The organism is Aquirufa ecclesiirivi (genome assembly GCF_011250515.1).
Classification (GTDB): domain Bacteria; phylum Bacteroidota; class Bacteroidia; order Cytophagales; family Spirosomataceae; genus Aquirufa; species Aquirufa ecclesiirivi.
The window spans coordinates 1-57671 of the sequence record NZ_JAANOP010000012.1 but is presented as its reverse complement, the minus strand read 5'-3'; the positions used below and the strand labels follow the sequence as shown (position 1 = coordinate 57671).

At 39.6% G+C, this 57671-nt stretch carries 52 protein-coding genes (1 of these 52 running past the window's edge); 27 read left to right on the top strand and 25 right to left on the bottom strand.

Translation table 11 applies throughout. The features are described from left to right. The 3 genes in view from tyrS to G9H65_RS13200 are tightly spaced (at most 59 nt apart) and all read right to left on the bottom strand, a layout consistent with a single transcriptional unit that may run on beyond the window. Window positions 1–710, bottom strand: the 5' portion of a protein-coding gene (gene tyrS / locus G9H65_RS13210) for a tyrosine--tRNA ligase (protein WP_166375810.1). It extends 583 nt beyond the left edge of the window; only the first 710 of its 1293 coding nucleotides appear in the window; its start codon is at window positions 708–710; the stop codon falls past the left edge of the window. Window positions 711–769: 59 nt separating this feature from the next. Beyond that, window positions 770–1993: an S-adenosylmethionine:tRNA ribosyltransferase-isomerase gene (locus G9H65_RS13205; RefSeq protein ID WP_166375809.1), complete on the bottom strand. Its 1224-nt coding sequence runs from the start codon at window positions 1991–1993 to the stop codon at window positions 770–772. After that, window positions 1993–2499: an SdpI family protein gene (locus tag G9H65_RS13200; RefSeq protein ID WP_166375808.1), complete on the bottom strand. Its 507-nt coding sequence runs from the start codon at window positions 2497–2499 to the stop codon at window positions 1993–1995. The genes G9H65_RS13205 and G9H65_RS13200 overlap by 1 nt, the downstream gene beginning before the upstream one ends. Window positions 2500–2645: 146 nt before the next feature. Between G9H65_RS13200 and G9H65_RS13195 the strand changes: the two genes are divergently transcribed. Both G9H65_RS13195 and G9H65_RS13190 read left to right on the top strand, forming a co-directional pair. Continuing rightward, complete coding sequence (locus tag G9H65_RS13195; protein ID WP_166375807.1) at window positions 2646–3200, top strand: cob(I)yrinic acid a,c-diamide adenosyltransferase; 555 nt, start codon at window positions 2646–2648, stop codon at window positions 3198–3200. 15 nt (window positions 3201–3215) lie between these two features. After that, window positions 3216–4271, top strand: a complete 1056-nt coding sequence (locus G9H65_RS13190) for a branched-chain amino acid aminotransferase (RefSeq protein WP_166375806.1) — start codon at window positions 3216–3218, stop codon at window positions 4269–4271. On the opposite strand, the gene G9H65_RS13185 is transcribed toward G9H65_RS13190, so the two are convergent. From G9H65_RS13185 to G9H65_RS13170, 4 genes are all read right to left on the bottom strand, one after another. Beyond that, complete coding sequence (locus G9H65_RS13185; RefSeq protein WP_166375805.1) at window positions 4268–4789, bottom strand: hypothetical protein; 522 nt, start codon at window positions 4787–4789, stop codon at window positions 4268–4270. The genes G9H65_RS13190 and G9H65_RS13185 overlap by 4 nt on opposite strands. A gap of 256 nt (window positions 4790–5045) precedes the next feature. Beyond that, window positions 5046–6452: a BamA/TamA family outer membrane protein gene (locus G9H65_RS13180; RefSeq protein ID WP_166375804.1), complete on the bottom strand. Its 1407-nt coding sequence runs from the start codon at window positions 6450–6452 to the stop codon at window positions 5046–5048. 49 nt (window positions 6453–6501) lie between these two features. After that, a complete protein-coding gene (locus tag G9H65_RS13175) occupies window positions 6502–8163 on the bottom strand; it encodes an AMP-binding protein (protein ID WP_166375803.1) in 1662 nt (553 codons plus the stop codon). A 21-nt stretch (window positions 8164–8184) separates the two neighbouring features. Further along, on the bottom strand, window positions 8185–8973 hold the full coding sequence (locus G9H65_RS13170) for a biotin--[acetyl-CoA-carboxylase] ligase (RefSeq protein WP_166375802.1): 789 nt from the start codon (window positions 8971–8973) through the stop codon (window positions 8185–8187). Between the two features lie 90 nt (window positions 8974–9063). On the opposite strand from G9H65_RS13170, the gene rsfS reads away from it, so the two are divergent. From rsfS to G9H65_RS13115, 11 genes are all read left to right on the top strand, one after another. Beyond that, window positions 9064–9447 carry a ribosome silencing factor gene (gene rsfS, locus G9H65_RS13165; protein ID WP_166375801.1) on the top strand — a complete coding sequence of 128 codons (384 nt, stop codon included), beginning with the start codon at window positions 9064–9066 and terminating at the stop codon, window positions 9445–9447. 81 nt (window positions 9448–9528) lie between these two features. Continuing rightward, the gene (gene ftsH / locus G9H65_RS13160) at window positions 9529–11664 is read left to right on the top strand and encodes an ATP-dependent zinc metalloprotease FtsH (protein ID WP_166375800.1); all 2136 of its coding nucleotides are present in this window, start codon (window positions 9529–9531) and stop codon (window positions 11662–11664) included. A gap of 35 nt (window positions 11665–11699) precedes the next feature. After that, window positions 11700–12512, top strand: coding sequence for a UDP-2,3-diacylglucosamine diphosphatase (locus tag G9H65_RS13155; RefSeq protein ID WP_166375799.1), 813 nt, complete (start codon window positions 11700–11702; stop codon window positions 12510–12512). Beyond that, entirely contained in the window at window positions 12478–13992 is a 1515-nt protein-coding gene (locus G9H65_RS13150; RefSeq protein WP_166375798.1) for a glycoside hydrolase family 32 protein, read from the top strand. The genes G9H65_RS13155 and G9H65_RS13150 overlap by 35 nt, the downstream gene beginning before the upstream one ends. A 65-nt stretch (window positions 13993–14057) precedes the next feature. Next, window positions 14058–15038, top strand: a complete 981-nt coding sequence (locus G9H65_RS13145; RefSeq protein WP_235927521.1) for an acyl-ACP desaturase — start codon at window positions 14058–14060, stop codon at window positions 15036–15038. A gap of 17 nt (window positions 15039–15055) precedes the next feature. Next, entirely contained in the window at window positions 15056–15592 is a 537-nt protein-coding gene (locus G9H65_RS13140) for an RNA methyltransferase (protein ID WP_166375797.1), read from the top strand. A gap of 123 nt (window positions 15593–15715) precedes the next feature. Next, entirely contained in the window at window positions 15716–16108 is a 393-nt protein-coding gene (locus G9H65_RS13135) for a hypothetical protein (RefSeq protein WP_166375796.1), read from the top strand. A gap of 98 nt (window positions 16109–16206) precedes the next feature. Continuing rightward, complete coding sequence (locus tag G9H65_RS13130) at window positions 16207–17115, top strand: ABC transporter ATP-binding protein (RefSeq protein WP_166375795.1); 909 nt, start codon at window positions 16207–16209, stop codon at window positions 17113–17115. 10 nt (window positions 17116–17125) lie between these two features. Beyond that, window positions 17126–18445, top strand: a complete 1320-nt coding sequence (locus tag G9H65_RS13125; protein WP_166375794.1) for an ABC transporter permease — start codon at window positions 17126–17128, stop codon at window positions 18443–18445. A gap of 397 nt (window positions 18446–18842) precedes the next feature. Further along, window positions 18843–19115 carry a DUF4242 domain-containing protein gene (locus tag G9H65_RS13120; protein ID WP_166375793.1) on the top strand — a complete coding sequence of 91 codons (273 nt, stop codon included), beginning with the start codon at window positions 18843–18845 and terminating at the stop codon, window positions 19113–19115. 139 nt (window positions 19116–19254) lie between these two features. After that, a complete protein-coding gene (locus G9H65_RS13115) occupies window positions 19255–19884 on the top strand; it encodes a trimeric intracellular cation channel family protein (RefSeq protein ID WP_166375792.1) in 630 nt (209 codons plus the stop codon). Between the two features lie 38 nt (window positions 19885–19922). Here G9H65_RS13115 and G9H65_RS13110 read toward each other — a convergent pair whose 3' ends face one another. Beyond that, on the bottom strand, window positions 19923–20273 hold the full coding sequence (locus tag G9H65_RS13110) for a Spx/MgsR family RNA polymerase-binding regulatory protein (RefSeq protein ID WP_166375791.1): 351 nt from the start codon (window positions 20271–20273) through the stop codon (window positions 19923–19925). An 89-nt stretch (window positions 20274–20362) separates the two neighbouring features. Here G9H65_RS13110 and fumC point away from each other — a divergent pair, with 89 nt between their 5' ends. Then, window positions 20363–21766, top strand: coding sequence for a class II fumarate hydratase (gene fumC, locus G9H65_RS13105; RefSeq protein ID WP_166375790.1), 1404 nt, complete (start codon window positions 20363–20365; stop codon window positions 21764–21766). Between the two features lie 79 nt (window positions 21767–21845). Here fumC and G9H65_RS13100 read toward each other — a convergent pair whose 3' ends face one another. The 4 genes from G9H65_RS13100 to G9H65_RS13085 all read right to left on the bottom strand — a co-directional run bounded on the left by G9H65_RS13100 (window position 21846) and on the right by G9H65_RS13085 (window position 26684). Next, window positions 21846–22181, bottom strand: coding sequence for a hypothetical protein (locus G9H65_RS13100; protein ID WP_166375789.1), 336 nt, complete (start codon window positions 22179–22181; stop codon window positions 21846–21848). A gap of 21 nt (window positions 22182–22202) precedes the next feature. Continuing rightward, window positions 22203–22562: an ArsR/SmtB family transcription factor gene (locus G9H65_RS13095; protein WP_166375788.1), complete on the bottom strand. Its 360-nt coding sequence runs from the start codon at window positions 22560–22562 to the stop codon at window positions 22203–22205. 382 nt (window positions 22563–22944) lie between these two features. Then, the gene (locus G9H65_RS13090; protein WP_166375787.1) at window positions 22945–25401 is read right to left on the bottom strand and encodes a bifunctional UDP-N-acetylmuramoyl-tripeptide:D-alanyl-D-alanine ligase/alanine racemase; all 2457 of its coding nucleotides are present in this window, start codon (window positions 25399–25401) and stop codon (window positions 22945–22947) included. 92 nt (window positions 25402–25493) lie between these two features. Then, window positions 25494–26684, bottom strand: coding sequence for a phosphoglycerate kinase (locus G9H65_RS13085; RefSeq protein ID WP_166375786.1), 1191 nt, complete (start codon window positions 26682–26684; stop codon window positions 25494–25496). Between the two features lie 162 nt (window positions 26685–26846). On the opposite strand from G9H65_RS13085, the gene G9H65_RS13080 reads away from it, so the two are divergent. Next, window positions 26847–28523, top strand: a complete 1677-nt coding sequence (locus tag G9H65_RS13080) for a VRR-NUC domain-containing protein (protein WP_166375785.1) — start codon at window positions 26847–26849, stop codon at window positions 28521–28523. Window positions 28524–28721: 198 nt separating this feature from the next. After that, window positions 28722–29057 carry an HPF/RaiA family ribosome-associated protein gene (locus G9H65_RS13075; protein WP_166232858.1) on the top strand — a complete coding sequence of 112 codons (336 nt, stop codon included), beginning with the start codon at window positions 28722–28724 and terminating at the stop codon, window positions 29055–29057. A 63-nt stretch (window positions 29058–29120) separates the two neighbouring features. On the opposite strand, the gene metK is transcribed toward G9H65_RS13075, so the two are convergent. The 5 genes from metK to ytxJ form a co-directional block, all read right to left on the bottom strand. Further along, the gene (gene metK / locus G9H65_RS13070) at window positions 29121–30377 is read right to left on the bottom strand and encodes a methionine adenosyltransferase (protein ID WP_166375784.1); all 1257 of its coding nucleotides are present in this window, start codon (window positions 30375–30377) and stop codon (window positions 29121–29123) included. Between the two features lie 92 nt (window positions 30378–30469). Next, on the bottom strand, window positions 30470–31651 hold the full coding sequence (locus G9H65_RS13065; protein ID WP_166375783.1) for a lycopene cyclase family protein: 1182 nt from the start codon (window positions 31649–31651) through the stop codon (window positions 30470–30472). Window positions 31652–31657: 6 nt separating this feature from the next. Next, a complete protein-coding gene (gene lipA / locus G9H65_RS13060; RefSeq protein ID WP_166232852.1) occupies window positions 31658–32527 on the bottom strand; it encodes a lipoyl synthase in 870 nt (289 codons plus the stop codon). 6 nt (window positions 32528–32533) lie between these two features. Then, window positions 32534–33370, bottom strand: a complete 837-nt coding sequence (locus tag G9H65_RS13055; RefSeq protein WP_166375782.1) for a hypothetical protein — start codon at window positions 33368–33370, stop codon at window positions 32534–32536. Between the two features lies 1 nt (window position 33371). After that, window positions 33372–33704 (bottom strand): bacillithiol system redox-active protein YtxJ, encoded by a 333-nt coding sequence (gene ytxJ, locus G9H65_RS13050; RefSeq protein ID WP_166375781.1) that lies wholly within the window; start codon window positions 33702–33704, stop codon window positions 33372–33374. Between the two features lie 123 nt (window positions 33705–33827). Between ytxJ and G9H65_RS13045 the strand changes: the two genes are divergently transcribed. From G9H65_RS13045 to G9H65_RS13025, 5 genes are all read left to right on the top strand, one after another. Continuing rightward, window positions 33828–35021 carry a 3-deoxy-D-manno-octulosonic acid transferase gene (locus G9H65_RS13045; protein ID WP_166375780.1) on the top strand — a complete coding sequence of 398 codons (1194 nt, stop codon included), beginning with the start codon at window positions 33828–33830 and terminating at the stop codon, window positions 35019–35021. Beyond that, complete coding sequence (rsgA, locus tag G9H65_RS13040; protein WP_166375779.1) at window positions 35014–35952, top strand: ribosome small subunit-dependent GTPase A; 939 nt, start codon at window positions 35014–35016, stop codon at window positions 35950–35952. The genes G9H65_RS13045 and rsgA overlap by 8 nt, the downstream gene beginning before the upstream one ends. A 13-nt stretch (window positions 35953–35965) precedes the next feature. After that, a complete protein-coding gene (locus G9H65_RS13035; protein WP_166375778.1) occupies window positions 35966–36883 on the top strand; it encodes an ROK family protein in 918 nt (305 codons plus the stop codon). 149 nt (window positions 36884–37032) lie between these two features. Further along, window positions 37033–39378 carry an McrB family protein gene (locus G9H65_RS13030; RefSeq protein ID WP_205753316.1) on the top strand — a complete coding sequence of 782 codons (2346 nt, stop codon included), beginning with the start codon at window positions 37033–37035 and terminating at the stop codon, window positions 39376–39378. Beyond that, window positions 39378–40697, top strand: coding sequence for an McrC family protein (locus G9H65_RS13025; protein ID WP_166375777.1), 1320 nt, complete (start codon window positions 39378–39380; stop codon window positions 40695–40697). Before G9H65_RS13030 ends, G9H65_RS13025 begins: the two co-directional genes overlap by 1 nt. Window positions 40698–40903: 206 nt before the next feature. On the opposite strand, the gene G9H65_RS13020 is transcribed toward G9H65_RS13025, so the two are convergent. Together G9H65_RS13020 and G9H65_RS13015 are read right to left on the bottom strand one after the other, a co-directional pair. Beyond that, a complete protein-coding gene (locus G9H65_RS13020) occupies window positions 40904–42010 on the bottom strand; it encodes an acyltransferase family protein (RefSeq protein ID WP_166375776.1) in 1107 nt (368 codons plus the stop codon). A gap of 6 nt (window positions 42011–42016) precedes the next feature. After that, the gene (locus tag G9H65_RS13015) at window positions 42017–43678 is read right to left on the bottom strand and encodes a S8 family serine peptidase (RefSeq protein WP_166375775.1); all 1662 of its coding nucleotides are present in this window, start codon (window positions 43676–43678) and stop codon (window positions 42017–42019) included. A 53-nt stretch (window positions 43679–43731) separates the two neighbouring features. Here G9H65_RS13015 and G9H65_RS13010 point away from each other — a divergent pair, with 53 nt between their 5' ends. The 4 genes from G9H65_RS13010 to G9H65_RS12995 are packed head-to-tail and all read left to right on the top strand — an operon-like array spanning window position 43732 to window position 46993. Then, window positions 43732–44142 carry a hypothetical protein gene (locus G9H65_RS13010; RefSeq protein WP_166375774.1) on the top strand — a complete coding sequence of 137 codons (411 nt, stop codon included), beginning with the start codon at window positions 43732–43734 and terminating at the stop codon, window positions 44140–44142. 48 nt (window positions 44143–44190) lie between these two features. Beyond that, entirely contained in the window at window positions 44191–46425 is a 2235-nt protein-coding gene (locus tag G9H65_RS13005; protein ID WP_166375773.1) for a TonB-dependent receptor plug domain-containing protein, read from the top strand. Between the two features lie 11 nt (window positions 46426–46436). Beyond that, window positions 46437–46655, top strand: coding sequence for a heavy metal-binding domain-containing protein (locus G9H65_RS13000; protein WP_166232825.1), 219 nt, complete (start codon window positions 46437–46439; stop codon window positions 46653–46655). Next, window positions 46655–46993 carry a heavy-metal-associated domain-containing protein gene (locus tag G9H65_RS12995; protein WP_166375772.1) on the top strand — a complete coding sequence of 113 codons (339 nt, stop codon included), beginning with the start codon at window positions 46655–46657 and terminating at the stop codon, window positions 46991–46993. Before G9H65_RS13000 ends, G9H65_RS12995 begins: the two co-directional genes overlap by 1 nt. A gap of 126 nt (window positions 46994–47119) precedes the next feature. Here the strand turns inward: G9H65_RS12995 and G9H65_RS12990 are convergent, their stop codons facing one another. Further along, on the bottom strand, window positions 47120–49246 hold the full coding sequence (locus G9H65_RS12990) for a Tex family protein (RefSeq protein ID WP_166375771.1): 2127 nt from the start codon (window positions 49244–49246) through the stop codon (window positions 47120–47122). A 26-nt stretch (window positions 49247–49272) separates the two neighbouring features. Further along, entirely contained in the window at window positions 49273–49977 is a 705-nt protein-coding gene (locus tag G9H65_RS12985) for an XRE family transcriptional regulator (protein ID WP_166375770.1), read from the bottom strand. Window positions 49978–50085: 108 nt separating this feature from the next. Here G9H65_RS12985 and dinB point away from each other — a divergent pair, with 108 nt between their 5' ends. Both dinB and G9H65_RS12975 read left to right on the top strand, forming a co-directional pair. Next, the gene (dinB, locus tag G9H65_RS12980; protein ID WP_166375769.1) at window positions 50086–51273 is read left to right on the top strand and encodes a DNA polymerase IV; all 1188 of its coding nucleotides are present in this window, start codon (window positions 50086–50088) and stop codon (window positions 51271–51273) included. Further along, on the top strand, window positions 51273–54191 hold the full coding sequence (locus G9H65_RS12975) for a DNA polymerase III subunit alpha (RefSeq protein ID WP_166375768.1): 2919 nt from the start codon (window positions 51273–51275) through the stop codon (window positions 54189–54191). Before dinB ends, G9H65_RS12975 begins: the two co-directional genes overlap by 1 nt. 413 nt (window positions 54192–54604) lie before the next feature. Here G9H65_RS12975 and G9H65_RS12970 read toward each other — a convergent pair whose 3' ends face one another. The 4 genes from G9H65_RS12970 to G9H65_RS12955 form a co-directional block, all read right to left on the bottom strand. Further along, window positions 54605–55417, bottom strand: coding sequence for an SMP-30/gluconolactonase/LRE family protein (locus tag G9H65_RS12970; protein WP_166375767.1), 813 nt, complete (start codon window positions 55415–55417; stop codon window positions 54605–54607). A gap of 126 nt (window positions 55418–55543) precedes the next feature. Next, the gene (locus G9H65_RS12965; RefSeq protein ID WP_166375766.1) at window positions 55544–56245 is read right to left on the bottom strand and encodes an SIMPL domain-containing protein; all 702 of its coding nucleotides are present in this window, start codon (window positions 56243–56245) and stop codon (window positions 55544–55546) included. Window positions 56246–56361: 116 nt separating this feature from the next. Beyond that, window positions 56362–56727 carry a bleomycin resistance protein gene (locus tag G9H65_RS12960; protein WP_166375765.1) on the bottom strand — a complete coding sequence of 122 codons (366 nt, stop codon included), beginning with the start codon at window positions 56725–56727 and terminating at the stop codon, window positions 56362–56364. 88 nt (window positions 56728–56815) lie between these two features. Continuing rightward, on the bottom strand, window positions 56816–57481 hold the full coding sequence (locus G9H65_RS12955) for an SOS response-associated peptidase (RefSeq protein ID WP_166375764.1): 666 nt from the start codon (window positions 57479–57481) through the stop codon (window positions 56816–56818). Between the last annotated feature and the right edge of the window lie 190 nt (window positions 57482–57671).

The following is a 57671-nucleotide window of genomic DNA, read 5'->3' as shown; positions in this document are numbered from 1 at the left end:
CCAAACTTGGTGCCATCGGCTTTGGTAACTAAGGGAGTAGTTAAAGCAAAAGCACGATCCGTTTCATCTTCTCCTGTACCTTCCTTCCTACGAATGATTTCCGTACCTGTGGTAATATTACCCCACTGATCCGAACCTCCCATTTGTAAACGGACGTTCTTGGTTTTGTACAAATGATAGAAATCATAACCCTGCAATAACTGATAAGAGAATTCCGTAAAAGAAAGGCCCGTTTCCAAGCGGTTTTTTACCGAATCTTTCGACATCATGTAATTCACCGTTAAAAACTTACCTGCTTCTCGCAAAAAACCCAAAAAACTAAACTCTTTGAACCAATCGTAATTATTTACTACTTCCGCCGAATTAGCTCCTGCATGGAATTCTAAAAACTTCTCTAATTGCTTTTGAATCCCAACTTGATTCTCCCGCAAGGTATCTTCCGACAAAAACTCCCGCTCAGCATTCTTTCCCGATGGATCCCCAATCATTCCTGTAGCGCCTCCCACCAAGGCAATGGGCTTATGACCTGCTAATTGGAAATGCTTTAACAACATAATAGCAGCTAAGTTTCCGATGTGCAAACTAGGCGCAGTCGGGTCAAAGCCAATGTATGCCGTCGTCATTTCTTTAGCTAATTGCTCTTCTAAGCCGGGAATCATGTCGTGTAACATGCCTCTCCATCTCAATTCCTCGATAAAATTACCTTGCATTTTCTTGGGTTGTCATAAATAAAATGGTCGCAAAAATAAACATATTTGCTTGAATTCGTCTACTGTTTGAATAACAATGACGTATCTCCATAACTTAAAAAGCGATAGCCCTGTTCTTGGGCCTCCGCATATACCTCTTTCCAATGGTCGCCAATCAGGGCTGCAACTAATACCAATAGCGTTGATTTCGGCTGATGAAAATTGGTTATTAAGGCATCACATAGGTGTAGTTCATAGCCGGGCATGATCAATAATTCCGTTTCCGCTATCCATTGTTCTTGGCCATTGGCTTGCAAATAGCTGATGACGCTTTCCAATGATTCTTTGACAGTATATGTTTTATCTCTAGGCTGGTAAGCAAATTCCTTAGCTAAGATAAAACCCGCTTTAGGTATTTCTCTTTGTTCTAATAAATACACACCCGACCAATACAAGCTTTCCAATGCCCGTAAAGCGGTAGTGCCAACAGGTACAATAGGACCCGCATGATTTAATATGGCTTCCATCATAGGAATGGAAAAAATCAATTGTTCCCGATGCATGGGATGATTGGCTACATTTTCTTCTTTCACTGGAAGAAAGGTTCCTGCCCCCACATGTAATGTAATGAAAGTACTTTGATGTCCTTTAGTAGGAATTTGATCCAATATGGCTTGGGTAAAATGAAGGCTAGCTGTGGGAGCGGCCACAGCACCTAATTCTTTGGAAAATATGGTTTGGTATCTTTCTTGGTCTTCTTCATCTAAATCTCTACCCAAATAGGGTGGGAGAGGGATTTGGCCAAAGGCATTTAATATCTCCGCAAATAAATGCGTACTGTTCCAAGTGATTTTTACCCAATTTTTTTCTCGGTCTATCCAATGCAATACCAATTGGATTTCTTCGTCATCCATCTTGATTACTTGTTGCAGGATTTCACCTTCTTTCCAACGTTTTTTATTTCCTACCAAACACTCCCATTCCACCTCATGCTGGGTTTCCATGGTAAGTTGAGTAGCCATTTGAGATGCCAAAGGCTTCAATAAAAATAGCTCTATCGTAGCTCCCGTTGATTTTTTGAGATGTATACGAGCAGGAATTACTCGGGTATTATTAAAAACCAGTAGACTGTTGTTTGGTATGACATCTAAAATATCATAAAAACGATGGTGTGCAATTTGGCCGTTTTTGGAAACCAATAGTCGGGATGCATCTCTACTAGGACTAGGATGTAAAGCGATGCTGGATTCAGGTAAATGATAATCAAATGCCTGAATCGATAAAGGGGCTAATTGAAGCTTCATTATTCTTCCAAATAATCCGAATAGGTCAGTAAGCGAACAGGTAGGTAAGCAATCCAAATGACCAATGCGATAATTCCTATGATGGGATAATAGGAAAAGTCTTGGTTATAAGTTCTTTCGTCGTTCAGTAAAAGCAAGGCCCTTAATACCAAAATCATGAAAGTATTAATCAAAGCCGGTAACATGTGCAACCAATGCCCCAACGTTTCTTTGATCCTAGTGCCGCCTTTTTTCTTAAAGGGAGAAAGTATGCTAGTGAATTGATTATCAGGTATTTTCTGGATGTTTTTGATTAAAAGCAAGGCCAGCATATTAATCAAGGTCATGATGCCTGCCGTCAAATAAAATACTTCTTCTTTAGGTAGAAATCCATCGCCACGACCAGTCTCGCCAAAATGTACGGCGGTAGGATCGGGTAAGCCACGGTATATAAATAGAAGAGAGACTCCAAATCCAATGATGGAAATGATGCGCCATACTCGAGAAAAGAAATGATCGATCGACATACGTTGATTAAAATGTCCACAAAATTAGGTCTGAAAATCTAACTGACCTAATCTTTGTTTTCTTTCCATGGGGAAAATGATAATTATACCTCATTCTTGTTATTCAGGCTTGAAAAAAGTAGATTTGTACCTTATACAAAAGAGCCATGGCAATCTATACTAAAAACGGAGATAAGGGTTTTACTCGGCTTGCTGATGGAAATGGTGTATCTAAATCGGATTTGCGAATTGATGCCATTGGGGATATCGATGAGTTGAATTCCTATTTAGGTTTATTGAATACACAGCTGTCGGATGCCTTGAATGCCAAAGTACTTGGTATTCAAACGAGTTTATTTGTTCTCGGGGCTTATGTGGCCTGTGATTCTACCGAATTTTTAGGAAATATGAAGCTCATTGAGCTTCATGATATTGTTGCGCTGGAAGGATTAATTGATGAGATGGATGAGGTACTAACACCCATGCGAGTCTTTATTCTGCCCGGTGGTCACGAGACAATTGCCTTGGCACAAGTTTGCCGCACTGTTTGCCGCCGTGCAGAACGCAGCCTCATTAGATGGGTTCAAGCAGAAGAAAAAGAAGAAGCTTATCAAATATCCATCGCTTATTTAAATAGATTATCGGATTATTTATTCATGATGTGCCGTTATCTCCATCATTCTTTAGGAATTCCTGAAATCCCTTGGAACTCTGGCAGGTAGCCAATACGATTTAATATGATGCAAATAGAAATAAAACCCATAGCCCAATCTCGAATCAATGAGGTTGATTTTGATCACTTAGTTTTCGGTCGCAGTTTTGCTGACCATATGTTAGTTGCGGATTATGCCGATGGCGCTTGGCAAAAAGTAAGCATTCAACCTTACGGCCCATTGAGCTATCAGCCAGCCATGATGTCCTTGCATTATGGACAAGCTATTTTCGAAGGAATGAAAGCCTATCGCTCCAAACAAGACGATATTTTGGTTTTTCGTCCAGAAGAGAATTTCAAACGTTTCAATAAATCTGCCCTTCGGATGTGCATGCCGGAAGTCCCTGAAGAGATTTTTTTAGGGGGATTGAGGCAATTATTGCAAATGGATAAGGCATGGGTTCCAGCCAAAGAAGGTTGTTCCCTTTACATTCGCCCTTTCATGTTTTCTACGGATGAGTATGTGGGTGTTTCACCTTCTAATACCTACAAGTTCATCATTTTTCTTTGTCCAGTAGGCTCTTACTATGCCAAGCCATTGCGTGTTCGTGTAGAAACAGAATACATTCGTGCAGCTAAGGGTGGCGTAGGATTCTCTAAAAACGCAGGAAATTATGGGGGATCTTTATATCCAACGCAGGAAGCCAATAAAGCAGGTTACGATCAAATCATTTGGACAGATGCCGCTACCCATCAATATGTAGAGGAAGCGGGAACCATGAACTTGATGTTTGTGGTGAATGGCGCTCTTGTGACTGCTCCTACGGGTGATACTATTTTAGATGGAGTCACCAGAAAGTCGGTCTTGCAAATAGCCAAAGACTGGGGCATGAAAGTAGAAGAAAGACCTCTTTCTGTGAAGGAATTGGTGGAAGGGATCCAATCAGGAGCGGTAACCGAAGCATTTGGTGCTGGAACAGCGGCTGTGATTGCCCCGATTCAAGTCATTGCTTTTGAAGGGATCGATTATGAATTACCTGCCAGAAAAGAAAGTGACTTTTCTTCCAAAGTATTTCATGAAATCAATCACATCCGTTTAGGTGAGGTAGCTGATACCCGCCAGTGGATTTGGAAAGTCTAGTTTATTTTAGAAAATACTAATTGAATACCTGGGTCTTTGGGAGTACCCACATCTTCCAAAATGACCTGGGTATTTTCATTTTTCCAAACAATCTTTTTGGCATTTCCTCGGCCATTCCCATATATATTGCCCAAATATTCTTTAAAATTGGCGGTCAAATCCAATACCTCATCTTGTTCTTCCAAAAAGATATTCAATAGGATACCTTTTACTTGGTTGTTCTCATCGGGCAAATAGGTGATGTCCACAAAATTCAAATCTGTATCATCGAAGAATTGAGTATAGGATTTTCCTACACTGGGTTGAGTTTCTGACAATTCCACTTTTTCAGCAATTGTCGACATATCCTGCCCCCAAGATACATTCCTGATGACACCTGCTGAACCTAAGGTAATTCTTTGCAATAATGGGGTACTTTCATCCCAAGCTTTTTGCTTGGCTTGCTTTTTTGATTCCTGAGAATGCTGATTTGCCTCTTGTTTATCCGTAGTCGTTTGACAAGCATTTGTAATTATCAATAAACTGATAATAAGTATAAATGCGAAAAAGTGGTGAAATACGCTTGATTTAGGGTTCATTTGAGGGAGAATCAACAAGGTGAAGTATTTGAATTACTAAAATTAAAAAAATTCAAATTTGATATATTCTGTTTTTAGAAAAATAGTGTTATTTTTGTTCAACGATTTTTATGTTTGATACGTCAAACTAACAATATTTAAGATTATTAGTGGTTAGGTATTTTAAAAAGGAGCCGGTCTTTGACTGGCTTTTTTTTTAGAACTCACGCCCTAATCCCACCACAAAGCCATATTTGCCTCCATTATTAAAGGGCAACGCCATCTTCAATACAAAGTTGTAATATGTGACGATATCGAGTCCAACTCCATATCCAAACAACCATTTGTTGGCATAATGACTTTTTGTCTCTAGTCGATTCGCTTGATTTACGTATGCCAAATCCAAAAAGGCGGTCGGATAAATGGATAAGGGCATTTGATTAAATTGCTTATAGGGTATAAAAGACAAGGGTATAATCTGTTTATATAGTTGGTATTTCCAGGTGTTTCTCGACAAGAAATAATCGGTTCCATCCACTACTTTCAGTTCGAAACCTCTCACGACCTCATTTCGATACCCCAAGCCCCTTTGGTTAGCATAAGGCACTGTGGCGCCTTCTTGAGTGATTTTTCCTTTAAATTGACTACTGAAATAAAACTTTTTGCCTAAATCAAAATAGTAGGAGAGACCGGCATTCATCTCCCAGAAATTTATTTCATCTTGGGGTAGAACACCGAATTTTTGAAAACTAATATCAATCTTTTTACCTACCAAGGGATACACGACATAATCTCGGAAATCATAGGAAAAGGTATAACCCAATTGCATGAAGTTTTGCTCATTGGATCTTCCCTGAAAATAGACAGGATTGAGTTTCGTTATGGTATCTGCCACTAAATTGTGGCTGTATTTGACTTCAAAGGTTTGGAAATCATAAAAACGAAATCGCTTTCTGAAGCTAATTCCGCCACTCCATTTTTCTCGTAAAATATTTTCAGAGCCTAAATAGACTAGCGTATCTGCTTGTGTCTTGTAAGCGATGTTTTTGCTGGTTAAATAATCTAGATTAAATCCAATGCCCAATGTTTTTTTACGGTCTACATAGGGATTATTATATGAAAACTCTAATCGTTGAGAAAAACCAGTTTCCGCTTTTAACATCACTTTTTCAGCCCTCCCGCGAAAGTTGGTGTGCAATAAATGTACTCCATAAATGGCTCGATCCAAAGGATGCCCACGCGCCCACCATTCATTTAAATTACGGTCTGCCAATTGAAAAACAGGGTATGCCAGAAAATACCATTGTTCTAAAACATCAAAATTGATGGATAATTTTCCGCTGTTGGTTAGGTGATATTCCGAACGGACCCAAATGAATAAATTGGTATTCATGAGTTTCCTCCGACTGAATTCCAGTTTTTTATCTATTTCGTTTAAATCAAGTAGGTCGCCTTCTTTGAAATCCAATTCACGACTTAGGATACTTCTTTTACTACGCTCGTTACCTTTGAATTGTATGCTATCCACCTCCACCATTTGCCCCCATAAACCAGTTGATAATCCTAGTCCAAGGCAAATGAAGATACTGAAAATGAAAACATTAGGCGGTAAAAAACGTCTCATGCCTCTAATTTAGTCAAAAAGCACAGCTATTATTTTACCTGGGTATGATTTATTCAAAAAGTATGCTGGCTGGATGCAGACTCCAAGCCTCGATTTTTTCTTGGAATTTTTTCTCAATCGCCTGTCTTCTGATTTTCAACGTGGGTGTGATGCATTGGTTTTCGATGGTCCAATCATCTTTCAAAATGACCATTTTCGACAAATGTTCATAGTTTTTAAAATGAGGTTTCAGGCTGCTTTTAATTTCATCCAAAGCCATTTCTACGCTGCTTTTGTCCGCTTTTTTGCCTTCTGCATTCAAAATAATTAAAGCCAATGGTTGAGGTAAATTGGTGCCTACCACGCAAGCTTGTTCGATCCATTCATGCGATAAAATCATGTTTTCAATCGGGGCAGGGGCCACATATTGACCTTTGCTGGTTTTAAAATTATCCTTGACCCGACCTATGATGGAAATAAATCCTTCCGAATCTAATGCCGCCATATCGCCCGTTTTTAGCCATGGGCCATCATATAATTCCTTAGTTAATTGGGGTTCTTTGTAATAACCAGAAGTATTGTAAGGAGCCTTCATCAATAATTCATGTGTTTCTGGATCTAATTTAACTTCACAAGTAGGCCATGGTTTCCCTACAGTCCCCAAGCGAATTTGATCACCTGGCATCAAGGAGTTAAACCCCATATTTTCTGTCATGCCATAAGCTTCTTGAATCTTTAGTCCAAGTTTTTGAAACCAAATCAATAGTTCCGTGGGCATGGGTGCCGCGCCAGTCACATTCAGTTTGGTTTGATCTAAACCCAAACCTGCTTTGATCTTCTTTTGAATGAAAATATTGAGAATGGGAATTGCCAGTAAAAGCTGCAAGCGTTTTTGTCCACCTATTTTTTGCAAAATTCCTTCCCTGAATTTGGCCCAAATACGAGGGACAGCTAAGAAATGGGTAGGTCGACAAGCCACTAAGTTATCCTTAAAGCTGTCCAAGGTTTCCACAAAGTAGATGCTTCCTCCTGATGCAGTGCCTGCGAACTCCACAAAGTTTCGTTCAGCAATATGGCATAAAGGAAGATACGATATAAATCGATTATTAGGTTCTTGTAAAAAGGCCGCTTTTTTGGCTATGTTGATGACTTGGGCTACGCCTCCATGCTGCAACATAACGCCTTTGGGAGAACCTGTTGTACCAGATGTATACACGATGGTACACAATTCATCAGCTTCTGCCTGATGCATACTCTCAATAGGTTCTGTTTGGGCTTCAATACTAGTCCAATGAGATTCTGATATTGTACTCTCGTGCTCTGGCGTAAATATCAAGGTCATGTTGGCTGGAATTCCTTCTTTCAGGCTTTCCCATTGGTCTAATTTTCCAACAAAAAGTATTTGGCAGTCGGAATGCACCAATACCTGATTCAATTGGTCGGCAGTTAGGGTAGGATAAAAGGGAACCGAAACGGCCCCTGCGGCGGCAATGGCTAAATCCGCCATAATCCAGTGGGCGCAGTTTTTCGATAAAATCCCTATGTGCTTTGGCCGCTGATCATCTAAATGTTGACGTAGGTAGTTGGCTATTTTACTGATTTGATTGGCTACCTCTTGATAGGTATAATCTTGGAAATGGGTTCCGACCGGCTGCTTTAAATAAACAGCGTTTGGCTGATGTTCTGCCCAATAAAGAAAATTCTCCAGGTTACTGCGGTAGTTGTCAATCATGAACAGGGGCTATTTCTAAGGTTAGTCCTTAAAAATAAAACTTAATTCCTTTATTTCATAGACTTGTTCACCGACGGGTTTTCCCATGATTAAAAGGCCTTGGGCATTGACTCTTAGAATCTTACCAATAAATTCATGTTGGTTGTCTTGGTAGCTATGCCATTCTTGGAATCTAAATAGTTTTTGATGATATGCGTCATCCAATAAATGGAATTTTTGCGCTAAAAAATGTAAATATTCTTGTTCTATTCCCGCCGAGATGTGCTTGTAGATGTCTAGTAAATCAAAGGATTGAGGCGATTGCATCCAAGATTTAAGGGAGCAAGCGCGTAAATCTGCAAAATTGGTTTGGTTGATATTTAGTCCAATCCCTACAATGGAAAAGGTCCATTGGCCCGATTGGAAATTGTTTTCGATTAATATGCCCCCTAACTTTTTTCCATCTAAATACAGGTCGTTGGGCCATTTAATACTCAGAGGAATTTTTTCACCATAGTTTTCGCTGGCCCAGTTTTGAAGGCCGTTCAGGATTCCTAGTGCTACCGCCTTGCTCAGGTAGAATTGGTTTTCCAAGAGGGAGTGGGGTGGCTTAAGTAGAAAAGACAGCAACAAGTTTTGGTCTGGTTCTGCCTGCCAAGTGTTCCCTCTTTGTCCTCTACCCGCACTTTGATGACCAGCTACCCATGCAAATCCCTCAGGAATTTGGCTTTCCAAAGACTCCTGAAAAGCCATGGAATTGGTGGATGGGCAGGTGGGAATGTATTTCGCCAATTTGCCTATGAACTGGGTTGGTGCGTGGTAATTGTTCAAATTTATTTGTAATTTTAAGCTTGTGTAGAACAAATTTAAATTTTTAATCGTTACGATAGTTCTCTATAAACATTTAGATCAAAATAATATATGCGTAAAAGTTCCATTAAGTCCCCCAAAGAAGATATATCAGAAGAAATTGTGAATTGGGTAGTCAAGGGGATGCAAGAAAAGAAGGCACAGGAAATCATGGTATTGGACTTACGCGGTGTACAAAATGCCTTTACTGATTTTTTTGTGATATGTTCCGGTACTTCAGATACCCAAATTGATGCCATTGCTGATTCAGTCGATAAAGAAATATGGGAAGCAGGTAAATTACATGCTCATTCCATCGAAGGTAAAGCGAATCGTGAATGGATTTTGATGGATTATTATGACGTCATCGTTCACGTATTTTTAAAGGACAAAAGATCCTTTTTTAAGTTAGAGGAATTGTGGGGAGATGCTAAATTCACGGTCATTCCTGATTGATTATTTGGAAATTGTAGATTTTTTCCAATAAAAGAAACTTAATCACACCACTACATTGTTACAAGCCCAAATAGACAACCAATGGCAAAACAAGTAAACAATTCAAAGAATACAAAGAGGTCGGGAATTCCCCCTCGATTACCTAAAAAACCTGTTGGAGGCATGCAAAGCTGGATGGTCATTGGTTTGATGATCGCCGTAGTAAGTATGTTTTTCTTTACCAAACAACGTACCCTTCAAGAGATTTCTCAGAAGCAATTTGAGTCTATGTTGATTCAAAAAGAAGTAGAAGGAGTGACCATTGTCAATGATAAATTGGTGGAAGTGAATCTGAAACCCAATTTTGTTACTAAGTACTTTAAAAACTCCCCTCAAGGACTTATTTCGGTGAAACAAGGTCCACATTTTGAGTTTGAAATTATTTCAAAAGAAGGTTTTGAACGTTTTTTAGAAGATAGACAAAAGGCCTTTCCTCGCAATGAGCAAATCATGGCCAAGCCAGAAACACGTACGGGTCCATTGGATTGGTTAGGTACTTGGGGCTTCTTTATCCTTATGGGTTTAAGTTTTTATTTCCTTTTCTTCCGCATGGGAGGAGGTGGCGGTGCCGGTGGACAAATCTTCAATATTGGTCGTAGTAAAGCTACACTGATCGAAGGGGAGTCGAAAGTACGTGTTACTTTCAACGATGTTGCTGGTTTGGATGAAGCGAAAGAAGAGATTCAAGAGATTGTCGAATTCTTAAAATTCCCTAAAAAATTCACGGATTTAGGAGGTAAAATTCCGAAAGGTGCCTTATTAGTAGGCCCTCCGGGAACTGGTAAAACCTTATTGGCTAAAGCGGTAGCTGGAGAAGCTGGGGTTCCTTTTTTCTCCCTTTCAGGTTCGGATTTTGTGGAAATGTTTGTGGGGGTAGGAGCTGCTCGTGTACGTGATTTGTTTAAGCAAGCCAAAGAAAAAGCACCATGTATCATTTTCATTGATGAGATTGATGCTGTAGGTCGTTCTCGTGGACGTGGTTCTATGCCAGGTGCTAACGATGAAAGAGAAAATACCTTAAACTCCCTATTGGTGGAGATGGATGGTTTTGCTACGGACTCTGGAATTATCATCATGGCGGCAACTAACCGTCCAGATGTATTGGATTCAGCATTGTTACGTCCCGGTCGTTTTGATCGTACCATCAGCATTGATAAACCCGATATCATTGGTCGTGAGGCTATCTTTAAGGTACACATCAAGCCACTAAAATTGGCGAATGGAGTTGATGTAAAAGAATTAGCAGCTCAAACTCCGGGTTTTGCTGGAGCGGAGATTGCCAATGTATGTAATGAGGCCGCCTTGATTGCTGCACGTAGAAATAAAGTAGCGGTGGAAATGACGGATTTCCAAGAAGCTATGGACCGTGTGATTGGTGGTTTGGAGAAGAAAAACAAATTGATTTCTCCAGAAGAGAAGAACATAGTTGCCCACCATGAAGCTGGACACGCTATTGCGGGTTGGTTCTTGGAACATGCCAATCCATTAGTAAAAGTGTCTATCGTTCCTCGTGGCGTGGCGGCATTGGGATATGCTCAATACTTACCGAAAGAACAGTTCTTGTATCGTACGGAGCAGTTGATGGATGAAATGTGTGTAACGCTGGGTGGTAGAGCAGCTGAAGAAATTATTTTTGGAAAAATATCTACGGGTGCCCAAAATGATTTAGAGCGAATCACCAAATTAGCTTATTCCATGGTGACTGTTTATGGGATGAACGATAAGTTGGGTAATATTTCTTATTACGATTCCAAAGGAACCGAATACCAATTCAATAAGCCATATTCTGAAACTACAGCCCGTGAAATTGATGAGGAAGTACGAAAGATTATCTCGGAAGCCTATAAGAGAACACTCGCTTTATTGCGTTCTAAGAAGTCAAAATTGATTATTTTGGCTGAGCAATTGTTGAAAAAAGAGGTATTGTTTCAAAGTGATTTAGAAGCTTTGGTCGGCCCTCGTCCATTTGAACAATTAACTTCTTATCAGGAGTACATTAAAGGCGAGACGGAAAAGAAGCGTAAGGAAGCCAAGGATGAACGTGATTTAGCTGAAAAAGCAGAATCTGCTCCAGATGTGGAAGAAGTCAAGAAAACGATTAAAAAGCCAAGAGCTAAAGCTGTAAAAAAGGAAGAAAGCACAGCTTCCGATGACGCTTCCAGCGAAACGGCCGTATAACTAATTATTGGGGTGGCTAGTCCACCCCTTTTTTTATGAAACATGTTCAGGTAGCTAAAGGTAAAAAAGTCTATTTCGCCTCTGATTTTCATTTGGGCTTCCCAAATGAAAAAGAAAGTAGGGAGCGAGAAGCTTTTTTGTTAAACTGGCTGGAACAAGTTCAAGTGGATGCCCAAGCCATTTTTCTATTGGGTGATTTATTCGATTTTTGGTTTGAATATCAAAAGGCTGTTCCTAAAGGTTTTGTTCGTTTTTTAGGTAAACTGGCAGCATTATCGGATGCAGGCATAGAACTACACATTTTTGTGGGGAATCACGATTTATGGATGTATGACTATTTCCAAGATGAATTAGCCGCCAAAATATACCGCCACCCTGAACGCTTTCAATTATCATTCAGCGACGGATCTAGCAAAACGATATTCGTAGGTCATGGAGATGGATTAGGGCCCGGAGATTATGGATACAAGGCCTTGAAACAGGTGTTCACCAATAAGCTGGCTCAGTTTTTATTTCAATGGCTGCATCCAAACTTGGGGATTCGATTGGCCCACGCTTGGTCCAATACCCGAAAAACAAATGCCATTACAGAAGGAGTGGTTCCCTTTCATCCTGAAACAGATTATATTCTTCAATTTGTGAAGGAACAATACCAACAAGACCTTCAACATCATCAAGTAGCCTCTAGTTATATTTTTGGGCATCGGCATCATCCCATCGCCTGGGAACTAGGAAATGATGCTACTTATTATAATTTAGGGGATTGGTTTAGTCCAGCATTATGTAATGCTTACTTTCTACGTATCGATGCCCATGAAAACACTTTCCAGAAATATTCAGCTTCTTAGTTGTCTAGTATGCTTATTTCTTAGCATTTCTTTCTCCTCAACCGCTCAAAATTCCACGGAACATTGGAGACCCGCTGTGCATTTTTCTCCTACCAGGAATTGGACGAATGATCCCAATGGTTTGATCTTTTTCAAAGGTTATTATCATTTATTTTTCCAACATAACCCACAGGGGAACGACTGGGGAAACATGAGTTGGGGCCATGCTCGTACTAAAGATTTGTTGCATTGGGAGGAACTGCCCTTGGCTATTCCACATGGGGAAGAATACATTTTTTCAGGTTGTGTGGTTTGGGATAAAGACCATGTATCAGGTTTAGGAGACCCCAAGAAAGAGCTATTAGTGGCAATTTACACGGCTGATTATCCCAATAAAAAGCAAGAGCAACATTTGGCCTATTCCAATGATGAAGGCTTGACATGGAAGAAATATGATCATAATCCGATTTTGGATATACAATTACTGAACTTCCGTGATCCCAATATTATTTGGCATGAGGCTAGCAAGCAATACGTAATGTCGATTGCTAAACCCTTGGAGCGATCTGTTCAGTTTTATGGTTCAAAGAATTTATTGAAATGGGATTTACTTAGTGAATTCAGTAATCAAGGAGAATTGGAGATGATTTGGGAATGCCCATCCTTAGTGGAACTGCCGATTGAGGGGCGGGAAAAGGAAAGCAAATGGGTTTTATTTAATTCATCCCAAGGAGTTCAAAAAGGTTTTGTCGGGATGCAGTATTTTGTAGGAGAATTTAATGGTAAGACATTTACCAATGAAAATTCGAGTGATACAAAATTATTCGTTGATTTTGGAAAGGATTTTTATGCCGCCATTCCCTTCTACAATACCCCAGAAAAAGAGGTGTTGTGGTTAGCCTGGGCTTTGAGTTGGCAATACGCCAAAGAGCAGCCAACCTATCCTTGGAAAGGGCAAATGTCGTCTGTTCGAAAATTAAGTTTGGTGGATACGCAGGAAGGCTTACGATTGAAACAGATATTTCAGCCTGATTTTACGTCAATGGAGCCTACTTTTCAGGCAAAGGATATCTCGATTTCAAAACCCAAAATGTTGAATGGCTTTAAAATGCTGCAGGGGAAATCTTACATGATTGATTTGGAAGTAGAGGAGACCCATGCCGATCGCTGGGGATTAAAGTGGCAATCGGTGGATAATCCTCAGGAGTATACCTTGGTTGCTTTTGATGAAATTAAAAAACAATGGTTCATTGATCGCTCTCATTCTGGGAAGATTTTAAGTCCTGGATTTTTCAAGGTAGATTCCGCCCCTTGGGTGGAAGGTAGGTCTCGTCATATGCGCGTTTGGGTCGATCATTCCATGCTGGAGCTTTTGGCTCAAGATGGTACGGTAGCCATTTCATCGCTCCGCTTTCCTGTATCGGCCAAGGAAAATCTATCTATTTTTTCGGATAAGGGTAAATTAGACTTAAAACAAATTACGATTTGGGAGGTGAAATAAGGCTAATTAGCACATTTTATTTTTGTATCTTCGTTTAATTTAATAACTCTAACTAAACACATCTCATGTCTCAATTTGCTAATCGTGTGGAGGTCATGTCTGAACTTGCCAAAAACATGGACGCTTATGTCCAGGAGTATTTGAATCCAATTGAATCCAATTGGCAGCCTTCTGATATGTTACCTGATTCAACGAAAGAAAATTTTTTGAGTGAGGTAAAATTATTGCAGGAAGCAGCACAGGAGCTACCTTATGATTATTGGGCAGTATTGATTGGAGATACGATTACAGAGGAAGCTTTGCCTACTTATGAATCGTGGTTAATGGCGATGGATTCGGTGAACCAAGTTGAGGATCAAGGTCAAGGTTGGGTTCAATGGATTCGTAGCTGGACTGCCGAAGAAAACCGTCATGGTAATTTGCTTAGTACCTATTTATACCTTTCTGGTAAAGTGGATATGCGTGCTATGGCCGTTTCAACCCAGTATTTGATTGCAGATGGTTTTGATATTGGAACCTCTTCTGACCCATACAGAAACTTTGTATATACCTCTTTTCAAGAGATGGCAACCAACGTTTCTCACCGTAGAACAGCCTCCTTAGCTAAACAGCATGGTAATCCACAATTATCTCGCATGTGTGCTCAGATTGCTGCGGATGAATTGCGCCATGCCAAAGCATATCGCCGATTTGTGAGTGAAATATTCAAATTAGATCCTTCTGAAATGATGTTGGCATTTGCTGACATGATGAAAAAGAAAATAGTCATGCCAGCTCATTTCTTACGTGAAATTAATGGCCAAAAAAGTTCTTTATTTGAGCATTTTTCGGATGCGGCACAGCGAATCGGTGTGTATACCACACAAGATTACGTGACCATCATGCAAGGTTTGATTCAAGATTGGGAAGTGGAAAAAATCACCGGCTTGAATGACGCGGCTGAAAAGGCTAGGGATTATGTAGCTGCTTTGCCGGCTCGACTAGAGCGTTTGGCGGATCGTATCAAAATTCCAGAATTGGCTTATCCATTTACTTGGATTGCCTAAATAATTCGAAATAAAACATGTCAAAGAAGTTATCCATGGACGAGCTCAATCGGCTCGATGTTCCTGCTTTTAAAGCATTGGAAAAATTCCCCTATGTGCTTGTCATGGATGACATTCGTAGTATGAATAATATTGGCTCTGCCTTTCGAACGGCAGATGCGTTTCGATGTGAGAAGATATATTTGTGTGGCATCAGTGCGCAGCCACCGCATCGTGAAATCACCAAAACGGCCTTAGGTGCCGATGAATCGGTCAACTGGGAATATTGTCCGACAGCATCCGATTGCATTGCGCTATTACAAGCTCAAGGCTATAAGATTGTATCTGTGGAACAGGTGGAAGCTTCACTATCGCTTCAAGATTTCAAACCTGAAATTGATGTAAAGTATGCCTTTGTTTTTGGGAATGAAGTATTTGGCGTTCAAGATGAGTGGATTGCTGCTAGCGACATATGTTTGGAGATTCCTCAATTTGGTACCAAACATTCGCTCAACGTATCGGTGAGCTTGGGAATTGTGGTTTGGGATTTTGTCTCAAAAACCCAGTTTAACTAAGATTTATTCTTATTTTTCTTTTTGGAGAAAAACTTAACACAAATAAATTTTTATTCCTGTAAATCTTTTCTAGATTTAGGTCTATCGTTATAAATATGTATGAGCAAAGCTGACAAATCATTAATGGAACAACTAGCATTATCTATTTTGCCAAAATTGAGTGGCTTAAATGATAAGAATGCTAAAAAAATGGTCAATACCGCGGATAAAGCTATTGAATTAATAGTGAAGAAATTCCAAAAATTGAAAGACCAACAAGTCAAAGCCTTGGCCGAATTGAAAGAGAAGGAAGCCAAAAAAGCGAAAAAGCAACTGGAGAAAGAGGCTAAAAAGAAAGATAAATTAGCCAAAAAAGCATCAAAGGACAAGCAATTAGCCTTGTTGACCAAAGGAACTAAAACGGCAGGTTCTGAGCTAGCATCTACGGCCGCTGTTAGTCCTAAAAAAGTAACAACGAAATCTAAAGCGACTGCCGCCAGTCCTGTTAGAAAAAAGAGAACTGTTGTAGCTAAATAAAGCTATTTCGTTTATCCCTATAATTTTGCGTTCATCCGTTTTTAGACAAAAAGGATGAACGCATTTTTTATTTTAGATGAAATTTAACATACCCTAACATGATATTATCTATTCAAGACGTTGTAAAACGTTATTCTAGCCATGTGGCCTTAGATCGGGTAAGTCTCGAAATCCCCAAAGGCAAAATCTTTGGTTTATTAGGCCCCAATGGTGCAGGAAAAACGTCCTTAATTCGCATTATTACTCAAATTACGGCACCAGATGAAGGGCAAATCCTTTTTGATGGTGAGCGCTTATCGTCCAAGCATGTAGAGCAAATAGGTTATTTGCCTGAAGAGCGGGGATTGTATAAGAAAATGAAAGTAGGAGAGCAATTGATTTATTTAGCTCAATTGAAAGGGCTAACTAGGCAGGAAGCTACCACTCGACTAAAAGATTGGTTTATCCGCTTGGATATCAAGGAATGGTGGGATAAACAAGTCGATGATTTGTCGAAAGGAATGCAGCAGAAAACCCAGTTCATCTCTACGGTGGTACATGAGCCAAAACTGCTGATTCTGGATGAGCCATTTTCGGGTTTTGATCCCATCAATGCCAACATGTTGAAGGATGAAATTTTGGCTTTAAAAGACCGTGGAACTAGCATTTTGTTTTCTACGCACCGAATGGAATCTGTGGAGGAATTATGTGATTCCATCGCTTTGATCAATCATTCCAAGGTGGTATTGACAGGTGAAAAAGATGAAGTGCGCAATCGATTTAAGGCACATCAATTTGAGGTGTTATTTGAGGGTGATTTGACGCAAGAATTGAAAGGAGTGGATTTGATTAGTCTCGAAATGTCGGGTAATCAAAGCAGTAAAAAGGCTATTTTTAAATTGCAAGAGGCAGTTAGTCCGAATCACTTGCTTGGCCAATTAATCCCACAAGTGCAAATCCAGAAGTTTCAGGAATTGATACCTTCTTTCAATGACATATTCATTCAAGTAGTCCAAGAAACCAATTAATCGCATCAACATGAACAAGATATTTTTAGTTATAAAAAGGGAGTATTTGACTCGAGTGAGTAAGAAATCCTTTTGGATTGCCTCTTTGGTAGCGCCATTATTATTAACGGCAATTTATGCCGTTCCCATCTGGTTAGCCACTCGTGATAAAGAAGTAAAGCAAGTGGCCATTTGGGACGGGAGTGGTCTTTTTGAGCAGAAAGATTTGGCTGATAAGGAAATTGCCTTTCAATTAGTGAAAGGTGATGTAGCCAATATTAAAAAGACGTTCGATAAGCAAGGTTATAGTGCTTTTGCGGCTATTCCAGCGGATATTTTAACAAATCCTCAAAGTTTAAAAATTTACTCAGAAAAGAATTTAAGCCTGTCGTTGAAGAATGATATCGAGCGGATGGTTCAAAATAAAGTACGTGAGATTTTGCTACGTAATGCGGGGATTTCAACCTTGAAATACAAGGAAACTCAGGTGGATATTTCAAGTGATACCATCACGGTTTCCAAGCAAGGAGCGGAAACGACTTCCAGTTCGGGAGGAGCCATGATATTAGCGGCAATTTTAGGTTTTTTATTGTATTTGAGCTTATTACTCTATGGTTCGCAGGTGATGAATGGGGTTATTGAAGAGAAGAGTAGTCGGATTATTGAAGTAATTATCTCCTCCATTAAGCCTTATCAATTGATGTTGGGCAAGATTTTAGGTGTTGGTATGGTGGGATTAACCCAGTTTTTACTTTGGATCGTATTGACAATAGGCTTATCTACGGCCACTAGTAAATTGTACCAAGCTCCCTCCAGAATGGCTACTGTTGCTAATAGCAGTAATTCTGATGAATTGAAGAAAAGTGTAGCCAAGGTGGAGTCTAGCTCACAGCCTATGGATGAGTTAAACAAGGTGATTGAAAGTACCAACATCCCTTTAATTTTAGGTTCATTCTTCTTCTACTTTTTGTTTGGATATCTATTGTATAGCTCACTGTTTGCTGCTATTGGTTCGGCAGTGGAAAGTGCTGCTGAAGCTCAGCAATTCACCTTCCCGGTTATGATACCAATCATTTTGGCCTTCATTTTGGCACAATTTACCATGCAAGATCCCGATAGTAGTATTGCATTTTGGGCCTCCATCATTCCTTTTACTTCGCCCATTAATATGATGGTTCGTTTACCTTATGGGGTACCGACTTGGGAGATTGTACTTTCTATGGTATTACTGGTTGGCGGATTCTTAGCTTGTAGCTGGTTATCTTCTCGAATTTACCGAGTAGGTATCTTAATGTATGGTAAGAAAATGACCTGGAAAGAGATCAGTAAATGGGTATTTTATAAAAACTAATTAGGTATTTAGGTAAATTTTTAATTAATAAAATTCATCTATTTTAATTCGAATACATCAACATTTGACTCAATGGTTAAAAAGAGCTTAGGAATTCCTTGGCTCTTTTTTGTGTCGTAGAAAATCAACAATTTATCTAACGGTACTATTGAATATGCTGGAATATGGGTCATGTGACTAGTTTTTACATGATTTTATAGGAGTTTGATTTTAGGGGCATCCCAGTTCTTGTTTATTTTGTAAAAGAGTTCTACCTTTTGTGTGTAATGTCTTGTTTTTGAGGTAGATAGATTGCTATTTCAAAATTTTTGACCTTAAAAGTTAAAGGACAAATGGAGATTACCGGGTATGCTGAAAACCGACTCGAGTAGGCAAACATGTTCTATACTCATTTATTATGCCCACTTACCTAATAGAGAGAGAGATTCCTGGAGCAGGAAGTCTGCCTGATGATCAATTGAAATCCATTTCTCAAACTTCTTGTAGTGTATTGAAGAACATGGGTCCAGCCATTAAATGGCTTCAGAGTTATGTCACCAATGACAAAATTTACTGTGTATATAAAGCTCCTAATCCAGAAATGATATTGGAACATGCTCGCTTGGGCGGTTTTCCAGCCAATTTGGTCACTGAGGTTTTTACTATTATAGATCCTACTACGGCAGAATAAGTTACATCAAAGATAGTTTGTATTCACAAGAGAGCAGAATCTCTGAAATCTGTGTGAATTTATGTGCCTATGTTGTATTTATTTTACCTGATTCCTATGTAATTTGAGCCTTCTTTAGCTCATTAATTCATTGTAATCCTTGGAAAATTATTTCACCATCTTGATTGATTTCATTGGGACATTTGCTTTTGCCATCAGTGGGATTCGCTTGGCTTCAGGAAAACAAATCGATTGGTTTGGAGCCTACATCATTGGACTAGTAACAGCCATTGGTGGCGGTACGGTACGTGATTTATTGTTGGGAATCCGACCATTTTGGATGCTAGATGGTCGCTATTTTTTAACCACGGGTATAGCTTTGATTGCCATGCTTTTGTTGAAAGAGCGTCTGGTCAAATGGTGGAATATGTTGTTTTTATTTGATGCCATTGGCTTGGGCTTGGTGACTATTGTTGGGATCAGTAAATCCATGGATGCCCAATTGCCCTTTTGGGTTTGTATTGTGATGGGAACAATTACAGGTTCAGTAGGAGGTTTGCTGAGGGATGTTTTGTTGAATGAAGTGCCTCTTTTGTTAAGGAAAGATATTTATGCCCTAGCCTGCGTTGCAGGAGGTTTAGTGTATTTCGCCTGTCAATATGGACATTTATCCACCACATGGACGGAGTTAATTGCCGCTTCGGTGGTCATTTCTGTTAGGATTTTGGCATTTCGTTTTCATCTTCACCTGCCTGTCTTGAATTCCATACCAGCTAAGTCTGATAAATAAACAAGTTTTTTCAGGCAATTAGCCTTAGGGATTTAGACTTAAGACTTTAACCAATCAGCTAATTTTGCCTCATCAAAACCAGCGATTATTTTATCTCCGTCGACAAGAATTGGCCTTTTGATGGCAGAAGTCTTTTGACTAAGAAACTTAAAAAGTGCATCTGCATTGTCTAATTCACTTTTGGTCGCATCATCCAGTTGCTTGTAGGTACTTCCGTTTTTGTTCAATACGGTGGCAGACCCTAATTTTTCTAAAAATAAGCCTAAGGTTTCAGGACTAATTCCTTTCTTTTTATAATCGTGAAATTCGTAGGTGACACCTTGATTCTTTAAGAATTCAAAGGCTTTTTTCATGGTATTGCAAGCAGGTATTCCGTAAATGACGATCATGTTGGCTATTTATTTTAAAAAGGTGTGCGACTTGTTTGTTTTGGTGGTATTTTTGTTTTTTCCTTACAAATTTAACACAAAGCTACCTTATGGAGTATAGAATAGAAAAAGATACGATGGGTCAGGTGAAAGTACCTGCACACGTGTATTGGGGTGCACAAACCCAACGTTCCATTGAGAATTTTCCCATTGCTCAAGATATCAATAAAATGCCTAAAGAGATCATACGGGCATTCGCATTCTTGAAAAAAGCGGCTGCCATCACGAATTTCGAAGCAGGGGTTTTGGATGAATCTAAAAAAGAGCTCATTGCGCAAGTATGTGATGAAATTTTAGCTGGTCAGTGGGCAGATCAATTCCCTTTGGTCGTTTGGCAAACTGGTTCAGGTACGCAATCTAACATGAATTGCAATGAGGTGATTGCTTACCGTGCGCATGTGTTGCAGGGTGGAAATTTGATGGATGAGAAAAAAGTGGTTCATCCAAACGATGATGTGAATAAATCGCAGTCGTCCAATGATACTTTCCCAACGGCGATGCACATAGCAGCCTATCAAATTTTGATGGAAACGACTATTCCTGGTATCACTAAATTACGAGATACCTTAGCCGAGAAAGCCAAAGCATTTAAGGATGTGGTGAAGATTGGTCGTACCCACTTTATGGATGCAACTCCATTGACTTTAGGACAAGAATTTTCGGGATATGTATCTCAGTTGAATCATGGTTTAAAGGCCATCAATAATACCTTAGATCACTTGAGTGAATTGGCTTTGGGTGGAACAGCTGTGGGTACAGGTATCAATACTCCAGCAGGCTATTCGGAGAATGTGGCGAAACACATTGCTACGCTGACAGGTTTGCCATTTAGAACCGCTGAAAACAAGTTTGAAGCCTTGGCGGCACATGATGCTATTGTAGAAGCTCACGGAGCTTTAAAGACAGTGGCAGTGAGTTTAATGAAGATTGGAAACGATGTTCGTATGTTATCTTCAGGTCCTCGTTCAGGAATTGGGGAGATTTATATTCCCGATAATGAGCCAGGTTCATCAATCATGCCAGGTAAAGTAAATCCGACTCAATGTGAAGCCATGACCATGGTGGCTGCCCAAGTTTTGGGGAATGATGTCGCTATCAACATTGGTGGTGCTTCAGGGCATTTTGAGTTGAACGTATTCAAACCAATGATGATTTATAATTTCTTACATTCAGCTCGTTTGATCGGAGATGTGTGTGTGGCATTCAACGATAAGTGTGCCGTGGGTATTGAACCATTAAGGGAGAACATTCAAAAGCACGTGAATAATTCCTTGATGTTGGTGACGGCCTTGAATACCAAGATTGGGTATTACAAATCAGCTGAAATTGCTCAAATGGCGCACAAAAATGGCTCTACATTGAAGGAAACAGCGATTTCTTTAGGCTATGTAAGTGCTGAAGAGTTTGATGAATGGGTTCGCCCTGAGAATATGGTAGGAGAAATTAATCTGTAATGAGCTCCTAAATACGCGATTCTCAGCGATTTATATAAAAAATGCCCTATACGTTTCGTATAGGGCATTTTTTATGCAATTATGCCATTTCTCTTAGTTCTATGCTATAAAATGGACTGACAAATGGAAAACTCGAAGCTATTCGTTGAGCTTCTTCCCAGTCGGATAAAATTAGTGTGACAATCTGGGAAATTTCTCCACCATCAATTTGATTGATTAATTTGGAATCCAAATTTCCCGACGCCGTCAAGTGGATTTGTTGACCTGAAAATTTCTGATATAACATGTCTTCATAGCTGGATTTTAAACCCTTTAGCCAGGTTCTAATTTGCTCTAATTCCTCTTCTGTTGGAAGAGAATTTTCACCTGAAATTCCCGCTACTGGTCCCCGAATGATGATGACAAATCGTTTCATTAAATTAGTATTATTCTAAGATTAAAATTCGCTTTGAAATTTCTCAAAGGGATTCGTTTCAGTTTTGATTTTTGGTTTTTGACTTCGCTCTCTGGGAGCAGATCTTGGCTTTTCTTGCACTGTGCCTAGGAGAGGAGCCAACCAGTTTTGTATGACTTGTAAGGCTTCCTTTTCTAAGGAATAATAGATGAAAACACCATTACGACGGGTACTCACTAAACCCGCTTCTTTCAGTACAGATAAGTGTCGGGAAATAGTAGGTGCCGCATAGTTAAATTGCTCAAAAATGGTACTGGCAGGCAGCTCACCATCCTTTAAAAGTTCTACAATCTTTCGCCTCGATTCATCACCTAATGCTTTGGCTATAGACTCTACTTGCATATTAAATTTATCTATTTAGCTAATTTAGTATAATTCAATGTATTATCCAAAAATAGCATATATGAATGGTATGACAAGCTTATTTAGCACAACAAACAATTAATTGTTGTTATAGCTAATTATAATTTGTTGAACAGCTAAATAATTGGTTGTATTGATAATAATAATTAGTATTACTGCTAATTAATTTAAATTAGGGTTTAGGACATATTTATTCAATCATTTCAAAATAGCATAATGATTGATTCAATGTGAATCTCAGTTTGATCGATTATCTCCAATATCTTACCCATTTTACAAAAAAAATACCCCAGAATTTCTTCTGAGGTATGAGATATTATCAGCATGATGATGGCTAAGAATGCAGTAAAATTCGAAATAGTTAATTTTTTACATAGACTCTTTTAACGCGCTCACTGATGTTGGTCATGAGTTCATACGGGATGGTTTTCGCTTGATGAGCCAATTCAGTTAATTGTATTTTTCCACCAAAGGCAATGGCCTCATCACCTTCTTTAACCACCGGTAAATGAGTGATATCCACCATGCACATATCCATACAAATGGCACCCACCGAAGGGCATAAATATCCATTGATTTCGAACATTCCTTTACCCATTCCTAGGCTTCGAGAGTAGCCATCCGCATAGCCTAATGCTAGGGTAGCAATGCGACCGTTCGACTTTAATTTACCCTTTCTACCATAGCCAATGGTTTCGTTTTTCTTGATGTCTTTGATTTGGGAGATGTAAGTTTTTAAGGTTAAGACATTTTCTAAGGATTTCTTTTCTGCTTTATTCTCTGAAATTCCGTATAAACTGATGCCCAACCGAACCATTTCATAACGCGCTGATGGGTAATTTTTGATGGCAGCTGAATTAGCAATATGTCGGAATGGGGTATAACCTAAAGTTTGAATGATTTTTTTGGTCATTTTATCAAATAGCACCATCTGTTTTTCGGTGAATTTTTGATGTTTCATTGATTCTGATGCTACCAAATGGCTAAGTATACTTGCTACCCAAACTTGCGGCATACTGGCTATCTTTTGGGTTAATTCTTGGCATTGATCAAGACTAAAACCCAGTCGTTTCATGCCTGTGTCAAGCTTAATGTGAATCTTGATGCTTTTATTATGTGCATGGCTATATTCATCAATAGCTTCCAACATGGACATGGAATATACTTCGGGTTCCAAAGCAAAATTGCTTAAGGTATCTAATTCTCCAATTTGTGGATTCATCACCATGATCGGGCAATAAATACCATTTTTACGCAATTGTACTCCCTCATCTGTATAAGCCACCGTTAGGTAATCGATGCCTTGTTGTTGGAGTACTTGGGCTATTTCCACTGCACCTGCCCCATAAGCGAATGCTTTTACCATGACCATCAGTTTAGTATCTGGTCCTATGGTTTCTTTAAAATAGGTTAGATTGTTCTGTAGAGCATCTAAATTGACTTCTAATTTGGTGCAATGTGTTTTGGTCTCTAAAATTTGTGTGATTTGTTCAAAATTAAACTTTCTGGCTCCTTTTAAAAGTACGACAGCATCACTAATTTGATTTAATAGGCCGCTATTTATGAGGTCTTCTGTATTGTAAAATACATCGATCTCTTTGAATGTATCTTGGTATTTAATGAGTTGATCTCCAACGCCAATCAAATGGTCTATTCTTTGAGATTGAAGCAGCATGGCTATTTTAGGATATAGCTCAGGTGCCGCTATGCCTGCCTCGATGAAATCACTGATAATGAGTACACGTTTTTTGTGTTCGTATTTTTTGAGTAGAGGTAAGGCTAATTGCAATCCATCTAAATCATTATTATAGGAATCATCAATAATCTGGTTATTTCTAAGCCCTTCTTTGATTTCCAAACGCATGGATATGGGGCGTATCCATTTGGTTCTAGCCTGTATTTCTTCTACACTCAAACCTGCCACATGCGCCATAATGAGGCAATGGCACAGATTTTCTAAATAGGCTTCATCCGTTAGCTCGGTTTTGACATCCAAAAATGCTTCACTTTGAGCTGGTTTTTTTATACGGATATGGGTTTCTTTCGGACTTATTTTCCAATATACATACAGGCAATGGGCTAGGTCTTCCGTACTCCAAGCAATGAGCTCAGCTTGTGGATTAATGGATTGCATCTCTGTTTTGATGGAATCCTGATCTGCGTTTTTTCGACGATAAACCAATTTTTCTACATGTGAAAATAGCTGTAGTTTTTCTTGTAGTTTTTGTTGATCTGATTCAAAGTTTTGTCCATGGGCTTCTCCAAAATGTGTGAAAATCCCCCAAGTTGGTTGAATGATTTTTTCAATCCGCTGCATTTCACCAACACGCGATATGCCTGCTTCAAAAATGGCAATTTGGTGTTGGGCTTTTAAACCCCACACCGATAAGGGAACGCCAATTTGAGAATTAAAACTTTTGGGGCTTTTGACTATAGAAAATTTACTTTGTAATAAAGTCGCCAACCATTCTTTACATGTAGTTTTTCCATTGGATCCTGTAATGCCAATGACTGGAATAGAAAAGCTTTTGCGATGAATGCTGGCTATTTCTTGCAAGCAATTGATGCTACTTTCCACCACCCAAAAATCTGCCTGGGTCCATTTTTTTGCTTTTTCAGCCAATAAACCTGACCAAGCAGCACTTTCTACAATAAATTCACGGATGCCAAGATGATACAAAGGTTCAATGTATTGATGCCCATCATGATGTACCCCTCTAACTGCGAAAAAAGCCGTTTGCTGAGGTAAATAGATTTGTCGACTATCAAGGCTTAAGATGCTTGATTTTACTTGTGTTGGCGATGAAAAATGAATCATGTATGCAGATCAAATTGGCAATTAGCTAAAATACGAAAAGGCGAGGAATAGTTCCCTCGCCTTTCACGCTATTTTCAATATTTATATTGGTATTATGCTTCTAATGCTGCTACGCCAGGTAATACTTTACCTTCCATGTATTCTAAAAGAGCTCCACCACCGGTAGATACATAACTTACTCGGTCACCATATCCAGCATTATTAATCGCAGAAGCAGAATCTCCACCTCCGATTAACGAAAATGCTCCATTTTCTTCTGTTGCTTTTACTACGGCATCCGCGATGGCGTTGGTTCCTTTGGCAAAATTAGCGAATTCAAATACACCCATAGGTCCATTCCAAAGGATGGTTTTTGATTCCGAAACAACTTTGGTGAATAAGTCAATGGTCTTTGGACCAATGTCTAAACCTTCCCAGCCGTCAGGAATTTCGCCTCTGTCAACAATTTGTCTATTGGCTGAGTTACTAAAATCATCTGCCACCACATTGTCCAAGGGCATGTAAAGATTTACCCCTTTGGCCTTTGCTTTTTCTAATAAACTTTTCGCTAAATCTACTTTATCTGGCTCTGAGATGGATTTGCCGATTTTCCCACCTTCTGCCAATGAGAAGGTATAGGTCATGCCCCCACCAATGATCAAATTATCAACCTTATCTAATAGTTGCTCAATAATCAAGATTTTATCAGAGATTTTAGAACCGCCCATAATGGCCGTAAATGGTCTATCAGCAAATTCTAAGATTTTTTTCGCATTATCAATTTCTGCTTGCATCACATATCCGCTCACACGATCTGATAGAAATTTACCCATTACAGCTGTTGAAGCATGTGCACGGTGAGCTGTTCCAAAGGCATCATTCACCCAAACATTTCCTAAGCTGGCTAATTTCTTTGCAAATTCCTCATCACCTTTTTCTTCCTCTTTATAAAAACGAAGATTTTCTAATAAAAGAATTTCACCTGCCTGTAGTTCACTAGCTAATTGAGCAGCCTCCTCACCAATGCAATCCGTAGCAAATTTTACTTTGATACCAAAAACGATGGAAAGGGGAGTCACTAAGTGTTTCAAAGAATACTTTTCTGTTGGACCATCTTTAGGTCTACCTAAATGGGACATCAAAATAACGGAACCTCCATCTTTCAGAATTTTCTGAATCGTAGGGATCGTGGCTTTTATACGCGTATCGTCAGTGATTTCGTACCTTTCGTTCAAAGGCACATTAAAATCAACACGAACTAAGGCTTTTTTACCAGAAAAATTGAAATTGGCGACTGTTTGCATACTATTTTTGTTTCAAATTGTAAGTGGATACGTATGCCTCAGATAAGGCAGGCAAATATACCCAAGTTTTGTTAATTGTTGAAAAAATCTAATTTTCTGTTGAAAATCTCGAAATTAATAGTCGAATAGTACAATTTTTACTCTTTGAACCTTCCTTTGTATATGGATAATAGTCCTATTCCTAATTTATCACCCACCTACTACTGGGATTATTTTCAATATGTATTGCGTTATGTGACAAAGCATTATGCGGAATTGTTGGATGAAAAAGAAAAGGCTTTTATCTATGAATTTGAAAACGCTTCTTTTTCAGCGCAATGTCTGTATTTGCGTCTAGCATCCCGTAGAACTATTTGGTTTCAAGAAGACCAACTCCACTACTCAGAAATCGAATCCTTGGAAGCGGCTATGACGGAGTTATTTCACTTAAATCTGTTGGAAAGAATTGGCCAATCTGATGGTCAATCGGTGTATGCTTGCTTGAACAATTTAAATAAGTCGATTTGTTTCGACCTCATTCAAATTCCGGGTCAAAAAAGTCCTTTAGCAAAATCTGTAGCTAAATCTGTTTTATATCAATATATCGTTGAAAATTTGTCAGAGGAAGAACTGGTTCAACGCTTAGAAAAGCTTCAAATTGGCTTAATTCGGCCTTTGCAGACCACCTATTTTCATTTCATACAGTTTTTGTTTTTTGGAAGTCGAAATCACGATTTAACAGATTTCGTGATTCGAGATTTGGGGCATCGTCAATTCATTGAAATAGATGAGGCGGATTTAGTCCCTTATTTTTCCAAGCGAGAGGAAGCAATTCAAAAATGGCGCATAAGTATTTGGCGAGAATGGTTTTTTGAGAAGTCGAAGGAAGACCATGCCGTGGATGAAGTGATGGCCAGTTGGCAAGCGAATATGTGGCCCTTGATTCCTGAATTATTGGAATTATGCATCGGTAGTTTTGAAAGGACGTTGTTTCATGTGGCTCGATGGCTGGAACGCCAAGATGAATTAGAAATGGCGCTATCCCTGTATGAAGAAAGTTTAGCGGGAGCATCTTTGGAAAGGCGGGTCCGACTTTTAGTAAAACTTAAGCGATTGGATGAGGCTTTGATGTGGGCAAGGACTGGCTTGGAGTTGATTAGCAATCCCAAGGAAAGGCATTTTTTTGAAGACTTTTTATTGAAACAAGCCTCTAAGAAGCAGATTAAACAAGTGACAGCCAGTTTGAAAGAAGCGGAAAAATTGACTATTTCTATTGAATGGAAAGATCAAGTAGAGGAAGGGGTGGTCGATTATTTTAGAAACCAAGGCTATTATGCGGCATTTACAGAAAACCGAGTTTGGAAGAATTTAATGGGGCTTTGGTTTTGGGAATTAATCTTTCAACAGAATAGATCAGGATTTCACCATCCATTCCAATATGCACCTAGCCACTATGCCCGAGAAAATTTTGCCATAGATTCAGCAGCGGAGTTTCACACCTTGTTGAAACTCTTCGATGATGAGAAAAGCTGGTGGGATTTATTGGAACAAAATGCAGCGCAAAATCAGGGGAAAATGAATCCTTTGGTAGACTGGCAAAATCTGGATTTCGACCTGATTCAGCGCTTGGTGCGAGTGATTCCTAAGTCAGCTTTAGTAGAAGTTGTGAGCTTTATGTGGCAGCATTTGGCGACGCATGCCAAAGGCTTTCCTGATTTATTTATCCAAAAAGGGGAGGAATATGCCTTTATCGAAGTTAAATCCCCCAACGATCATCTTTCTGCCATTCAGTTTTTTTGGCATGATTTTTTTAGGCAGCAGGAAATAGCGGTTCGACTTATCCGAATAGAATGGATTTAATCATTTCTTAATTCATTGATTTTCAAAACATGACTCAACTATTCAAATTTTTGCCTAAAAACTAATTTTAAAATTATTCTGTAAATGCTTGACATCGTTTTGAAAATATTCTACATTTCTGATGAATCTAGAACGTTCTTTATGTTGTAGGCTTTGTCGGATTCCCAAAGCATTATTTCACCTTTAAATTTCAAGCTTATGAAAGTGCAAGTTCATGCCATCCACTTTACAGCGGATCGTAAATTAGTCGAGAGTATCCAAGCTAAGTTGAACAAATTAGAAACCTTTTATGATCGAATAACCAGCGGAGAGGTATTTCTTAAAATAGAACAAGGGGAGGGGAAAGTCAGAGAAAAGTTACTTGAAATAAAAATTGCTGTACCTGGGGCTATTTTGTTTGTCAAAGAGAAAGCAAGATCCTTTGAAGAAGCCTTAGATTTGGCATTGAATGCCATCGCAGAACAGATTAAACGCTTTAAGGCTAAAATAACGCAAGTTAAAGCTGCAAAAACGGCTCTAGATATATCAGAGTAGTTTTTATATGAACATGAAAAAGGGGACAATTTGTCCCCTTTTTTTATGCCAATCTTAGTTGAATTAAATTTGGAATGCTGCTTTTACCGCATCGACATAATCTAATTTCTCCCAAGTAAACAATTCTACTTCTTGACTGATTTTTTGTCCATTAGGTCCAACGAAAGTTTTGTTAACTACTTCGTTTTTACGGCCCATATGTCCATAAGCAGCTGTTTCAGAATATATTGGGTTTCTTAATTTCAAACGTTGTTCGATGAAATAAGGACGCATGTCAAAAATCTCTTCTACCTTTCTAGCGATTTCACCGTCTGTCAAGTTCACTTTCGCAGTTCCGTAAGTATCAATGAACAAACCACAAGGTTTAGCTACACCGATCGCATAAGAAACTTGAACCAATACTTGATCGCACAAACCAGCCGCAACTAAGTTTTTCGCAATGTGGCGCGTGGCATAGGCTGCTGAACGGTCTACTTTGGATGGATCTTTTCCTGAAAATGCACCACCACCGTGAGCACCTTTTCCACCGTAGGTATCTACAATAATCTTACGACCTGTTAAACCCGTATCACCGTGAGGACCACCAATCACAAATTTTCCTGTTGGGTTAATGTGGTAGGTAATCGCATCATTGAATAAAGCCTGTAATTCAGGTTTCAAACTAGCTTTAACGCGAGGAATAACGATTTCAACAATATCCTTTTTGATTTTTGCTAACATTTCTGGTTCTGCTGCAAAATCATCATGTTGGGTTGAAACTACGATGGTATCAATACGTTGTGGTACATGATCATCGGAGTATTCAATGGTTACTTGAGATTTAGCATCAGGACGTAAATAACCGATTAATCCAGACTCGTTGTTACGAATGTATGATAATTCCTGAAGTATTTTATGGGCTAAATCCAATGCCAAAGGCATGTAATTATCTGTTTCTTTCGTAGCAAAACCAAACATCATTCCTTGGTCACCTGCGCCTTGCTCTTCTGGCTTAGCGCGTTCTACACCTTGGTTGATATCAGCCGATTGTTCATGAATAGCAGATAAAATACCACATGAATTGGCTTCAAACATGTATTCTGATTTGGTATAACCAATCTTACGAATGACTTCTCGAGTAATCGCTTGAACGTCTAAGTAGGTATTTGTTTTAACTTCTCCAGCTAAAATCACCTGACCTGTGGTAACCAGTGTTTCACAAGCTACTTTTGAAGTAGGATCAAAAGCCATGAAGTGGTCAATGAGTGCATCTGAAATTTGATCGGCCACCTTGTCTGGATGTCCTTCAGATACCGATTCAGACGTGAATAAATATGCCATTGGCGAAACAGTTTATATGTTTGATGTTATAATTCTGACAAAAATACAATTTATCTTACGAAGCTACAAATGCTATTTTAGCCTGAAGGCACTTATTTGGAGCTAATGATTAAATGGTAAACGGCGCGCATAAAAGGAAGGGTGGGAACACTGGCCATTAAGCAAAGATCCTCCCAGATTCTGGTTTTTTCATCCAAAAAACGCAGCATTAGACTTCCCTTGTTTTTTTGAAATAAAGCTTCAAATACCTCACTTCCTGCGATGGATTGTTCTAAAAGTACTTGTAAAAAGACCTTGTCCAGCCAAGTTTTAAAGGTAGACTGAGGAAGAACCAAGCCTTGTGGGTGATCCTTTTCCAGCTCTTTGACTAAGGCTTGATTGATGCGCTGGGTGCGTAAAAAACTGTAACCTGTAGAAGCTTTAACAAAGCCACCGGAAGTACCTATTCGGATGATTTTGTCAGATAACCTTTGACTAGCCCTTTGATCTAAACACATTGGAATAATCCCTTTTTCTTCTTCTTTGATTTGATAGTCTTCTTCGCTCAATCCATAAAATGCCTGTAAATAGGATTTGATTTTATCCCGATAAAAGGAAGCTTCTCTCACTTGGGCGGAGAAAAATGTATATTCAAATAATGCTTTTTTAGATGAGGTGGGAAGGATGTACATAAACTCACATTCTTTTCCTTGTGCCACTCGGAAATCAAATAAGTGAACAGCATCTGATTTAAAGATGGGGAAGTTGGATTCAATCTCCCAACCTAGAAAATGTTGCTTGATATGCTTTGGATTATTGATTTCGCAGGGGTAAGCCGTAAAGGAATCAAAAACTTTATCCGTGGCATAAAAATCTCCCAGGGAACTTTGGACCTTGGTACTTTTTTCTTCTGGAATAATTTGTAGAACCTCGGCTTGTAAAAATTCAATGTTGGGAAATTGACTCAGCTGCTTTTTGATATAAGTATACCAGTCTATGCTTCGAATTTTATGGTATTGAAATGGAGCAATATCTAAAGCGATACTCTTGGCCTGTGGACCATGAAACCATAAATGTTCCCAGCTTTTTTGAGCTAAAGTATCAAACTCTTCAGGCTTATCTGACCAATAACACCAGGTTTTATCATTTTCAGATTTACTGGAAAGGTCAATGATTAACATAGGCTCTTTCGCTCGCTTACTTTGACTTAAGAAATAAACCAAAGATAGAGCAGACATGCCTCCTCCAGCGAAAATGTATCGATACGTTTTACTGGAAGGGACATTCATACGCATGAGGCATTAAATATGGCGTTCTGCGTGATAACTAGAACGAACCAATGCCCCAGATTCTACATAGGCTAATCCTCTTTTTAGACCTTCTTCTTTGTACATAGCAAAGGTGTCTGGATGAATCCATTCGATCACTTCATGGTGCATTTTGGTAGGTTGCAAGTATTGACCTAAGGTTAACACGTCTAAACCATGTGCGACTAAATCATCCATTGCCTTGAATACCTCATCTTGTTTTTCTCCTAAACCTAACATGATGCCAGATTTCGTTCTTTTGCCAAAGTCTTTAGTACGTTGGATTTGCTCCAAACTTCGCTCATATTTAGCTTGTGGGCGTACGTATCGGTATAAACTAGCCACCGTTTCCATGTTGTGCGAAACAACTTCTTGTCCAGCTTCAATCATGCGAATCAAGGCATCCCAATTACCTTTGGTATCTGGAATTAAGGTTTCAATGGTCGTTTGCGGTGTGCTTTCTTTCACCGCACGTACCGTTTGATACCAAATTTCTGCTCCTTTGTCTTTCAGTTCATCACGGTTGACAGAAGTAATAACGGCATGTTTTACTTGCATCAACTTTATGGCTTCTGCTACACGTCTTGGTTCATCCTCATCATATTCGGGCGGTCTGCCCGTAGCTACGGCACAAAAAGTACAGGAACGTGTACATACATTTCCTAAAATCATAAAGGTAGCTGTACCTTCACCCCAGCATTCACCCATGTTGGGGCAATTACCTGATTGACAAATAGTATGTAGTTTATATTCATCCACAATCTTCCTAACATTCGTGTATTTCTCACCAATGGGAAGTTTAACACGGAGCCAATCGGGTTTACGCGTGTTAGCAGCTGGATTTATCTGAGGTAATTCAATCATCTTGTATCAATATGTTCTTCCGAAGAAAAAAGTTAAGTAACCCGTTGTGTAAACTGATCTAGGGCTTGTTTGGTTAAGCATTTCGACAGGATTTTGGAATACATCCACAATAAAGCCTACTTCCAAACTTAAATAATTATGCTTAATCGTATTTAGTTCTATGTCAAAGCCCGATTTCAGATGCCACCCCGGCACCATTTTAGCATCAGCACTACCCACAAAATAACCTCCTTCACCGACGATTACTGAGCGGCCAGTGGTGTTGGTCATGGATTCTGTGTAAGGAATTGATTTAATGATGGTTCTTCCTGTGGTAGGATCTAAAAAAGAGACATCCACATAGTAGGGGATTTTAACACCTAGACTAGGTCCTGTAGCTAAAATTCCACGTAAAGCGGCTCCTCCTTCACTGGATTTTTTGAACAACATCCATTGCATCCCAAATTCTGGTCTAACGATCAATAGGTTGTTTAACTTACCTTCAATGTAGCTTCGTCCGTTATAAGAAAAAGGGGAAGTGAACTCTCGATAATCCTTTACATTGACAATGTCTAGCCCAATGATGGGTTGGCGACTCGGATTCTTATTCCAAGATTTCCGCAAATTGATACCACCAAAAATCCCAGAATTGGTCGTGGTGGTTAATCCAATGGCCCAGGTTCCTCGTTCTGCCAGTGAACCAGCGGCTGCGGGAATATTACCTGTTTTACTCGAAGTATTATTGGCTTTACTACTGCTTTGATTTGGACTAGTTGTGGTGCTGTTACTACCACTTCGTTGCGCCCACACCAACGCGGGCATCAATAAAAGAGCCAAAATATAATGAGGTAAAGCCTGCTTCATGTTAACGGCTAGTATATGGTTTCAAATCCTCATTGGAAATGTCCCAATGAGAGGCATGGTAAGTACATTTACCTCCATCAATAACTAAAATTTGGGGCGATTGATGTTCTACTTGAAATGTTTCAGCAATTTGATTAGAAATAGGTCGAAAAGCAATTAAATCTAATAAATATGCTGGGGTATTATCTTGATCCCAAGCCCTTTCTAGTCTATTTAAGGAAGTGGCGGAGATAGAACAACGGGTGCTATGTTTAAAAATAATGACAGGTTGTTTTTGAGAATCTTCTAAGATTTGAGCTACTTGCTGAGCGTCGTTTAATGTATTCCAGTTCATAAGAATGATGCAGGTTTTCTGCTTATTTCGTAATTTTAAAGATTCACCTTCAAATTTAAGAAAAACTTGAGAGTTTGGCTGTATTCTTTTGCCTTGTTTTTGTATCGTCAAACCCTGAGAGGCTTGTCAAAGTTCCATCCCAAGGCTAAACGTTGGAATCAAGGTCAAATGGAAGTTTGGCAAGGTCTCGAAAAAACGTTTGCTCATCAAGTTCAACCCGTTGCTTGGTTTCATACAGCCTCTTTGGGGGAATTTGAACAGGGAAGACCCATCATTGAAGCTTATAAAAAGCAGTTTCCTTCGCATTTTATTTTAGTAACTTTTTTTTCGCCGTCTGGTTATGAAGTTCGTAAGAATTTTTCGGGAGTGGATTTCGTTTCCTATTTACCCATGGATGGCGCAAGGGCAAGCCAGCGTTTTTTAGACCTTGTAAAACCATCTTTAGCCATTTTTGTCAAATATGAATTTTGGCATTTCTACCTGACAGGATTAGCCAAACGACAGATTCCCTTATTGCTAGTATCTGCGATATTTCGACCCAAGCAAGTATTTTTTGCTTGGTATGGTGGTTTTTATCGTAACATATTGAGGCAGTTTACTCATTTGTTTGTCCAAGATGCGGCATCGAAAGATTTATTGGAAAGTATTGGAATATCTCATGTGCAAGTAGCAGGAGATACTCGATTTGATCGGGTTTATGCTCAGTCCAAGCAAGTGAGTTCTTGGGATTTATTAGATGAATTTTTAGATGGACAAGCCTTTGCTGTCTTGGGATCCGTTTGGCAAGCCGACATGGATCGAATAATACCTTTGATCAATAAACAATCGTTACCCATCAAATGGGTCATTGTCCCGCATGAAATCCATGAAGCTGAATTGGAACAATGGAAACGTGCTATTACTTTACCAACTGTTTATTCTAAAGGTAGTTCAACAGAAGACTTAGCTAAACATCAAGTAGTATTAGTGAATGAAGTTGGTCGCCTATCTTCGATTTACCAAGGTGCCGATTTCGCTTTTATTGGTGGAGCTTATGGTGCTGGATTGCACAATACCTTGGAAGCCGCCGTGTTTGGTCCCGTCATCGCTTTTGGAGATCAGAATTACTTGAAATTTAGAGAAGCTTGTGCCTTATTGGAAGAGGGTATCGCTCAAACTATTTCTACCACCGAAGACTTAGAAAAATACTGGTTAGGCTTGTGGAAAAATCCCGATCAAAGAGCGCAAATTAAGGCTAAATCAGAAGCTTTCATTGCAAAAAATATGGGTGCGACGGATGCCATCATGCACATTTTAATGAACTTACAACATGACTGAGTCTAAGAAAAAAGGATTGATTGTTCGCTCCACGGGTTCTTGGTATGAAGTTCGTTCGGAAGAAGGAAAGGTATATCATGGGCGATTGAAAGGGAAATTTAAACTAAAAGGTCCTCAAACTTCCAACCCCATTGCTGTGGGTGATTGGGTTATGTACGAAATGGAGGATGAAGTACATCAAACGGTTTTAATTGTGGAGATTTTACCCCGACAAAACTATTTGATTCGTAAATCGGTCCATAAAACGGGCCAAGGACAATTGCTGGCCGCCAACATTGATCAGGCAATATTTATCATGACTTTTAAGATGCCTAAAACTTCTTTAGGTTTTTTAGATCGATTTTTAGTCACAGCTGAGGCATTTCGTATTCCGGTACAAATCGTGTTCAATAAAATGGATTTGCTGAATGAGGAAGAACAAGATCAGGTTTTTGAATGGGCAGGATTATATCAATCATTGGGCTATGGAATATTGTTTACCTCCATACCTAAGGAGCAAGGGATAGAAGAGTTTACTGAGATGTTTCAAGGTAAAGTATCTTTAATGTCTGGCCATTCTGGGGTAGGAAAATCCAGTTTGATGAATATCGTAGCCCCAGATTTACATATCAAAACCAAAGAAGTATCTGATTTTGCGGAAAAAGGAGTTCATACGACTACCTATTCCACCATGTGGGAATTGGGGAAAGATACCTATTTGATAGATAGCCCTGGGATCAAGGAATTGGGGATTTTGGAAATAGAGAAAGAAGAATTGGCGCATTATTTCCCAGAAATGCGTGAACTACTTGGCCAATGTAAGTTTAATAATTGCATGCATTTGTCGGAACCGGGCTGCGTGGTGCGAGAAGCTTTGGAGCAGGGAGATATTGCCGAGTCTCGGTATTTTAGTTATTTGAGTATGCTTGAAAATAATGATAATAGACGCTAAACCTAAAAAAACGATGAACAAAGAATTATTATGGGGGATTGATTTGGGGGGGACAAAGATTGAATGTGCGGTTTTGGAAAAGAAGAATCCAAGCCAAGTAGTACTAAGAGAGCGGATTGATACGGAATCAGCCAAGGGCTATGATCATATCATTGCACAAATTAAGATTTTGGTTGACCGAGTGACGGGAATCATCGGCGAAAAGCCCAAGGCCATTGGATTTGCTACACCAGGTGTGTTAAATCCCTTGACCAATACCATGAAAAACTGCAATACCGTTTGTTTGAATGGACAAGCCTTAGCGACGGATTTAGCGAATACATTAGGCTGCGAGGTAAAACTAGCGAATGATGCCAATTGCTTTGCTTTGGCGGAAACTTTGTTGGGGGCAGTACAAGATGTTAACCCGAATGCGGAAGTCGCTTTTGGCGTTATTATGGGTACAGGAGTAGGAGGAGGCCTCGTGGTTCACGGAAAGATTATCAATGGCCTACATGGCATTGGTGGAGAATGGGGTCATAATATTTTAGAAGATGATGGAGATGCCTGTTATTGTGGTAAATCGGGATGTGTAGAAACCGTAATTTCAGGACCTGCTTTAGAGAAATATTACGAAAAGCATTCTGGTAAAAAAATGAAGTTAAAGGAGATTTTACAGGCTGCCAAGGATCATTCGGATTCAGCTGCTGAAGCGACCGTGGAGCGTATGGTGGATTATTTCGGAAGGGCCATTTCCACTTTAATCAATGTAATGGACCCAGATGTGATTGTGATTGGAGGAGGAGTGGGCAATGTCGATTTATTGTATTCTGAAGGCTACGAGCGTATTAAAAAGTATATTTTTAATTCCAGAGAAGTACATACACCGGTGGTTAAACCTAAATTGGGGGATAGCGCAGGGGTATTTGGAGCGGCGATGTTGTATAGTTAGTGGCAAAACCTTTGGGGTACCAACTACATATGTCTCAGACGCCGGTACATTATTCCAAAAGTGGAGAGATAGGTCTGATTTTGTCAGACATATATACTAGTTAGGCACAAGCCTGTGAAACCGACACCGACAGAAAATAAATCGACAATATGACAGAACAAGAAATTAAAAAAGGAGTTAAAGAGGTTTGTGAAATTTCGACAGAAATAGCAACTCTCTATGCCGACAATAATGCTTTAGTAGCAAAATTAAATTCAGTCCCACAAGACGAACTACAAAAGGCTTCCGATTATTACGCTTCACGCTCAGGTGTTATTGTTGACTTAAGAAAAGACGTTTTAAAATTTCTTAAAGAGGGAAATAAACTCGACTTGTCAACACTTGAAGGCTTCATTGTTAAACATAAGACAGGAAAAGAGAATCAATATCGTGCCTACAAAAACTATTTTTCGATTTTCTTTCCAATCATCACTTTCTACGGACACAATCCAATAAGAAAATTTATTGATGATTTTATTTCTGAAATAATCAATCGACTTGATTTAAATGGAAAAGTAAAGCAAATATACTTTGACTTCCAAGGAGCAAGACAACAAGGAAGCGATAGACTGTGGTTTGCAATATTCAACAACAAACAAGCAACTCAATCGACAGGCTTACAAATTTTCGCTGACTTTCATCACGGTACAATTAATTACGGTGTTTACAGACATTCAGACGAATCATATTTAAAAGGTCCGATTGAAGTATCTCCTGAAAATTTTGATTTTGAAGAGATGATAAAGTTGTATTCGGACAACAAAAACTTGATAATCGATGATGAGCCGATAAAGGATAAATTACTGACTATTCCTCTCAATCAAAAAAGACTTTACAAAATATCGCATGGCTCCTTTAAAACAAAAGCTAATGAAAGTATAAGAGATGTATTTAAAGAGAATCAATGGATAGTAATTCATGAAAACACCGGAAAAGGACAAGCAGAAGCCTTTAAAAATGATTTAACAGAAGGCGACTATGTTTACATTACAATAGGCGGAAATGAGTTATTTACGATTGCAAAAGTAAAAGCTGGTTCTTGGGGCTATGTTCCCGAAGATATAACTGATGAAAATGGATGGATATATAGAGAAGTTGAATACATTAAATCAGCGACAAACCCTGACCCTTCTCCTTTAAAATCATTCAAAGAGTTTATTTATCCAAGTGGGAACAGCACGTTTACAGAAATTACAATTGATAAAATAGAAGAGGCAAACACAAATATTTTTGAGCCTCATTTTGGAGTAGAGTTTATTTCCGAAGGTGCTACAAAAATTAAGGTGGAAGGAGAATTACAAAAGCACCCGAACAATATTATCTTATTTGGCCCTCCTGGCACAGGTAAGACTTACAATAGCATTGACAAAGCAGTTGAAATTGTTACAGGTATTAAAAGTAATCATGAGGAAAGCAAAGTGGCTTTTGACAAGTTAAAAAAAGAAGGACAAATCGAATTTGTTACATTTCATCAAAACTATTCCTACGAAGATTTTATGGTAGGAATAAGACCCGATATTGAGTTCGAGCATTTACGATTCAAACCTTACAAAGGAATATTTTATGAGATAGCGAAAAAAGCTAGAGAAAATTATTTTGCTTCAAAAGAACAAACGGCATTAGCTAAATCTTTTGACCAAGTTTTCAATGAAATCATTAAGCCAATTGAAGAAAAGAATGAAAGCGTTGAAATTACAATGGTTTCGGGTTTAAAATACAAAATAACTGATGTAAGTGACACCAGGATTCATTTTACAAAACCATCTGGCGGTACTCAGCACACTTTAAGTATTCAAACACTTCAAGATGTCGTTGAAGGGATTAAAGAAGTTACTTCTGGACTTGCCGCCTATTATTATCCTCTAGTAAAACTTATCCAAGAAAAAAGAACACCAGTAGGCAACGGACAAAAAGAGAAACTTAAAAATTTCGTCTTAATCATTGATGAAATTAATCGTGCGAATATTTCAAAAGTATTTGGAGAATTAATTACACTTCTAGAAGAAGACAAAAGAATTGATGCAAAAAACGAATTGCGACTTACATTACCAAACGGAGATAAAGAATTTGGCGTATCGCCAAATCTTTATCTTGTTGGTACGATGAATACCGCTGATAAATCAATAGCTCTTATCGATATTGCTCTTAGGAGACGTTTTGAGTTTGTTGGATATTTCCCTGATTATAGTAAGTTGGAAGAGAGTGATGGCGTTTTTCTCAAGCACATCAACAAGGAAATATATTCTCGTAAAAAATCGGCTGACTATCTAATTGGGCATGCCTATTTTATGACTGGTCTCGACACATTCAAAATTATTAAAAACAAAATTATTCCGCTTCTTATGGAATATTTTTCAGGTAAAACTGAAGTTGTCGAAGAAATATTTAAAAATAGTTCGTGGAGTATAAAATATGACATTGAGAAATATGATTGGATTATTCAACCGATAAGTTAATGTTTACTCTATTTGAATATGGCGAACAGATTTCCGTAAAAGACAGAAACGGTCTTGAGGGATACTTGCGTTTTATATGGCAAGATTATAAAAACCTATGGGTTGATGAAAATCAAGAAACAGAAAATTTAAATGGCTCAAATTATCAACCTTTTATTTCTTTTGATGGCGAAAAAGCTAAAGCAAATAATTTTGTTGGCTTTATAAATTGCAATGATGATTCTTTAGAAATATATCCAAAGGTTTTTCAAAATATACAATATCCAAATAAGGATTTAATGCATAGGCATTTGTTCTTTTGGTTTAGTTATTGTAAAAAAATAAAATTTCCCTTTAACCAATCTTTCCTAGACAACTTTGAAATCGACCGATTCCCTGAATTAATTATTTATTTAATCGGAAAACAAATCAACGAAACTGTAAGTGCAAAACCTTACTCGGCCTATGAGGAAGTAGAAGAGGCATTATTGACTCCAAGAGGAAAAATTAATTTTAATAGATATACAACAAGCTTATCGTATGGCAGACATCAATTTATTGATTGTGATTATGAGCCTTTCGTTTACGACAATAAAGTCAATAGAATTATTAAACATTGTGTTCGACTTCTATTAACACAAACGACAATATCTGAAACGCAAAGAATACTTCATGAAATCATTCATATACTTGACGAAGTTGAAGACCAAACCTGTACAATAAATCAAATGAATCAAATAATAGTACCGACTTTATTTGACGAGTATGAAGATGTGATGCAATGCTGTAGGATGATTCTTGAAAATCAAATTTATTCTCACGCTGAATATGAAATGAAAAATTGGAGTTTACTTTTTCCTATGGAATATGTATTTGAAGATTTCATTTCGGGATTTCTAAAAGACCATTTTAGCAAAGACTTTGAAATTGAATCCCAAAAATCAGAACTTTATCTTCATCAAAATCCGAAAACATTCAACCTACAGCACGACATTCTATTGACAAATAAAAAGACCAAAGAGAAAATAATTATAGACACAAAGTATAAGCCTAGATGGGATTTAAAGACAGCTGACAACAAAAAAGGCGTTTCGCAGACAGATATGTATCAAATGATTAGTTACGCATATCGAAGAGGGACAGACAAAGTAATTCTAATTTATCCGAACACCTCTGAAAAATTAGCAGAGGATTATGTTTTCAAAATTCAGAAATCAAATCAAAATGAGGAAATAAAAATCAAAATTGTTGACGTGCCATTTTGGTCTTCGGTAGACCATTCAGAAATTGAAACAAATTTATTAATCAAGCTTGACAATGTATTACACAACGACTTTTAAACAAGCAAGACAAGAAGGCCAGACGCCTAACAGCACCTACAAGAAAGTGTCGATTTAGTGCTTAAATGAAGCTTTGTGCTTCGTATCAAGTTTGATGATAAAATTCACCACTTCGCCAAGCCCCAAATCGTTAATAGAATATCACTTCACAAAAAAAGCTCATTAGATCCCCTAATGAGCTTTTTTTGTGAACTTTAAATCAAGAGCTAGACTTTTAAGAACCATTTTTTGCGATAAAATACGTAGCAAATAATCCAGCAAAGCAGTACAAAGCTGATGGCATAGGCCAAAGAGCCATTGTATTTACCTAATACAGGTTCAAAAATGTGCCAATACATCCAATTGCTGGCCGAAGTAGTGCCATCACCTTCAGCTATTTGCCATTTGTTTAATTGAATGGCCAAGAGCTCTGAAATACCATAGGCTAAAATAGAATTGGTCCCAAAGACCAAGAAAAATGTATTGGCAAACTTCCTTTCTTTGATTTCAATCCACCAATAGATCAATGCGATTAACAGGAAGTCGATGCCAGCACATAGTAATACAAATGAACTTGACCATAGCTTTTTGTTGATCGGAAAGGCTAAATCCCAAATCAAAGCCAAGACAATAAGACCTGCGCCAGCACTCACCAAAGGAAATGTTACTTCTTTGCCATCTACCCTTCTTTTCTCTAAAAACAGACTTACCTGATAACCAAATAAACAGGTAGAAAAGGCAGGCAGCGTACTTAAAAGTCCTTCTGGGTCAAAGGCAATACCATCTCCGTGATATAAATGAGAAGGACCAAATAAGAATAAATCAAGCTTACGAACAGCATTGGTACCTAAATCAAAGGCCGCACCATGGTCGCCAAAAACGAGCATTAAAATCCAGTAGAGCAATAGAATGGCGACATTCACTGCAGTAAGCCACTTTTCTTTGACAAGCAAAACAATGAATGAAATGGCACAATAAGACAGCGCTATCCTAGGCAATACGTTGAGGAAACGCATATTTTCAAAAGAAAAATCTAGGAATGGAAAGTAGAAAATAAGGTAATTGATGAGGAATAATAAGACCGTTCTTTTTAAAATCTTATTCCTTAATGCCGGTGTCAGTTGGAATTGAAACGACTTGAATGCAAAGCGCATCGCTACACCCACCATGAATAAGAAGGAAGGGAAAACTAGGTCGGTTGGAGTGAATCCATGCCAGCTAGCATGTTTTAATGGAGCGTAGGTAAACTCCCCATTTCCAGAGGTATTCACCAAAATCATCATGGCTAAGGTGATACCCCGAAAAATGTCTAAAGAGAGAAAGCGTGTTTTCATGTAGGTTTAGTTTGAAAAATAAAAAGGAATCACTTGCTGGGTGATTTTGTCCGTAAATCTAAAATAATATTTGCCAGAAACGAGGGGAGGGGGATAAAAATCTTGTTGGGTATTGGTCCATACAAATTCATGAATAACAGCGCCCCAATTACTAATTAGCTCCACTTTGATCTCCGTAGCTAGTTCTCGATCTAAATGAATAGCTTCTCCTAAGGACAGCACATTGGGATAGATTCGAATCTTCGGCTTTTCCAAAGCAGCAGTACTTAGAATGGGATTTAATAGTTTATCGATTCGGTTAAAATTGGGAACTCCATATCCCAAAGAATTGTCGGGATTGTTACTTTGATGGCCTGACTGCCTTATGGCATTCATTATTTGCCATGGAGATTTGGTGGGGTTAGCTTGAAGCGTTCCTGCAACCAATCCTGCTATAAGGGGAGCTGCAAAGGATGTTCCATTGGAGGTGCTAAACGTTCCTAAGTAGGTACCTATAACGGTTGATTGACCCATGGCGGCCACATCCGGTTTAATTCGTCCATCGGAACTAGGTCCCCAAGAGCTAAAATTAGCTCGAAGCATGGATTTATCAACCGCAGCCACGGCTAAAATGGAGTCGGCATCGGCAGGAGACGCTATATATTTCCAAGCCGCCGCCCCATCATTCCCAGCTGAAATGGTGCAAATGATGCCCCTTTGCGCTGCCCAAGCCGCCGCTTTACTGCTTAAGGCCGTTTTGCCATTCATTTCGGCATAGGTATGATTGCTTAATTTAAGATCAAATACGGTGTAGCCTAGAGAAGAACTAATGATGTCGGTTCCTAAACTATCTGCCCATTCAGCTCCTCGAAGCCAGTTGACCTCTTCCACTATTTTTTCTGTGCCTCCTTCTTCGGTTTGGGCTAGTGCTAACTGGGCTTGATAAGCAGTGCCAATCAATTTTCCAGGCGTATATCCAGCAATAGTACTCAAGACATGCGTTCCATGTGAACCTCGACTATATACGTCGGTCAAACCAGGCGTTGTCGTTAGGGTGGCGATGATTCTTTTTTCGGTAAAAGCTTTTTGAAGATAAGGGGTATTGTTGGCATTTAAGAAGCCTTCGTCCAACAAGGTAATTAGGACGCCCTCACCATGAAAACCCTTCAGATGCATGTTATTAACCCCCAATTGACTAATCTGTGTGCTGGAATTTCCATAATCTAAACTATCAGCCAAGGTGATGGATGCTTGGGCTAATTCGGGGAGTTTAGGTTTTTTCTTTAAAATCTGAAAACTAGAACTGGAATCAATGGGGTAAGCATAATATAAACCTTTGACGCCAGCCTGGCTTAAGGTCTTAGCCAAATCTTTGGGCTTTTGTTGAATGAGAGCACCATTGATCCATTTTAATGGAAATACTATTTTGGCACCGCTTTTTTGAACGTTTATGAGATATTCGGGGTTTACAGGTAAGTCTTGTTCTTGTAAGGCAATCTTAAATTTCCTTCTACGTTCTATCGATCGAGTGCTAAGGAATTTATCAGGTTGAGATAAAGAATATGGAGAGTTAGCTTTGTCTTTAAATAAAATGAGGTATCGGTAGCTGTCATTCTGAGCCAAAGTCTGGGTGCAGGTTAACAGTAAACTGATAAAAACAAGGAGATACAGCGGTTTAATGCAAGACATTAAGCTAATATATTTAATTAATGTGTAAATTTGGTTGTTTCAAACAGAATTTGATGAAAAGCGCTAGTCAACGTTTTTTCTTGGTGCTCTTGTCGGCATGGCTTTTGATAGGTCATGTGGGCTTTGCTTACCGTATCTCAGATTGTTTGATTACAGGAAAAAAGAAGCTGACTTGGTCCGCTCCGTCGTCTCCCCAATCTTCTTCCTCATCCAAAGAAACAAGTATTTCTCGGGCAGCTTGTTATGAATATGCCCATATTCAGGTCAAATTTAGTTTTGATCAGCAAATCAAAAAGGTTCAAAATACCCTAGATCAAACACAGCTTTGTTCGGAGGTGTTCGTTCCAGCGTTTTCCAATCAAGCTACGTTAGTTGGCACTGATCAGGATGAGCCACTTCAAGAATTAACTTATTTAAAGCCGCTGCAGGAGCGACTGGCTTTTATACAGCGTTACAATATTTGATTGGGCTAAAATTCAGATTGAATTTTTTCTCATTCTTATTGTAATCTTATGTCAATTCACCGAATTATATTGTTGGGATTGCTTTTTACCTTCACGGTAGCATTGCCCTATAGCTTTGGACAAGTGGTTCAAGGCCGAGTTATGAGCTTAGATGCTCAAGGAAATATGGAGGACCTAGTGGGTGCTTCCGTTTATTTTAGACCTATTAAAAAAGGAACTTTAACTGATGTTAAAGGGGCCTTTTCCTTGGATGTACAAGGTAAAATAGGTTGGATGCTTTTTAGCTCAACAGGGTTTATTAGTGATTCCATTTTTGTAGAAAACAATCAATTTTTACATGTTCATTTAAAAGCGGCAAACAAAGAGCTGAATGAAGTACGCGTTGTTGCCGCACCAGGAAATCATGATGATGTAGCGACGCTTCATACAGAAATCTTAACGATGAAGACATTGGCCAAAGCTGCCTGTTGTAATTTATCGGAAAGCTTTGAAACCAATGCGTCTGTATCCGTCAGCTTTGCGGATGCTGTAACTGGTGCCAAGCAGATTCAATTGCTAGGATTATCAGGTACTTACGTGCAAACGAATGTGGAAAATATTCCCTCCATTCGCGGATTAAAAACCACCTATGGCTTGAATTATTTACCGGGTACTTGGATTAAATCCATTGATTTGGCGAAAGGTCAAAGCTCCGTAGTTAATGGTTATGAGTCGATTACCGGAGGAATTAATGTGGAATTAGCCAAGCCAGATACATCAGAAAAGTATTTTTTGAATGTGTATACCAACTCACAAGGTCGTTTTGAGATCAATCAACAAGGGGCACATAAATTCAACTCGAGATTGTCCACCGGACTTTTTACACATTATTCGAAGCAAGCAGCTCGTTTGGACGGAAATAAAGACGGGTTTATGGATTTGCCGCTTTTCGACTTATGGAATGTACTGAATCGTTGGAAGTATTCTACGGATCGTTGGATGGTTCAATGGGGGGCTTCGTATTTATATGAAAACCGTTTGGCAGGTCAAAATAACTTTGATGAAAATACGTCTAATCGTTTTTTAGTATATGGATTTGGAAGTAATACCTCACGATTTGAGACCTTTGCCAAAATTGCCCGATTATTCCCGGATAAACCTTATCAAGGATTAGGTTTGATTTTGAATACGGCTCAGCATCAAAATGACTCCTATTTTGCCTTCAAAAATTATGTGGGCAGAGAGCAAAGCATGTATGCCAATTTGATTTATCAATCCATCTTTGATAATACCAATCATAGCTGGAAAGCAGGAGCTAGTTTTTTATATGATTCCTACCAAGAGCGTTACATTGACTCATCTTTTGCTCGAACGGAGATAGTACCGGGTGCATTTTTTGAATACACGTGGACGGTACCTAATCACCTAACGATGGTGTTGGGTAATCGGATTGATTGGCACAATCAATTTGGTGCGCAATGGGTTCCAAGATGGCATTTGAAGTGGGATGCGGCAGAAGATTGGATCGTGCGATTATCAGCAGGAAAGGGCTGGCGACGGGTGAATCCTTTGGCAGAGAACATGGGTTTTCTAGCTAATGGTAGGAGATTGGTCGTTTTAGGAGACCAGAATCCTATGGAAAAAGCATGGAATTTTGGGGCTACTTTGACGAAGAATTTTCAAATTGGGACAAGAAAAGGAAGTCTAGTGTTGGATGCTTTCCGTACGGATTTTGAAAAGCAATGGATGGTGGATATGGAGAATGGGGGTGAGATTCGTATGTATACTAATCCAGGAGTATCATTTGCAAACAGTTGGCAGGCAGAATTAAATTATAGTCCTGCGAAACGTTTGGAGTTGAAGGCAGCTTACCGCTACCAAGATGTTCAGGCTGATTATTTGACTTTGAAAGGGACCTTAAATCGCTTATCTAAGGCCTATTTGAATAAGGATCGGGTATTGGTTAACATAGCCTATTCCACACCATATGAGAAGTGGAAGTACGATTTGACTTGGCAATGGAATGGTAGCCGAAGAATTCCGAACGGAAGTTTAGCTCATATACATGATGTGGGTAGTCCAACATTGACGGCGACAGCTTTTTCCACGGTATATGCACAAGTCACTCGCCAATTCAAAAAGTGGGAAATGTATGTAGGTGCTGAAAATCTGTTTAATTTTACTCAACCGAATCCGATTATGTCGGCCAAAGATCCTTTTAGTCGAGGGTTTGATGCTACCATGGTGTGGGGGCCTATTGTAGGTCGGATGATTTATACAGGAATGCGTTATAAAATTCAATAAATAGAAAAACAATGAAAAATGTAATCATGATGGCAGGTCTTATGTTGGGAACATATGGCTTGATGGCACAAGAAAAGCAAGAGCATAAGCACGACACCAGCAAAGCGGGTGCGGATAAGAAAGAAGTATATCAATGTCCGATGAAATGTGAGGGAAACAAGACCTACGCTAAAAAAGGGAAATGTCCAGCTTGCACCATGGAATTAAAAGCAGTTAAAAAAGCAGCCTAATGAAAAAACTAGTTTTAGCGGCCCTTTTGGCTTTGCCTTTTGCAACCTTGGCGGGGCCAAAACAAACGGTTAAAATCAAAACCTCGGCCATATGTGAAATGTGCAAAGAGCGCATCGAGAAGAATTTAGCTTTGAGCAAGGGAATTTCTAAATCAGACTTGGACTTGAAAGACAAGACTATTTCGGTAGAATACAATCCTAAAAAGACAGATGTGGCAGCTATCAAGCGAGCCATTGCTGAAGTGGGATATGATGCCGATGAAGTTGTAGCTGATAGCAAGAGTTACGAGAAACTACCTTCTTGCTGCAAGAAAGGTGCTGCTACTATGGCTCATTAATTCAGGTAAAAAACTCAACATCAACGCTCTTTTTCTAACGCTGGCAAGGTTCCAAACCTTGACAGCGTTGAGCGTTGTAACGTTTTTCAACACAATTTTGTTGTCCAATAACTTGATAACGTTGGATTAGTGAGCTTTCATGCTTAGGGCTATTCGCTTGCGAGCTTCATCTACTTCAGTGACAGTGACTAGTACTTTTTGCTGGACTTTCACCACTTCATTCGGGTCTTTAACGAATTTGTCGGCCAGTTGGCTTACATGCACTAAGCCATCTTGATGTACTCCAATATCCACAAAAGCACCAAAATTGGTGATGTTGGTCACAATACCTGCTAGCTTCATTCCTACACGTAAATCCTTAATGGAGTTTACCCCCTCCGTAAATTCAAAAGCCTCAAACTGCTCTCTAGGATCACGACCGGGTTTAGCCAATTCCTGAACGATATCGGTCAGGGTAGGGATTCCTACTTCAGCACTTACGTATTTACTTATTTGTATTTGCTTTCGTAAGGCTTCATTTTGAAGAAGATCAGCCACTTTACATTGTAAATCCTTGGCCATTTGCTCTACAATGGCATAACGTTCAGGATGCACAGCACTGGCATCCAAAGGATTACTCGCTTTTCGAATACGTAAAAATGCGGCGGCTTGTTCAAAGGCTTTTTCCCCTAAACGAGGAACTTTCTTTAGATCAGATCGACGTAAGAAAGGGCCATTTTTTTGTCGGTAATCCATGATATTTTGGGCTAACTGCGGTCCTAAGCCAGAAATATAGGATAGGATTTGTTTGGAAGCGGTATTCAACTCAACGCCTACCGAGTTAACACATGAAATGACCGTATCATCCAAAGATGCCTGTAATTTCTTTTGGTCTACATCATGTTGGTATTGCCCTACGCCGATCGACTTAGGGTCAATCTTCACTAATTCGGCTAAAGGATCCATGAGTCGGCGACCAATGGACACCGCTCCACGAACGGTAATGTCTTTATCGGGAAACTCTTCTCGAGCCACATCCGAAGCAGAATAGATGGACGCTCCACTTTCATTCACCATAATGATGCTGATACCTTCTAGTCGGAGATTTTTCACAAAACTTTCACTCTCTCTTCCTGCTGTACCATTACCAATGGCGATGGCTTCTATGTGGTATTTCTTCACCCAAGAACGTAGCGTTTGCTCGGCTTCTTGTGCCAGACCTGGTCCTGTATGTGGGTAAATGGTGGTATTCTCAATCAGATTACCTTGTTCGTCTAAATAGACCAGTTTGCAACCTGTTCTAAATCCTGGATCTAAGGAAAGGATGCGCTTTTGTCCCAATGGAGCGGCCAACAGTAATTGACGAACATTTTCGGCAAATACCCGAATCGCTTCTTCATCGGCTCGTTTTTTGGCCTCTGCTCGCATTTCTGTTTCCATGGCTGGTTGCAAGAGTCTTTTGTAGCCATCTTGTATGGCTAATTCCACCTGATCAGCACAAGCATTACGACCCGTTAGGAATCGGCGACCCAATCGGTCTAATACATCTTTGTCAGGTCCTTCTAATGATAGTGTCAAAATGCCCTCATTTTCCCCGCGAAATAAGGCTAATACTCGGTGGGAAGGTGCTTGGGCTAAGGACTCTGACCAATCAAAATAATCTTTGTATTTAATGCCGACTTCTTGTTTGCCTTTGCTGACTTTGGATTTTACCTGAGTTTTTCGAGCAAAAAGCTGACGCGCATCTTCTCGGGCTTCGGCTTTTTCCATCATTTCTTCAGCCAAAATATCCCGAGCACCTGCTAAGGCGACATCCAAAGAGAGGACGCCTTTTTCTTCATCTAAAAACTTCTCGGCTAAATCATCTGGCGAAAGATTCCTTTGCTGAAATAAGGTATTGGCTAATTCCTGTAAACCTTTTTCTCGAGCGGCCATTGCACGGGTCTTACGTTTAGGCTTATACGGTAGGTACAGGTCTTCCAGTTTAGCCAAGGTTTCCGCGGCACGAACAGCTCTTTCTAGTTCAGGGCTAAGTTTATTCAGCTCTTTTAAAGATTTCAAAATCGCTTCTCGGCGCTTTTCTAATTCCATGGAAAGCTCCATAGCATCCCGAATATCGCGGATTTGAACCTCATCTAAACTCCCCGTCATCTCTTTTCGATAACGGGCAATAAAGGGAATGGTAGCACCTTCTTCTAACAGGGCAATGGTTTTACGAACGGCATTTTCGCTTAGCTGTAAGCTAGCGGCTATTTTTTGAAAAGGAATGGACATAAGAGAAATAAGAAACAGGCCTTGATTTATTCGTTAGTTTCAGGGAATTCATTGTAGAAATACCCAGCGAACTTCCAGATTTCCTGGATTTCAGTGCCTAGGATAGGATAGGGGTCGTAGAGTTTGTTGGTCGACTTTAAGATCAATACATTTTTCTCTTGTAAGTGGTTGATGACTTTTTTCAACACTACCCCGTCTTCGCGAGTCACTACGATACAGATGGTGCCATCTTTGATGTCTTTCCAATCTTCTACGTATTCGGCAAATACCAAAGAGCCAGATTGTAAAGGTAGCATGGAATCCCCTTTGATCGGAAATACACGGTATTTACGGTCTTTGGTTAAAAATGGAACTTGAAAAGTCGGTAATTCTTTGATAAACTCTAGGTCGTCATAGGAGGTAGTATATCCTGCCAAAGCTTTCACAGGTACCATCTCAATATTTTCCTCATTATCGCCGTTAACCGTGGTGGCTAAAATACGTAGCTTAGGTTTGTTGGATAAGCCTGGGATTCTTTTGGCTAAATCTTCCTTGAGTAATTCGTCCACTTCAACCTCGAAAAAGTTGGCCAGCAAGATCAAATCCGCATATTTTGGTTCCGCTCTTCCAGACTCATAAGAGCCTAAAGTCGGTTTTTTTATTTGTAAGATTTCAGCCAGTTTTTCTTGGGAAGTTTTCTCCGACATTTTGCTGCGTAAGAATCGTAAATTCTGGCTAAAAAAAGTGCTCATGTATGTTGCTTATTAATGTAAAATGAATAAAATTCGTATCCAATTTTGGATGTCATTTGTTTCGAAATTACAAAAGGTATTCAGAATACCCAAATATCTATCAATTTTATGCAAGAGCGCGCCATTGTTCATATGGATTTGGACAGTTTCTTTGTTTCTGTCGAAAGACTACGCGACAGTGCTTTGGTCGGTAAGCCCGTGATTGTCGGGGGCTTATCTGATCGAGGTGTCGTGGCGGCTTGTAGTTATGAAACTCGTGCTTTTGGCGTACGCTCTGCCATGCCCATGCGGATGGCCATGCGACTTTGTCCCGATGCCATTGTCTTACGAGGCGACCTAGAAGCCTATTCCCAATATTCCGAAGCGGTGACCTCCTTGATTATGGATCGCGCGCCTTTGGTAGAAAAGGCTTCCATTGATGAGTTTTATTTGGATATGACGGGTATGGAGCGCTTTTTTGGCGCCTATCGTTTTGCGACCGATTTACGAGAACGTATTCAGAAACAAACAGGTTTACAGATTTCTTTTGGTTTGTCTGTCAATAAAACCGTATCTAAAGTGGCCACCAACTATGTGAAACCTGCGGGTCAATACCAGGTGTTGGCGGGAGAAGAAAAGGCTTTCTTGGCACCTATGCCCGTGGGAAAAATCCCGATGATCGGGTCGGTGACGGCTCAAACATTGCGAAATATGGGAATCGTACATGTAGGAACCTTGAGCCAAATGCCCTTGAAAGTGCTGGAGCGTAGTTTTGGTAAGTCGGGCGTGATGCTTTGGGAGCGTGCCAATGGGATCGATCTGCGACCTGTGGTACCTTATTCAGAACAAAAGTCTTTGTCGAAGGAAGTGACCTTTGATCAAGACAGTACCGACGTGGTTTTGTTGAGACGGATATTAGGTTCATTGACGGAGCAGTTAGCCTATGATTTACGGGGTTTGGGACAATGTACTTCTTGCGTGACGGTAAAGTTGCGCTATTCCAATTTTGATACGCATACTCGACAAATCACCTTGCCCGCTACGGCCAGTGACCATCGTTTGATTCCGGCAGTGGTGGAGCTATTTGAAAAGCTCTATGATCGTCGCTTGCTGATACGTTTGATTGGGGTGCGTTTCTCGAAATTATTGCAAGGGCAAGAGCAGTTAAATCTATTTGATGATGGTGCTCGTTTGGCACCTCTCTACCATGCCATGGATGGTTTAAAAAATCGATTTGGAGAATTTTCTATCGTACGAGCCAGTGGTCTCATGGGTCGCCATGAACGCCGTAATATCTTACCTAAATCGGAGAATTAATGTACCTCAACTGCCACTCTTATTATAGTTTGCGTTATGGAACACTGTCTCCCGAGGCTTTGGTGGAGGCAGCTGCGGCGCAGGGTATTCAGGTTTTGGCATTGACCGACATACACCGAGTATCAGGAATCTATGATTTTTTTCAGGCTTGTCGAGTGGCCAACGTCAAGCCCGTGGTGGGTATGGAGTTTCGGCAGGGAGATGCTTGTTATTATATTTGTTTAGCCAAAAATGCTGCTGGATTGGCTCAAATTAACGCTTTTGCGAGTCAACATCTCTTGACTTCTAAGCCTTGGCCAGACAGGCCGCCTAGTTCACCCGATGTGTGGACCATCTTTCCTTTGGCACGTCGAGAACAAGTCAAAAGCTTAGGACCCCAGGAACGTTGGGGAGTCAGAGCCAGTGATCGAAACAAATTGTGGAAAGAGCAAGATTGGGCTTCTTTGGTTTGGTGTCATCCTTTTACCTTTTTGGATAAACGAGCATTTTCCATGCACCGTTTGTTGCGGGCGATCGACCATAATGTGTTATTGAGTAAGCTACCGCTGGAGGCACAAGCCCAAGACGATGAACGTTTGTATAGCCCAGCGGAATTGGCGGGTTTTTGTGCTGACTTCCCGAGTTTGTTAGAAGAAGCTGAGCGGATCTTGGAGAGCTGTGAATTTTCTTTTGAGTTTAAGGTTAGCAAAAACCGGAAATTATTTAGTGCTAGTCAGGATGACGATCAGGCTTTACTGGCTAAACTAGCCTATGAGGGGATGCTTTACCGTTATCCTCATTCCCCCAAAGAGGCAAAGGAGCGGATCAAAAAAGAGCTTCAGGTGATTCATGACCTTTCTTTTGAGTCATATTTTCTGATTACTTGGGACATCATTCGTTATGCCCGTTCGAGGGGGTATTTTCATGTGGGACGGGGTAGTGGTGCCAATTCCATTGTGGCTTATTGTTTGGGAATTACGGATGTGGATCCCATTGAGCTGGATTTGTATTTTGAACGTTTCATTAATCCCCACCGAACAAGTCCCCCTGATTTTGACATTGATTTTTCCTGGGATGAGCGCGATGAGATTATTGATTACATTTTCAAGCGATATGGGTCGCAATATGTTTGCCTGTTGGCTACCTATGTGACCTTTCGAGATCGTTCGATTTACCGGGAATTGGCCAAGGTCTTTGGTTTACCCAAAGCGGAGATCGATGCTTGGATAGCCCCAACGGCCGAGTTGCGGCAGTCGAATTCCCAGATTCATCAATGGATTATCAAATACGGTAATCTATTGATTGATTTCCCGAATTACTTGAGCATTCATGCCGGTGGCATATTGATTTCAGATCGACCGTTGTCGGAATATACCGCCTTGGAGCCTATGCCCAAGGGTTTTCCTATTTGTCAATTTGATATGTATGTAGCCGAGGAAATTGGTTTTGCGAAGTTTGATATTTTATCTCAACGAGGTTTAGGGCATATCAAAGAGGCGGTGGAGATTATTCGTCAAAACCGTGGGGTCGACATCGATATCCATCGGGTGGCAGACTTTAAGCGTGATGAGCGGATCAAAATGCAGTTGGAAAGTCATGAAACGATGGGCTGTTTTTATGTCGAATCTCCAGCCATGCAGCAGTTAATCAAGAAGTTGCATTGTTCGGATTACCTGACTTTAGTGGCAGCTAGCTCCATCATTCGTCCAGGGGTGGCTAGCTCGGGTATGATGAAGGCTTATATTGAAAGGCATCATGCGCCTCATTCGTATCAGCCCGTGCACCCGTTGATGGGGGACTTGATGAAGGAGACTTATGGGGTGATGGTGTACCAAGAGGATGTGATTAAGGTGGCGCATTATTTTGCGGGTTTAAGCTTGGCGGAGGCGGATGTCTTACGCCGAGGGATGTCGGGCAAATACCGTTCCAGAGGAGAATTTGAACGTATTCGGGAGCAGTTTTTTCTGAACTGTGCTGAAAAAGGCTATGAGGAGGCGGTGGCGAAGGAGGTATGGCGACAAATGGAGAGTTTCAGTGGTTATTCGTTCAGTAAGGCGCATTCGGCCAGTTTTGCGGTGGAGAGCTACCAAAGTTTGTATTTGAAGGCATATTTTCCTTTGGAGTTTATGGTGGCAGTGATTAATAATTTTGGGGGTTTTTATCGGACGGAGTTTTATGTGCACGAGGCACGCAGGGCAGGTGGATGGGTGGAGGCGCCTGAGATCAATGAGAGTGATTATTTGACCCGTTTAGACGGCCAAGTGGTGTATTTGGGTTGGGTGCATGTCAAAGGCCTGGAGAAAGGATTGATACGGGAATTATTGGAAGCTAGAAAGCAGGGCCCTTTTCTATCTTGGGAGGATTTCGGTCGGAGGGTGAGTTTGGGTTTAGAGCAAGCCATTATTCTGATTCGCGTGGGGGCCTTTCGGCGATTAGGAACCGGGAAAAAAAATCTGATGTGGGAGGCTCATGCTCGTTTTCAAGGAAAGGTGTCTGAGGTGGTGGCTATGGAAATGTTTGAAGATAGTACGGAGATTGGGGTTTTGCCTACGCTGGTACATGAGCCGCTGGAAGATGCTTTTGACGAGTGGGAAATCTTGGGTTTTCCCCTCTGTTCGCCTTTCGATTTATTAGAAGAATGGCCTGTCACGAGTTTGGATGCTCGCTTGTTGGCCGACCGAGGCGAAATCTTGGGTTATTTGGTGACCTTAAAACCCACTTGGACGAAAAAGGGGGAGCGGATGTATTTTGGCTATTTTTTGGATGCCCAAGGTGCCTTTTTTGATACGGTGCATTTTCCTTCAGATTTAAAGAGATATGCTTTTAAGGGCGGAGGCGTTTACTGGATGCAGGGGCAAGTCATGGAGGAGTTTGGTCACCGCTCTTTGCGGGTCTTACAAATGCGCAAACTAGGCTGGAAAGCGGATCCGAGGTATTAGGAATGTAGAATGTAGAATGTAGAATGTAGAATGTAGAATGAAGAATGAAGAATGAAGAATGTAGAATGAAGAATGTAGAATGAAGAATGTAGAATGAAGAATGTAGAATGAAGAATGTAGAATGAAGAATGTAGAATGAAGAATGTAGAATGAAGAATGAAGAATGTAGAATGAAGAATGAAGAATGTAGAATGAAGAATGAAGAATGAAGAATGTAGAATGAAGAATGAAGAATGTAGAATGAAGAATGTAGAATGAAGAATGTAGAATGAAGAATGAAGAATGTAGAATGAAGAATGTAGAATGAAGAATTGTCAAGGCCAAAACCGGCACTATTTTCTACTTACACAATTTCGAGATGGTGCCTGAAGACAAGTCATTTATACCATTAATTCTACATTCTTCATTCTACATTACCTTAGCTTATACGCCACAATCGATTTTTTGAAAAAAGTAGGGACATAGACCATGCGCTGCTCGGGGTTATAACCAATGTCGGCAGTATTGTATTTTTTTTCACGCGTATCCAGCATCGTAGTTAATTTACCCGCTTGATCCATGTAGTAAATTAAGCCTGGCCAACAAGAAACCACGAAATCTCCATTGCCAACTGGCTCAATGCCATCTCCACCAATCTCCGTCGTAGCGACAGGTACTAGTTTTTTGTCGGAACCCGCTTTGAAGACAACATTGGCTGTCAGCATATACAAATCATCACCTACCGCTTTAAGCCCATTAACTCCTTTGAGATCACTTAAATAGAGGGCTGCTTTCCCATTTTCAATGCGGTGAACTTTCCCCAATTTTGAATCAGAGACATAGATAATCCCCTCCTTGTCAACCGTGATGTCGTTCAAGCCAGTAGCTCCTTCTACAGCAATTTTCGACGTAATTTTTCCAGTAGCTAATTGGATAAGGACCACTTCTGAGACATCAGCCACATACAATTGCTGTTTCCAAATCCCCATTCCTTTCGGTGCATTTAAGCCAGTAACCCAAGAGGCGTTTAGAATTTTACCATTTTGATCTAGTTTGGCAATTTCACCTTTGCCATCTACGTCCCAAGGTTGACCATCAATGAGTGCGGCATACAGACCACCTTGGTGGTATAAAACCGACTCAGGTACGGCGAGTGTGGTATCACTTTCCCAAACTTTTTCTAAGGTATGTTGGGCTAGACTTGTCCAAGAAAGTAACGTGAGGAGTAAAAGAAGTAGGTTTTTCATAATAAAATGGATAAGTAGAATCGATATTGATGTCAATTTGAATTTCAATATACAAAATTTTGCTACATGAGATGATCAGCTAATTGGCAAAATCCTCAAAATCCACTAGGTGATTAATCTAAATGCTTAGTCTAATTTAAATACGACCCGTACTTCTGTCTCGACTGAAATCTTCTCAAATTCAATGTCAATAGGCGCCAGACTATCACTTTCTGAGGAATTTTTGGAAGCTTTCATTGGTATAGCTAGCATACGGTTATTGTATGGACTCATGACATTGGAATTGTCGGAAATATATAGTGCTTTTCCAAATGATTGATTCAACGGTTTTGTCATAGCTAGCGCTTGCATGCTGGCCTTTTTGATGGCTCTACTTTTCAATGTTAAAAGCAGTGATTCCATGTTAGCGTATTCTGTTTTTTCTACGCTGATATTGGAAATATTTATTTGTTCCAAAGCCATCATCACTTTACCAGCCATGATTGCGTTATATACGATTAGGGTATAATTTTTACTTTTTTGGATCTCTTGTTGTCTTAAAAAATACTTTTGAAAATTGCTCGATAAGTCTTTTAAAACCAGTTGTTTATCGGTCGCTATTCCCAAGGACTTTAATCTGGTATTCATGTTGTTTTCTAATTCTTCTAATGATATTTTACCTTTCGTATCCTTTTCTGAAATGGTGATATTCAGATAAATTCTGTCTGGACTAACGAGCGTATCTACTTTGGCCGTAGTCTCTATATGGGCTTGATCAATGAAGTTTTTCGTTTGCGACATACCCCAAAAAGGGATGAAAGGAAGCAAAAATAAGGGAAGTTTTTTCATGTGTTAAGTATCTAAATTAGGCGTGTGAATGATGATTGAAAGATTCCTGTTTTTAACCGAGTGATATGTATTTATACCCTATGTCATGGAGCCAGGAAGGGAAAACGTTAACTCCTTTAATTGGAAAATATTGCTTCTCCGAATGTTAATAAATTATGATCTGGATCAAGCAAAGAAAATTCTCTTTGACCCCAAGGCTTTGTTTCTAAAGGTCCATTGGGATGAATTTTTACATGTTTGTCTAGGAGTGATTGATAAAAATCAGCGATACCTTGGGTTCTAATGTATACCTGTCCATCGTTTTCATACGGATTCAAGTCCTTGAACTCAAAAAAATGGATTTGAATTCGGTCTTTTTGTATCATCAAATAGCCTTCATAATCTGTTTGACCCACTTCTTGAAATCCTAGCTGTAGAGTGTAATAGTCTCTGGTAGCTGTTTTATTTCGCATGGGTAATTTTGGATGGATGTCGATGAGCATAAGCAATGTATTTATTTCAATAAGGTAGTTTTTTTTGCTCGAAAACCACGAACCATTCATCAAAATAGGGATGTATGATGAGAGGATTTTATGCAAAAAGTTGGGTTTGTACTCCTACATTTTTGACCTTTTGCGCCCGCATGTTTGCACTTTCAAAGGGCTTAAAAAAGGATTTAATCTCTTCACTCGACATGGGAGCTAACCAATTCCTTTCTTGATCAGCCGAAAGAATGAGAGGCATTCGCTTTTTGGTATTATGTATGGTCTCCATGAGCTCATTGGCTGGAGTCGTAATGATGGAAAAAGAGGGTTCAAGAATTCTTGTTCTAGGATTCTGCCAAATGGCATAAATGCCAGCCAAAGCGAATGGACCATTTTCTTGAAGATGTATGTGGTATTCGATTTTTTCTTTACCCACATGTTGCCATTCATAAAAGCCATCAACGAGTACAAGGCAGCGTTGTTTTACGATGGAAGGCTCAAACGAGGCTTTTTCAAAAATGCTTTCTGATTTAGCGTTTAGGGTATTTTTGGGTAAATCTTGGGCTTGTTCTTCACTGGCCCAGGCGGGAATCAGGCCCCATGGAATTAATTGGATGAGTTCTGGTTTAGATTGCGTGATGATGGGTAATGCAGCTCGTGTAAATCCAGATATTTTCCCTTTTTTAGCCAATGATTCATCGTATTTCGCCTGTGCTTTAAACCTGTTTTCCAAGGCTTTATTGGAGCTGGTTTGGTCGGTGTAGTAACACATGGGAGAAAATTGTAAATGGTAAATTATAAATTATAAATGGGGAATTGTGAATGCCTGAATGACGTTGACCGTTTTATGTCATTTATACTTGATTAGTATTCAAGTATTTTTTGTTTAGCATATAGCTTGATTTAAATTTAATAGTTTTTTTTCAAAAGCAATAGGTGACATTCTATTTAACTCAATATGA

Bases quoted from the DNA above. Each gene is read 5' to 3' on its own strand.
- rsgA (WP_166375779.1), top strand. From the start codon at position 35,014: ATGACTGAGTCTAAGAAAAAAGGATTGATTGTTCGCTCCACGGGTTCT.
- G9H65_RS13125 (WP_166375794.1), top strand. From the start codon at position 17,126: ATGAACAAGATATTTTTAGTTATAAAAAGGGAGTATTTGACTCGAGTG.
- G9H65_RS12995 (WP_166375772.1), top strand. From the start codon at position 46,655: ATGAAAAAACTAGTTTTAGCGGCCCTTTTGGCTTTGCCTTTTGCAACC.
- G9H65_RS13135 (WP_166375796.1), top strand. From the start codon at position 15,716: ATGGAACAACTAGCATTATCTATTTTGCCAAAATTGAGTGGCTTAAAT.
- G9H65_RS13005 (WP_166375773.1), top strand. From the start codon at position 44,191: ATGTCAATTCACCGAATTATATTGTTGGGATTGCTTTTTACCTTCACG.
- G9H65_RS13150 (WP_166375798.1), top strand. From the start codon at position 12,478: ATGAAAACACTTTCCAGAAATATTCAGCTTCTTAGTTGTCTAGTATGC.
- G9H65_RS12955 (WP_166375764.1), bottom strand. From the start codon at position 57,481: ATGTGTTACTACACCGACCAAACCAGCTCCAATAAAGCCTTGGAAAAC.
- G9H65_RS13200 (WP_166375808.1), bottom strand. From the start codon at position 2,499: ATGTCGATCGATCATTTCTTTTCTCGAGTATGGCGCATCATTTCCATC.
- G9H65_RS13180 (WP_166375804.1), bottom strand. From the start codon at position 6,452: ATGAGACGTTTTTTACCGCCTAATGTTTTCATTTTCAGTATCTTCATT.
- ytxJ (WP_166375781.1), bottom strand. From the start codon at position 33,704: ATGAACTGGAATACATTAAACGACGCTCAGCAAGTAGCTCAAATCTTA.
- G9H65_RS13095 (WP_166375788.1), bottom strand. From the start codon at position 22,562: ATGCAAGTAGAGTCTATAGCCAAAGCATTAGGTGATGAATCGAGGCGA.
- dinB (WP_166375769.1), top strand. From the start codon at position 50,086: ATGCAAGAGCGCGCCATTGTTCATATGGATTTGGACAGTTTCTTTGTT.
- G9H65_RS12970 (WP_166375767.1), bottom strand. From the start codon at position 55,417: ATGAAAAACCTACTTCTTTTACTCCTCACGTTACTTTCTTGGACAAGT.
- G9H65_RS13030 (WP_205753316.1), top strand. From the start codon at position 37,033: ATGACAGAACAAGAAATTAAAAAAGGAGTTAAAGAGGTTTGTGAAATT.
- ftsH (WP_166375800.1), top strand. From the start codon at position 9,529: ATGGCAAAACAAGTAAACAATTCAAAGAATACAAAGAGGTCGGGAATT.
- G9H65_RS13025 (WP_166375777.1), top strand. From the start codon at position 39,378: ATGTTTACTCTATTTGAATATGGCGAACAGATTTCCGTAAAAGACAGA.
- G9H65_RS13130 (WP_166375795.1), top strand. From the start codon at position 16,207: ATGATATTATCTATTCAAGACGTTGTAAAACGTTATTCTAGCCATGTG.
- G9H65_RS12960 (WP_166375765.1), bottom strand. From the start codon at position 56,727: ATGCTCATCGACATCCATCCAAAATTACCCATGCGAAATAAAACAGCT.
- lipA (WP_166232852.1), bottom strand. From the start codon at position 32,527: ATGATTGAATTACCTCAGATAAATCCAGCTGCTAACACGCGTAAACCC.
- G9H65_RS13065 (WP_166375783.1), bottom strand. From the start codon at position 31,651: ATGCGTATGAATGTCCCTTCCAGTAAAACGTATCGATACATTTTCGCT.
- G9H65_RS13195 (WP_166375807.1), top strand. From the start codon at position 2,646: ATGGCAATCTATACTAAAAACGGAGATAAGGGTTTTACTCGGCTTGCT.
- G9H65_RS13075 (WP_166232858.1), top strand. From the start codon at position 28,722: ATGAAAGTGCAAGTTCATGCCATCCACTTTACAGCGGATCGTAAATTA.
- G9H65_RS13175 (WP_166375803.1), bottom strand. From the start codon at position 8,163: ATGATTGACAACTACCGCAGTAACCTGGAGAATTTTCTTTATTGGGCA.
- G9H65_RS13010 (WP_166375774.1), top strand. From the start codon at position 43,732: ATGAAAAGCGCTAGTCAACGTTTTTTCTTGGTGCTCTTGTCGGCATGG.
- G9H65_RS13035 (WP_166375778.1), top strand. From the start codon at position 35,966: ATGAACAAAGAATTATTATGGGGGATTGATTTGGGGGGGACAAAGATT.
- G9H65_RS13000 (WP_166232825.1), top strand. From the start codon at position 46,437: ATGAAAAATGTAATCATGATGGCAGGTCTTATGTTGGGAACATATGGC.
- G9H65_RS12990 (WP_166375771.1), bottom strand. From the start codon at position 49,246: ATGTCCATTCCTTTTCAAAAAATAGCCGCTAGCTTACAGCTAAGCGAA.
- G9H65_RS13085 (WP_166375786.1), bottom strand. From the start codon at position 26,684: ATGCAAACAGTCGCCAATTTCAATTTTTCTGGTAAAAAAGCCTTAGTT.
- G9H65_RS12985 (WP_166375770.1), bottom strand. From the start codon at position 49,977: ATGAGCACTTTTTTTAGCCAGAATTTACGATTCTTACGCAGCAAAATG.
- G9H65_RS13020 (WP_166375776.1), bottom strand. From the start codon at position 42,010: ATGAAAACACGCTTTCTCTCTTTAGACATTTTTCGGGGTATCACCTTA.
- G9H65_RS13090 (WP_166375787.1), bottom strand. From the start codon at position 25,401: ATGATTCATTTTTCATCGCCAACACAAGTAAAATCAAGCATCTTAAGC.
- G9H65_RS13140 (WP_166375797.1), top strand. From the start codon at position 15,056: ATGTCAAAGAAGTTATCCATGGACGAGCTCAATCGGCTCGATGTTCCT.
- G9H65_RS13055 (WP_166375782.1), bottom strand. From the start codon at position 33,370: ATGAAGCAGGCTTTACCTCATTATATTTTGGCTCTTTTATTGATGCCC.
- G9H65_RS12975 (WP_166375768.1), top strand. From the start codon at position 51,273: ATGTACCTCAACTGCCACTCTTATTATAGTTTGCGTTATGGAACACTG.
- rsfS (WP_166375801.1), top strand. From the start codon at position 9,064: ATGCGTAAAAGTTCCATTAAGTCCCCCAAAGAAGATATATCAGAAGAA.
- G9H65_RS13100 (WP_166375789.1), bottom strand. From the start codon at position 22,181: ATGAAACGATTTGTCATCATCATTCGGGGACCAGTAGCGGGAATTTCA.
- G9H65_RS13155 (WP_166375799.1), top strand. From the start codon at position 11,700: ATGAAACATGTTCAGGTAGCTAAAGGTAAAAAAGTCTATTTCGCCTCT.
- G9H65_RS13205 (WP_166375809.1), bottom strand. From the start codon at position 1,993: ATGAAGCTTCAATTAGCCCCTTTATCGATTCAGGCATTTGATTATCAT.
- G9H65_RS13015 (WP_166375775.1), bottom strand. From the start codon at position 43,678: ATGTCTTGCATTAAACCGCTGTATCTCCTTGTTTTTATCAGTTTACTG.
- G9H65_RS13190 (WP_166375806.1), top strand. From the start codon at position 3,216: ATGATGCAAATAGAAATAAAACCCATAGCCCAATCTCGAATCAATGAG.
- G9H65_RS13110 (WP_166375791.1), bottom strand. From the start codon at position 20,273: ATGATCGTCATTTACGGAATACCTGCTTGCAATACCATGAAAAAAGCC.
- G9H65_RS12965 (WP_166375766.1), bottom strand. From the start codon at position 56,245: ATGAAAAAACTTCCCTTATTTTTGCTTCCTTTCATCCCTTTTTGGGGT.
- G9H65_RS13080 (WP_166375785.1), top strand. From the start codon at position 26,847: ATGGATAATAGTCCTATTCCTAATTTATCACCCACCTACTACTGGGAT.
- G9H65_RS13120 (WP_166375793.1), top strand. From the start codon at position 18,843: ATGCCCACTTACCTAATAGAGAGAGAGATTCCTGGAGCAGGAAGTCTG.
- fumC (WP_166375790.1), top strand. From the start codon at position 20,363: ATGGAGTATAGAATAGAAAAAGATACGATGGGTCAGGTGAAAGTACCT.
- G9H65_RS13145 (WP_235927521.1), top strand. From the start codon at position 14,058: ATGTCTCAATTTGCTAATCGTGTGGAGGTCATGTCTGAACTTGCCAAA.
- metK (WP_166375784.1), bottom strand. From the start codon at position 30,377: ATGGCATATTTATTCACGTCTGAATCGGTATCTGAAGGACATCCAGAC.